General features: G+C 46.1%; 38 protein-coding genes and 1 pseudogene. 22 read left to right on the top strand and 17 right to left on the bottom strand.

Going from position 1 to position 53,767, the window contains the following annotated elements:
• Positions 1-773: 773 nt before the first annotated feature.
• Positions 774-2,135, bottom strand: a complete 1,362-nt coding sequence (locus tag FW758_RS16720; RefSeq protein ID WP_446445967.1) for an ATP-binding protein — start codon at positions 2,133-2,135, stop codon at positions 774-776.
• A 697-nt stretch (positions 2,136-2,832) separates the two neighbouring features.
• Here FW758_RS16720 and FW758_RS16715 point away from each other — a divergent pair.
• The 4 genes from FW758_RS16715 to FW758_RS16700 all read left to right on the top strand — a co-directional run bounded on the left by FW758_RS16715 (position 2,833) and on the right by FW758_RS16700 (position 7,867).
• On the top strand, positions 2,833-3,939 hold the full coding sequence (locus FW758_RS16715) for a nucleotidyltransferase domain-containing protein (protein WP_446445966.1): 1,107 nt from the start codon (positions 2,833-2,835) through the stop codon (positions 3,937-3,939).
• 1 nt (position 3,940) lies between these two features.
• Entirely contained in the window at positions 3,941-4,705 is a 765-nt protein-coding gene (locus tag FW758_RS16710; RefSeq protein ID WP_446445965.1) for a hypothetical protein, read from the top strand.
• A 22-nt stretch (positions 4,706-4,727) separates the two neighbouring features.
• Positions 4,728-6,146, top strand: a complete 1,419-nt coding sequence (locus FW758_RS16705) for a ThiF family adenylyltransferase (RefSeq protein WP_446445964.1) — start codon at positions 4,728-4,730, stop codon at positions 6,144-6,146.
• A gap of 125 nt (positions 6,147-6,271) precedes the next feature.
• Positions 6,272-7,867 carry an SAVED domain-containing protein gene (locus FW758_RS16700; RefSeq protein ID WP_446445963.1) on the top strand — a complete coding sequence of 532 codons (1,596 nt, stop codon included), beginning with the start codon at positions 6,272-6,274 and terminating at the stop codon, positions 7,865-7,867.
• A gap of 306 nt (positions 7,868-8,173) precedes the next feature.
• Here the strand turns inward: FW758_RS16700 and FW758_RS16695 are convergent, their stop codons facing one another.
• Positions 8,174-8,815, bottom strand: coding sequence for a DUF2971 domain-containing protein (locus FW758_RS16695; RefSeq protein ID WP_446445962.1), 642 nt, complete (start codon positions 8,813-8,815; stop codon positions 8,174-8,176).
• Positions 8,816-10,042: 1,227 nt separating this feature from the next.
• On the opposite strand from FW758_RS16695, the gene FW758_RS16690 reads away from it, so the two are divergent.
• The 4 genes from FW758_RS16690 (at position 10,043) to FW758_RS16675 (ending at position 14,427) form a co-directional block, all read left to right on the top strand.
• A complete protein-coding gene (locus tag FW758_RS16690) occupies positions 10,043-11,602 on the top strand; it encodes an ABC-F family ATP-binding cassette domain-containing protein (RefSeq protein ID WP_446445961.1) in 1,560 nt (519 codons plus the stop codon).
• 11 nt (positions 11,603-11,613) lie between these two features.
• Positions 11,614-12,768 (top strand): MFS transporter, encoded by a 1,155-nt coding sequence (locus FW758_RS16685; protein WP_446445960.1) that lies wholly within the window; start codon positions 11,614-11,616, stop codon positions 12,766-12,768.
• A gap of 67 nt (positions 12,769-12,835) precedes the next feature.
• Positions 12,836-13,522 (top strand): class I SAM-dependent methyltransferase, encoded by a 687-nt coding sequence (locus FW758_RS16680; protein ID WP_446445959.1) that lies wholly within the window; start codon positions 12,836-12,838, stop codon positions 13,520-13,522.
• A 257-nt stretch (positions 13,523-13,779) separates the two neighbouring features.
• Positions 13,780-14,427 (top strand): CatB-related O-acetyltransferase, encoded by a 648-nt coding sequence (locus FW758_RS16675; RefSeq protein WP_446445958.1) that lies wholly within the window; start codon positions 13,780-13,782, stop codon positions 14,425-14,427.
• 46 nt (positions 14,428-14,473) lie between these two features.
• On the opposite strand, the gene FW758_RS16670 is transcribed toward FW758_RS16675, so the two are convergent.
• The gene (locus FW758_RS16670; RefSeq protein ID WP_261272312.1) at positions 14,474-15,394 is read right to left on the bottom strand and encodes a LysR family transcriptional regulator; all 921 of its coding nucleotides are present in this window, start codon (positions 15,392-15,394) and stop codon (positions 14,474-14,476) included.
• Between the two features lie 184 nt (positions 15,395-15,578).
• Between FW758_RS16670 and FW758_RS16665 the strand changes: the two genes are divergently transcribed.
• The 5 genes from FW758_RS16665 (at position 15,579) to FW758_RS16645 (ending at position 20,900) form a co-directional block, all read left to right on the top strand.
• A complete protein-coding gene (locus FW758_RS16665) occupies positions 15,579-16,328 on the top strand; it encodes a 3-oxoacyl-ACP reductase family protein (RefSeq protein WP_446445957.1) in 750 nt (249 codons plus the stop codon).
• Between the two features lie 196 nt (positions 16,329-16,524).
• Positions 16,525-16,953 carry a hypothetical protein gene (locus FW758_RS16660; protein WP_311998845.1) on the top strand — a complete coding sequence of 143 codons (429 nt, stop codon included), beginning with the start codon at positions 16,525-16,527 and terminating at the stop codon, positions 16,951-16,953.
• Between the two features lie 278 nt (positions 16,954-17,231).
• A complete protein-coding gene (locus FW758_RS16655) occupies positions 17,232-19,343 on the top strand; it encodes a protein-disulfide reductase DsbD family protein (protein ID WP_446445956.1) in 2,112 nt (703 codons plus the stop codon).
• Between the two features lie 122 nt (positions 19,344-19,465).
• Entirely contained in the window at positions 19,466-20,350 is an 885-nt protein-coding gene (locus FW758_RS16650; protein ID WP_446445955.1) for a DsbA family protein, read from the top strand.
• 25 nt (positions 20,351-20,375) lie between these two features.
• Positions 20,376-20,900: a protein disulfide oxidoreductase gene (locus FW758_RS16645; protein WP_446445954.1), complete on the top strand. Its 525-nt coding sequence runs from the start codon at positions 20,376-20,378 to the stop codon at positions 20,898-20,900.
• A gap of 111 nt (positions 20,901-21,011) precedes the next feature.
• Here the strand turns inward: FW758_RS16645 and cyoE are convergent, their stop codons facing one another.
• From cyoE to FW758_RS16615, 6 genes are all read right to left on the bottom strand, one after another.
• Positions 21,012-21,944 (bottom strand): heme o synthase, encoded by a 933-nt coding sequence (gene cyoE, locus FW758_RS16640; protein WP_006079488.1) that lies wholly within the window; start codon positions 21,942-21,944, stop codon positions 21,012-21,014.
• Positions 21,945-21,957: 13 nt separating this feature from the next.
• Positions 21,958-22,299 (bottom strand): cytochrome o ubiquinol oxidase subunit IV, encoded by a 342-nt coding sequence (gene cyoD, locus FW758_RS16635; RefSeq protein WP_446445953.1) that lies wholly within the window; start codon positions 22,297-22,299, stop codon positions 21,958-21,960.
• Complete coding sequence (gene cyoC / locus FW758_RS16630) at positions 22,299-22,919, bottom strand: cytochrome o ubiquinol oxidase subunit III (protein WP_006084646.1); 621 nt, start codon at positions 22,917-22,919, stop codon at positions 22,299-22,301. The genes cyoD and cyoC overlap by 1 nt, the downstream gene beginning before the upstream one ends.
• A gap of 1 nt (position 22,920) precedes the next feature.
• Entirely contained in the window at positions 22,921-24,900 is a 1,980-nt protein-coding gene (gene cyoB, locus FW758_RS16625; protein ID WP_006079491.1) for a cytochrome o ubiquinol oxidase subunit I, read from the bottom strand.
• Between the two features lie 2 nt (positions 24,901-24,902).
• On the bottom strand, positions 24,903-25,976 hold the full coding sequence (gene cyoA, locus FW758_RS16620) for a ubiquinol oxidase subunit II (protein WP_259559975.1): 1,074 nt from the start codon (positions 25,974-25,976) through the stop codon (positions 24,903-24,905).
• Between the two features lie 187 nt (positions 25,977-26,163).
• A complete protein-coding gene (locus tag FW758_RS16615; protein WP_006079495.1) occupies positions 26,164-26,553 on the bottom strand; it encodes a hypothetical protein in 390 nt (129 codons plus the stop codon).
• 598 nt (positions 26,554-27,151) lie between these two features.
• On the opposite strand from FW758_RS16615, the gene FW758_RS16610 reads away from it, so the two are divergent.
• A complete protein-coding gene (locus FW758_RS16610; protein WP_446445952.1) occupies positions 27,152-30,799 on the top strand; it encodes an EAL domain-containing protein in 3,648 nt (1,215 codons plus the stop codon).
• Positions 30,800-30,896: 97 nt separating this feature from the next.
• Positions 30,897-31,373: a hypothetical protein gene (locus FW758_RS16605; RefSeq protein ID WP_006084642.1), complete on the top strand. Its 477-nt coding sequence runs from the start codon at positions 30,897-30,899 to the stop codon at positions 31,371-31,373.
• Positions 31,374-31,463: 90 nt separating this feature from the next.
• Here the strand turns inward: FW758_RS16605 and FW758_RS16600 are convergent.
• The 4 genes and pseudogenes from FW758_RS16600 to FW758_RS16585 all read right to left on the bottom strand — a co-directional run bounded on the left by FW758_RS16600 (position 31,464) and on the right by FW758_RS16585 (position 35,460).
• Positions 31,464-32,966: pseudogene (locus FW758_RS16600) on the bottom strand (DUF3300 domain-containing protein).
• A 148-nt stretch (positions 32,967-33,114) separates the two neighbouring features.
• The gene (locus FW758_RS16595) at positions 33,115-34,479 is read right to left on the bottom strand and encodes an ATP-binding protein (RefSeq protein WP_311898371.1); all 1,365 of its coding nucleotides are present in this window, start codon (positions 34,477-34,479) and stop codon (positions 33,115-33,117) included.
• A complete protein-coding gene (locus FW758_RS16590; protein ID WP_006079500.1) occupies positions 34,472-35,167 on the bottom strand; it encodes a response regulator transcription factor in 696 nt (231 codons plus the stop codon). Before FW758_RS16590 ends, FW758_RS16595 begins: the two co-directional genes overlap by 8 nt.
• Before the next feature lie 2 nt (positions 35,168-35,169).
• On the bottom strand, positions 35,170-35,460 hold the full coding sequence (locus FW758_RS16585; protein ID WP_012588852.1) for a PepSY domain-containing protein: 291 nt from the start codon (positions 35,458-35,460) through the stop codon (positions 35,170-35,172).
• Between the two features lie 358 nt (positions 35,461-35,818).
• Between FW758_RS16585 and FW758_RS16580 the strand changes: the two genes are divergently transcribed.
• Entirely contained in the window at positions 35,819-36,775 is a 957-nt protein-coding gene (locus FW758_RS16580) for a choice-of-anchor H family protein (protein ID WP_446445951.1), read from the top strand.
• Between the two features lie 80 nt (positions 36,776-36,855).
• Complete coding sequence (locus tag FW758_RS16575; protein WP_006079504.1) at positions 36,856-37,329, top strand: peroxiredoxin; 474 nt, start codon at positions 36,856-36,858, stop codon at positions 37,327-37,329.
• A gap of 77 nt (positions 37,330-37,406) precedes the next feature.
• Here FW758_RS16575 and FW758_RS16570 read toward each other — a convergent pair whose 3' ends face one another.
• From FW758_RS16570 to ompR, 3 genes are all read right to left on the bottom strand, one after another.
• A complete protein-coding gene (locus FW758_RS16570) occupies positions 37,407-39,389 on the bottom strand; it encodes a methyl-accepting chemotaxis protein (protein ID WP_446445950.1) in 1,983 nt (660 codons plus the stop codon).
• Positions 39,390-39,518: 129 nt separating this feature from the next.
• The gene (envZ, locus tag FW758_RS16565) at positions 39,519-40,835 is read right to left on the bottom strand and encodes a two-component system sensor histidine kinase EnvZ (protein ID WP_446445949.1); all 1,317 of its coding nucleotides are present in this window, start codon (positions 40,833-40,835) and stop codon (positions 39,519-39,521) included.
• 42 nt (positions 40,836-40,877) lie between these two features.
• Entirely contained in the window at positions 40,878-41,603 is a 726-nt protein-coding gene (gene ompR, locus FW758_RS16560; protein WP_006079507.1) for an osmolarity response regulator transcription factor OmpR, read from the bottom strand.
• 358 nt (positions 41,604-41,961) lie between these two features.
• Between ompR and FW758_RS16555 the strand changes: the two genes are divergently transcribed.
• From FW758_RS16555 to FW758_RS16535, 5 genes are all read left to right on the top strand, one after another.
• Positions 41,962-46,851: a PAS domain S-box protein gene (locus tag FW758_RS16555; protein WP_446445948.1), complete on the top strand. Its 4,890-nt coding sequence runs from the start codon at positions 41,962-41,964 to the stop codon at positions 46,849-46,851.
• A complete protein-coding gene (locus FW758_RS16550; protein ID WP_446445947.1) occupies positions 46,851-47,783 on the top strand; it encodes a diguanylate cyclase in 933 nt (310 codons plus the stop codon). The genes FW758_RS16555 and FW758_RS16550 overlap by 1 nt, the downstream gene beginning before the upstream one ends.
• Positions 47,784-47,866: 83 nt before the next feature.
• Positions 47,867-48,370, top strand: a complete 504-nt coding sequence (greB, locus tag FW758_RS16545; protein ID WP_006079584.1) for a transcription elongation factor GreB — start codon at positions 47,867-47,869, stop codon at positions 48,368-48,370.
• Positions 48,371-48,533: 163 nt separating this feature from the next.
• Positions 48,534-50,897, top strand: coding sequence for a Tex family protein (locus FW758_RS16540; RefSeq protein WP_446445946.1), 2,364 nt, complete (start codon positions 48,534-48,536; stop codon positions 50,895-50,897).
• Positions 50,898-51,114: 217 nt separating this feature from the next.
• Entirely contained in the window at positions 51,115-53,079 is a 1,965-nt protein-coding gene (locus tag FW758_RS16535; protein WP_446445945.1) for an LTA synthase family protein, read from the top strand.
• Positions 53,080-53,176: 97 nt separating this feature from the next.
• On the opposite strand, the gene FW758_RS16530 is transcribed toward FW758_RS16535, so the two are convergent.
• Entirely contained in the window at positions 53,177-53,734 is a 558-nt protein-coding gene (locus FW758_RS16530; protein ID WP_446445944.1) for a hypothetical protein, read from the bottom strand.
• Positions 53,735-53,767: the final 33 nt, after the last annotated feature.

Below are 53,767 nucleotides of genomic sequence, written 5' to 3'. Positions count from 1 at the left end.
TGGTATCCTGCGTATTCCGGCGATTGCGATCGGTCGTTTCGGTTTAAACCGATCACCTAAATCATCTTTTTTCTCTAGCTCGGTAACTGCTCTATGCATTACTCTCGATAATTGCTCCTGCATTATTCTACCTTTGGCCATCCATGGTACCTCCTGAATCCTTTCAGTCGTGCTTCGCTCTACCTGCTATATTTGACTCACGGGTTTTAAGCGTTCCAGACGCTTTAATGACATTTCCCATATCTCTATGGGTTAGGTGGGGAGGAAATGTCTTATTTTGTATGTTCTTTAGGTTTATTTTATAAGTGTATAGTGACCTGCCGAATAGGCAGCTGAAAATAATACTAAACGTGAGAATGCCGCGATGTATTAGTGACCTGCCGAAAAGGCAGCTGAAAATAAAAACAATCGTTTCGACGTTTATGTTAATACAGTAAACTGCCGGATAGGCAGTAAAAGCCTCTTCTTACCCTATGTAGGAAGAGGCTTTTTATTGGCAATGCCCCAATTTTCGCTGGATAATTGTTTGAGTGGAAAAGTGCCTTTTTAAGCTATTCATAGCCATTAAAAAGCTAAAGTTTTATCAAATTTGATGAAAATCACTACCAACAAGACGGTAGAAGTGACAATAAATATTGATCAATCTCTAGTAAGCTTTGGGACAAAACCTTGTTAGATTTTTTATCTCTAACTCATTGGTTTCAGATTAATATTTCTATGGATTAACGCTTCAATAAGAGGCGGATAATCGTGAACGAAGTGAGCAATGCCAACTATTCGTTCGACTTGATTGACTTAGCTTTTGTAGCCTCTTTATCATTAAGAGTTTTCTTAGTAGCGATACCTTGAGACACGGAAAGATTCTTACGCATCAATCCGAAAACAGAGTTCAAAATTTCGTTAAGTTCTGCTTGCGATAGTCGCTTTTTAGTATTTTCTTCATCTTTATACTTAAAGAAAGCTAATGCAAATGTCCTATAGAATGGATCTGAAAAGCTATATTTGTGGGAATCTTCGTCGTATTTAATTAATTCACCATATTTTTCACTTATAAGGTTTTCTAAAATATTTAATATTTGCTTCTCATTATAACTTAAATCTCTAGACTTCAGTTCAGTCAGTAGTTCAGGGAGTTTAGTGCCATTTTGATCTACTCTGGATAAGGAGTAAATGATGTCGTCTGAATCCTTTAACTTAAGTGAATTATCAAATGCACGTTTAATTGTATCTGACTCTAATTCTAAATATTCAGATACAGCGTACGAAATATTCGAATAATCAAAGTTAATATCATCAAATTCTGAAACGGTATTGTAAACATCCAATTCTTCGCACATCAAAGAGCATAATTGGTGACAGATAGAAGCTACACCATTAGAATGGTGACAAATGTCACCTATTAGTTCTTTATCTATTTTAATGTTTAGTAAGTTGCAACCATTACTAACAATTTGTGCAATTTCAATATCATTCATTAGGGGTACATGAATTTCAGCTAGCCGCCTCCTCATCTCAGAATCATATTGTACTACCTGTCTTGCCGTATTCACGGCTCCAACAGCTACTATTTTTAATTCAGGATACGTATCGGATAAATCCATAAAGAGCTTCATTAATTGAGTTAGCCGCTTTTTATCTTCACCTTCAATTTTATGGAAATCTTCAAGCACCCAACAGTATTTGGCTTCACCAAACAACTTGGCTAAATTAGAACCTGTAAGTTGTGGCGGGATATATCGCTTTGATTTTGATTGGGAAGAATCTTCTTTTTTTAAAGTTAGATGATATTTAATTAAATGGAAGTTAGCCTTAACACCTGCGTCAACTGAAATTTTTCCACTTGTAACTTTCTCATCAACGTAGAAAGACTCAAGTTGATCAAAGGCATCCAGAATTACACTATCAAAAGACATTCCTTTCATGCAGTTTGTTTTTATATGCCTTTCATAAACTTGTTGAAGTTTATTTTCGAGGAGTGTTGTTTTACCTGACCCTGAATGACCGTAGACAACAACTTGTTTACCTCTTGTTTTTAGTGCACGCACAATACGTTTGTTTATTGTTTCTCGTTCAACAAAATTAACCCTTGCTGGCGAAGAAGGTGTAAATATCTCTTCTACTGAATATTTTTTCATTTTATCTTAATTCTCTAGCCTTAGTAGAAAGCTACATTTTATTGGTGCGCATGCGCGTTTATCACGTTAGACCAGTGAAAACGCGCACAGTTAACTGTTTGTATTGCAAAGAACTTATCAGTTTTCTATCAAATACACCATCTGGAAAAATGAGCATGCGCGTTTTGTAAACCTATTAACCAAACGCAGGTCTGCATAATGAATTGATTTTATAGGATTTTAATTTTAAGTTGAATTAATGCGCCCTGATATTGTCTTCAAATCGCCCTAAATTATCTAAATTTAAATACAACTGTACATTGTGAGTCGCTTTACGGTCGGGCCAAACATTGAGTAAATAGATGAGAATTGCAGGGCAACTGGTTAGGAAATTTTCGATTAAGCTAACGAGTAAAACGCAGAATGGGGCATGGATCAGTCTGGGGCAGACTGATTCACTGGCTCATTTTTGGGCAGAAATGTGTCAGTAATTTCGCTAAATAAACAATCTATGAATTATTACAGATATGTTAAAGCCAGTTGACTGCGTGTACGGTATGAATGCTGAAGATCATCCAATTTCTATGGCTTTTTTTCAGTTTGGTTCTACTTTTCATTATTTTACAAACTGCCCTTTTTTTATTCAATTACTTGAGTTTTGATGTATATATCTCCATATTGTCTTTGATTCATTACATCATCAAGGGACCAGTGATCAATGACTATTCAAAGCCATTTCGACAAATTCAATAAGAAAATCTACCTAACCAGCTATTCAGAAGGATATAAGAAGGCAAAGGAAAAGGATAATAGCATTTTCGAGGACATCAAAACCGCTTTCAAAGAAGCTGGCTATCCTGTAATCGACTCATTCATGCAAGGGTCATTTGCAGTAAACACTGCCATCAACAGTCTGGATGGTGATTTTGACATAGATCGCGGAATCGTCATTGATGCACAGAAAGCACCTGAAGATCCAGTTGCTCCGAAGAAAGTAATCAAAGAAGTTTTAGATAAGCGTAACTTCAAGAATCCGAGAATTAAAAATCCCTGCGTCACAGCTGATTACACATCGATCAACCTGCATATCGACTATACAGTATACAAAAAAGAGACCTCCTTCTTTGGTGATGATAACTACTACTTAGCTGTAGGTAAAAATGGTTCATGTGATGATCATAAGGAATGGTCAGAGTCTGATCAAAAAGGACTTATTGAGTGGATCGATAGTGTTGATGACTTTGTTTTTGGGGCTACTGTAAAACGCAAGCAGCTTAAACGTTTGATCAGATACATAAAACGCTGGAGAGATGTTAACTTTAATTCCGAAGGGGTAAGAAAGAAGATCTTCTCCATTGGCCTAACCGTCATGCTAAAAGAGCAATATAGCCCTAACCCACTGTCAGCCGAGGTGGATGACGATCTTCAAGCGTTAAAAAGCGCGGTTGATGCAATTCTCGATGCTGACTACATTTCATCTCCATGGGGAACAAACGATTACCGCGTTTATGTCAGGTTACCCAAAAAGCCTAATCGAGATATTTTCCAACACAAAGTGGAAGGTGGACAAGCCGATGGTAGTGACTTAAATGTTGGTACCCAATTGCGAAACAAGCTACTCAAGCTTCAGGAGGAACTTCAAAAAGCATTGGACGAGACGGACGAAGTAAAACAGTGTGAAATATTGAATAAGCTTTTTGGTGACGATTTCGAGGTACCCAAGCAAGAAAAGCAAACATCATCCAAAGTTGCTTCATCATTCATGTCAGCGGGAGTCGCCTCCCTCAGCACGGCAGGAGCTTCCGGTACGTCACAAGGAGCGTAATGTGGACTACGCATCGGTTCTAGAATATTTCCTCGATAGTGATTACGAAGTTGAGCCCTCTAGCTACTTGGATCTAGATACTCTTTCAGTCAGCGTAGAAATTGATGGCCTCCTTGTCAGTTTGGTGCATTTCTATGTTAATGAATTACAGCAGTTACCGCACTTTTTTCTTAAGGACCCTGCATCTTTCGGGGTCTTGGCACACGTTCTGATAACTCAAAATTTTGGAGGACTTGGTTCAATTTGTGTGAATAACTTGGACTCAGTATCAGTCAATTTTGAAAGGCCGGAACTGGCCTTTGAGGAATCCATAAGGCGGCATGTTGAATTGCTACGCTCACTCATTACAGACTCCGAATTTAACCAGAGTGAGTTGCTTAGGGAATTCAGCACAAATTGGTACTCGAACACTAAGAGCATGATGAGTAAATCGCCAAAGAAACTTTACTGCACGTCATGCGCAGCCAATTTTACTCAACTGGATATTTACAAACCTATTTCACCAGATAGCGTTATGAGCATTCCCGCATCTTTCACTGCCATGCCAATTGAAGGGAATGATCAAAATGTGGCGTGCTTTTTCAAGATAGGTTCACGGCAGCAGCAAAAAGATGCCACTGGCTGTATTCTTCCGCTGCAATCCATAGACCCAGTCATTCCTCACAATGCTGACGGATTGAAGACATGGCTACTTGACGCCCTCCAAAGGCTCCCTCATGAAATAAAAATCAGGGTAGACAAGGAATTTGTTTCCTATCAGAGCTAAAGAGTTCTGGCTAGTGTTGAACATGGCAACACCATCAGGCAAAACTTGGGTTGGGGTAAAGCTCAGTTTGGATAAGAAGCGGGCATTTCCCCTTACCTTTGAAAAAATTAGGTCATGGAAAATCGAGCCGATCTTCGTTGAGGTCTTCAACAAAGAGCTAATGTTGCCACGTAGTGGTGCCAACCCATCTCTTGAAAACAAGAAAGTATTGCTGATTGGCTGTGGTTCGGTAGGAAGTGAAATAGCACATAAGCTGGGATCAGCAGGAATTGGCCGTATAGATATTGTTGATCCGGACAAATTTAGTACGTCCAACTTGTATCGACATACCCTCAACGGTAACATGACAGACTGGCCGAAGGCTCTTGCTGTAGCCTTTCAGTTGCAAGAAAAGTTTCCATGGCTGAAAGTTAATAGTTACTACAATTCTTTACTCGATTACAGAAAATCCGATATTTTAAGTGCTTATGATCTTGTCGTCATAGCCATAGGCGCACCAACTCATGAACGTCTATTCCACGATTATCTCGTGAAGTCAGGTGTTAAAGTCCCTGTAATTTATAATTGGCTTGAAGGCTACGGAATCGGAGGACATGCAGTTCTAGATATTCCGGGTCAACCGGGGTGTTTGCGATGTGCGTATGTTGAGCCGAATACTGGAATTCGCGGCCTAGCATCCAACCTCAATTTCATAGAACCCAACCAGAATGTAGTTAAAAACTACGCTGGCTGTGGTGAGATGTTTATACCATATGGCGCAATCAGCTCCACACAAACAGCGCTTATCGCAGTAGATCTGGCTGTCGGATATCTGGAAGGGAAGTTGACTGAGTCAACGAAAGTTAGCTGGAAAGGCGATAGCTTAGATGCAAAGCACGAAGGACTTAATCTGACTCCAAGATATCAAATTTTCACATCCTCTCTAAAGAAGCATCCTTTACGGCATCCTTTGTGTGATGTATGCCAGCCAAAGGAGTTCATCACTTATCAAAGCAAATGTGGAAAGCGCCTTTATCTGCCTCAGACTCTTAACCAAAAATTGTGTACCTACCGACAACAAGAACCAGAGTCTGTGGAGTCAGCTGGACTTTTAATCGGGTACTACAACCAGAAAGATGAAGTTTTGATAGATACCTTTACTACTCCAAAAGCATCGGACCACAGAACCCGGACTACATTCAAGTTGGAGTCACATTCTCATCAGGCTGAAATTGAAAAAGCCTATACCATATCAGATCAGTTACTGGGCTATGTAGGAACCTGGCACACTCACCCCGAAAATATACCGCACCCTTCAAACCCTGATAAAACTGACTGGCGAACTCATGAAGAGGACAACCACGATCGTCCACTATTTTTTATTGTAGTAGGCATTAAGACAACGTCAGTCTACACCTTAGAAAAAGGGAATGTCATCGAACTATCTATCGTTCCTAAGTAGTACAGTTAACTATGTGGAAACGCATTAAATTACTGTTCTATATCGTATGATGAACATCAACTTTGACAGTGGATGTGATGTTAACCATCAATAATAATTAATTAGAAAAATATCGAGGAAAGTGAATGGGTAATAAAGTCGATCAGTTTTGTAATCAGGCATCTAGCTCTCCAATTGATTCGCTGGATAATTTTAATCATTTTATCACAAACCTAAAAAAGCTAGTAAATTGGGATGATGTGGGAATTCTTACTGATAACGATGATAAAAATACCATCATTTTACTCAGCTTTAATGGAGAAGTAATTGCTACATTAAGATTGTGTTTGGAGCCTCATGAAAGCGTAAAGAGTTTGATGGCGTTACTACCTGATAGCAAAGAACATGTTACTTACAGAAATATTCAAGGTTATCAAATAAATAGTGATGATCTGTTGACGCTTTGCACAATAAGTAGAATATGGGTTCAAGCCGCCAAGCAAGGAGCAGAGTTTCAAATTAATGAACTTGGAAATTTATTCTCACGGTTCGAAGATGAACGGAAAATAAAAGGCAGAGGGAAAGGCTTTACTGAAGCTACTAAAAATATTGTTTGGAGAGAAAGCTATGGTCGTTGTATGTTCACCGGGTGTGGTGAAAAAATAGACTACGATTCAGTTTCCGGTACGACTGGTAACTATGCTTATTTAGCCCACAACGTAGCGTCTTCTGAACAAGGTGCCAGAGGAATTACAGAACTATCCAATAAACTTTCAAACGATCCTAACAATATTTTACTTCTTTGCGACAAACATCACCGACTTATAGATAAAGTAGCAGCGAGTGACTATACCGCGCCAATGTTATCTGTAATGAAAAAAGAATTTAGTATTGTTGCTAATAGCTTACTTGATGGCCTTAAATACCAGCCAATTCCTGTTTACGCAGTGCTGTGGCCAGTAAACTCCCAAACGATTTCATCACCATCCTATCTTCAGATAGCCGGTAGCTTATCCAGAATTAAACGCAGAATGCACGAACAGATAAACATTTTGAGCGACAACGAAGACTTACTAATTAACTCTCCAGATGTACTTTGGCAATTGATGCCTAATGTAATTCAAAGTGCAGCGGACAAGATCATTCAACAAACAAAGGGGTTTGATTTCAATGCTGCTTTATTTGGCTTCGGTCCCACATCTGCACTTATTGGGTTAGGAGCTAAGCTTGGTAATAAAAATGATGTTACTCCTATGCTACGTTTTAGGGAAAGTGGGAATTGGTCTTGGCCTAATGATGTTGCCGTAGGGAGTTTTTATGATATTGAAGGCCTAGACGATTTAAAAGAAAATGCTCATGTCATCATAAACATCGCCTTAACTGCCGAGCCCAAAAGTCTCATTGAAGCTTCGAAAGCTATCGGTGCTAAAAAAAATGCTCAGGTCATTACTATAAGAGCCAAAAAAGCATATATGGGTAACGGTGCAATTTCACACCCTGAAGATGGAAAAGCTTTGACTGTCGAACTCCAGTCTATTTTTCACAAACTAAAATCAGAGTGTTGTGTTCAAACAGTACACTTATTTACTTGCGTATCAAACGCAGCCGCTGTTTTCATTGGTCAGGCTTATGACACTCATCATCCAGAAGTTATCATTTATGATTTTGATAGCAGTACGATGGTACCAAGACTGCAATTGAAGAATGAGAACCATAAATGCCAAGTATCAACTGCTCAATAGTAAATGTTGTACATGGGAAGTAGTCTCTAAACATACATGACAAGCGCATAGAACTGATTGTAGCGGTGAAGAAAATTGGCAGCTATAGACAGATGGGATTGCTAGGTGCTGGATTTCAGCAAGAAAATAAGCCTCACTCTCGAATTTTTCTCTTAGTTATTTATTATTTTTATTAAGTGAACTATCAAAAAAATTTAATTGCAATAAATCTATTCCGTGTAGGTTTCTTTCTTAGTTTTTCCGGAAAGCCCAGTGTAGTGTTTCTTAAACATAACGGGCGCAGCAGGCACGTAGTTGATTGATTTGTTAGGTTCGTTCACTTTTTTTGCTCTGATCCCATACAATACGAAAGTCTCGGAATGATGGCCTAGTAACTTTTGTTATTACGCTATTATTGCCGCTTTTATAAGCCGAAGAAATATCGGCAAACTTTAACTCCGACTTGCAACCTATATAGACCTCTTTAAGAACCATCTCGTCACTAAAACTCTCAAAGCGCAACCCGTCACCATTTATTTGGTTACTGTTTAAATCTACTATTAGCCTTCGCTCTTGCTCATAGCTCCAGTGGTTAAATTTTGTAGTAAGCAGTTTTTCATTACAGTCTGGTTGATCTAAGGTCTCCCGAGCGAGCCGCTCTGCAACATACTTAACTTTCTTTAGTTTCTTTTCCGGGATATCAAAACCTAAACAAACTCCTTTATGATTATCAGCATAATGCGCCCATTGAACCGGGTTGTACTTATCTTCGCTAAAACAAAGCAAACCGTACCTTTTTGATATTTGAGACTTTTCGAAATTTACTGTCTTTCTTACGCCTTTATCTTGCAACTCAATTCCGAGCAACTCAAACGGGTCATTAACATTAGAGAAATCAGACACTTTTAGGCGTCTATTTCTCAAGTTTTCAATGCCATATTCAGCAGAGGTAAAGTAGTAAACAATCATTTATTGCTAGAGCACCTAACGTCTTAGTATTTATGCGCTGCGCTGTTTGCAGGGCATAAATCGCTTGTTGGACTTGGCACTGCCACATCCGTGTAAATGGGTATAAATCATGCTATAGGAATTTGCTTTTTTACGGTAGCGGTTTTTATACAGTTTGATGGGTAATTACTTGATATTGTGTTAGCTTTCTCATTATTGAATTCCCACGCCAGACAAATTGCTGACCCTGATTGACAGCATTATGACCTCGCATTCAGGCTGATACTCGTATGACATTTACTCATTAGCTTACGTGATTGCGGTTGGATAGAACTGATAAGGCCAAAACTCTGTAGCATTACTAAAATTAGGTCAACATACTGATGCTGTAGTGAGCTAGATGCCACTTTGCTAACGAGGAATGGGGCAATTTCGATTTAGAAATGGCAGCGCAACTATGCGATCGCTGCCATTTTAGTATCAAACTTATTGCTCCCCACAGTTACAGTTGAACAATTCACAGATAGAGAGTCATTAAAGACCGCTAAGAAATTTGCGCAAGATCTAGATTTAAGAAGATAGGTCGCTAGTAACGAATGCTGGATACTCAGTTAAGCAACTTTTCAATGCCCATTTTGATTCACTGGTGGCTAGATTAGCAATACAACCAATACTGTTTAGATCAATTGTCAGTTTGCAAAGGTTTAATAGTCATTTGTAGTAAAGTTACATTTTTCACTTGAGTTATTTTGTGGCTGTTCCTATTTGTCAGGCTATGGGTATATTTTATGTCAATGTATGGTTACATGATTTAGCTAAGTAATTGTTTCTTGGTATACTGCTATGCCATAGTTTGGTTTCAGCGACAGTTGTTACGTAGAGCGTACTAAGGGTTTGACTACAATTCTCGACTTCGCTAAAGTCGCCATCTGATTAGATTTTTGGTTATCTGCAATGTTGTACATCCTATTCAAGAAATTTGTCAGGAGACTGTGCTCCGCGCACTAACACGATGAAGTGTTGCTCGGGGCTTGATGTTTTCTGAATCTTCATCAGCTACAAGGTGATTCCCTGTCTTTAAGTGGAAGGGGGTCTTGTATCTGAACATTGCAGAAACTTGGCCGACGATGATGCTTCATCGTCGGCTTTTTTGTTTCTGATAAAAGTCAGAAGCAAAGTTTCAATGTTTCTTGAAACGAGGGGCCGGTATATCAACTGCCGCCCCTCGTTTTTTTTGGATGTAATACAATGAGTTTACTCAAAGTTCATAATCTAACTTATCACATTGGTGATAAAACCTTGTACCAGAATGCTGATTTCAATCTCTTTCCCGCTGAGCATGTTGGGGTAACGGGGAGTAATGGCGTCGGTAAAAGTACCTTACTTAAATTACTGCAAACACAGTTACTGCCAGACGGTGGCGATATCATTTGGCAACCCTCTGTGAAAGTGGGGTATCTGGACCAACACGCCCAAATGGATGCCCAGTTTCGGGTACGTGACTACCTTAAAACCGCCTTTTCTGAGTTGTACTTACTTGAAGCAGAAATGATGGCGATATACGCCTGCGCCGAAAAAAGCGCAGATGATAGCTACCTTGTGCGCGCCGCTGATATTCAGACTCAGCTCGAGAGCCAGTCATTTTACCAAGTTGATAACCATATCGACGCGGTCGCAGACGGACTCGGCATTACTCAGTTTGGTATGCACACAAGGCTTGGCGAGTTAAGTGGTGGGCAGCGTCATAAGGTGATGTTGGCGTCGTTGCTGTTGATGTCACCGGACGTGTTATTACTGGATGAGCCAACCAACTATTTAGATAGTGTTCATATTCAATGGTTAGCCGACTACCTTACTGATTTTAATGGTGCCTTTATGGTGGTGTCGCACGATCACGCCTTTTTGAATCGTATTGCCACTAGTATTTGCGACATAGATAGACAACAGATCCGCAAATACAAAGGTAATATCGATAAGGCTATGGCGCAAAAAGTTAGCGATGGTGCGGCTCATGCTAAGCAATATCTGGCGCAGAAAAAACACATAGATAAACTGGAGCAGTTCATTGCGAAAAATGGCGCTGGTGTCAATGCCAGCATTGCCAATGGTCGTAAAAAACAGCTAACCCGCATAACGAAGCTCGCCGCGCCGGAATTAGATAAGCCAATATCGATAGCGTTTAAACATACGACCCATAATGCCCAGCAAGTGCTGAGTGCAACTGACCTGCTAATTGGTTATTCGCGGCCACTGCTCCCCGCCATCGCACTTAGCATTAGCCGTGGCGAAAAGGTGCTGATCACAGGTTTTAACGGCATAGGTAAATCTACCTTGTTGAAAACCTTGGTGGGCGAGTTGGCGCCAGTTGCTGGGCAAATAGCAATTTCTACGGGGGTTAAACTTGGCTATTTCGAGCAGGAATTACATTGGCCATATCCAGACGCCACAGCAGCCAATCTCATTAAATCTGCATGTGGTGGGCTCGATGATAAAGCGGTCAGACAACAATTAGCCCAGTTTGGGGTGTCAGGAAAACTCGCTATGCAGCCTATTCGTACCCTTAGTGGCGGTGAGCAAACGAAGGTAAAGCTTTGCCGATTGGCACAAAATCCGACTAACTTGTTAGTACTGGATGAGCCTACAACACATTTAGATGTCACTGTAAAAGCAGCACTTAAGCAGGCCTTGATTGAATACTCTGGGACTATCATTGTGGTGTCTCATGAGCGTAGTTTTGTCGCCGACTGGCCAGACAGAATTGTGGACATTCAAAACATTATCACCGCACAAGATGCTGAAATTATTTAGGTTATCAAACCATGTTATTAAAAGTTTTATTATTTTTCATTGCTTTTTTAGTCGGTGCAGATGAGCTGATGCTAGGGCCAATCTTAGTACCTATTGGTTATGATTTAGGAGTTCAACCTGAACGCGTGACCTTATTCATTACCGCCTATAGCGTGGCACTGGCGATAGTGGCACCAGCACTGGGCGTGTTATCTGACCGCCTTGGACGCATGCGAGTGATGTTACCTGCAGCCTTACTGTTTGGCGCGGCTTCTATCACAACCGGATTGGTTAGCTCATTTGAGTGGGGGCTGACGACACGGGTACTGACGGGTATTGCTAGCGCAGGCATGTTACCGATTGCTTTTGCGATGGCCGCAGATGCTTCAACTAACGCTAGCAACGATGCGATGAAGCGTATCGCATGGGTTCAATCAGGGCTGACGCTTGGTATGATCTCTAGCCCAGCGCTTGGGGCATTGTTGGCTGAATGGCTCTCTTGGCGCGCCGCGTTTATGGTACTTGGCGTGTGTGCTTGGTGTGTTGCTGGCGCGCTCGCCGTGGTTTTCGTTCGTAGTAAAACGGTTGAAGCTCCCGCTATCCATGATGGCAATGAAAAGGTCACTAAAATCTGGGCTATTCCCGGGGCTATTGGCGCCTTACTGGCGATGTTTTTCGGCCTTGGCGGAGGCATCGGGTTATTCAATTTAGTTGGGCAGCATTTACGCGACACATTAGACATGAGTATTTGGTCCGTGGGTGTTATGTATGCTGTGTTAGGGGGGAGTAGCGTTATCGGCAATATGTTAATGCCGCGCGTGGCGGGCCGACTTGAAAGCGGCCGCCAAGTTATGCGACTGGCGTTAATTGCGTGCCTTATTGTCAGCATTGGATTTTATCTGTATCCCGCGCAGCAGCTATTAGTGCTGATATTACCGTTAGTCATGTGGTCGCTAGCGGGTGGCGTCGGTTCGCCAGCATTACAAAGTTATATTGCGCAACTATCTAACGCTCATCGCGGCATACTGATGTCGCTCGCCATGACTATGATGCACCTCGGGGTGGCTATCTGGTCTGGCGTAGCGGGATTTGCTTATAGCGTTGGACCAATAGGTATGGCCATTCTTGCTACTTTGTTATTTGGTTCCGCCATCGCTGTGTTACGCCCTGTGAAACAGGCTCAATAGCCGCGAATAAAAAGACGCACTAGTTTTTATCATGGTTTACAACCTATTGATTATGGATAGTTTAAAAATGAAACAAGTACACTTTGAAAATCCTGATGTAGTCCGCCGCTATGCCCAAGGCCCAACGGCATTTGTGCCAGCCTATGAGCAGATGCAGCGCATGACGGCTCAGCTTATAAAAGAAGGTATAGGTGACGTTGGTGAGCTGCTTGTGCTTGGCGCGGGCGGCGGATTCGAGCTCGAGGTCTTTGCTTCGCTGCAATCTCAATGGCGTTACACTGGCGTAGATCCAGCTGCAGAAATGTTAAACGCTGCCAAGGCGCGCCTCGCTGCTATCGATGCGAGTGAGCGAGTGAATTGGCATCATGGTTATATTACAGATGCCCCAGAAGGTCCATTTGATGCTGCAAGCTGTTTGCTCACGCTACACTTTGTCGCTGACGATGGTAGTAAGTTGCAAACTCTGCTCGAACTTAAAAAACGCCTAAAGCCTGGCGCGCCGTTTGTGCTGGTCGATTGTTGTATTGATATCTCATCACCAAGCGCTGAATTAATGTTGGCACGCTATCGAGATTTTGCGCTGGGTTCTGGTGCCGATCCGGAGCAGGTCAGCACCACCTGTGATCGCTTAGTCAATGTGCTAAAAATGGTCAGTCCGGCCCGTAACGAGGCGCTACTTAAGAGTGTGGGCTTTACCGATGTAGAGCTTTTTTATGCGGGCCTTTCATGGCGTGGTTGGCGTGCAACGGCTTAGTCATTGTCTAAACGTGTGACTTAACTAACCATCATAGCTTTGCAGCGGCGGGCTATGGTGGTTAACATGTCGGCTGGCATAGCTCATGTCGATATTTCAGCTTTATGGGCTATTTTCTTTTTGATACCCACTTATGACTTTTATATGAAACTCATTCCTCTACTAAAACAACCGCGTATTCACTGACTATTCTAATGTGAAACTTCTCATAACATGATGTCTTATATCTATTATTTTGTTTATAAAGAGGATTTGCAATGCAGAACAAGCATTGGTCAAAAGTTCAGTTATTGCATGAGGTGGTCACCAATCCCAATATCATAGTCAAAGGTCAGCATAGCTATTACAGTGATTGCTGGGATGCTGGCTTTGAGGGAGCAGCGGTGAGATATCTTCATGGCGATGAAGTGAGCCGTGAGTGGGAACCTAAGTGGCCTATCGATAAACTGTATATCGGTAACTATGTGTGTATCGCCGCCGAAGTTGTGATCTTAATGGGCGGAAATCATACGCATAGAGCGGATTGGTTTTGTTTATATCCCTTTATGGATTTCATCGAGGAGGCCTATGTAGGCAAAGGCGATACTCATATTGGTGATGGGGCTTGGTTAGGTATGAGATGTATGCTGATGCCTGGGGTGACGATAGGTGAAGGTGCGGTTGTTGCCGCAAATAGTGTCGTCACTCAAAATATCGAACCCTACAGTATTGTGGCGGGATCACCTGCGAAATTAATCAAGTATCGGTTTGATAAAGAAGTTATTAGTGAGTTACTGGCGTTAAAAATCTACGATTGGCCTGCCGAAAAGTTTGAAAGCTTAAAGCGGCATTTGTGTTCGGCGGATTTTGACGCGCTCAGCAAAGCGATCACTCTCTATGACCAATCCGTACATCAAAGTAAATAATCGTTAGTCCCGAAGTGAAAGGTCGCGCTCAGTCGAGGCCTTTCACTTATTCTGCCTTAAATCTGCTTTTTGGCGTTTTGGCTAATTCGGCCAGTGCTTCGATGATCACCCGTAGCTTGGGTTGGAGGTAAGGGGTTTTAAGCCAAATTAGGTGGATAGGTGTGTCGTCACTGGCGAGTTCGTCCAGTACTGAGATGAGTTCACCGGTTTTAAGATAGTCCTCAACTAGCCATATAGGCACTTGCGCTAAACCTACTCCCGCCAGTGTAGCCGCTAAAATGGCTTCGCAATCAGCGATTTCGTGGCGTACTGGAATATCATAGGCCTCGATGATCCCATCCTCATTTTTAAGTAACCAGCGATGTTGCTGCCCAAGCGGCCAGCCGACAATGCATTGGTGCTGGCTAAGATCTGCTTTGTCTTTTGGTGTGCCAAGTCGAGCAAAATAGGCGGGAGATGCGCAGATCACTCGGCGTTGTTCCCCTAATCTTCGGGCGACTAAATCCACAGTGTCGCCGAGTTGTCCGACACGCACTGCCAAATCAATCCCATCATTGAATAGATCGGTCGCCCTATCGTTAAAGGTGATGGATAACTCGAGCTTGGGATATTTTTGCGATAGTGATAATAGGGTTGGCAGTATATATCGCCGCCCAAACGTGACGGGTAAATCCACTCGCACTCGACCTGAGGGAATTTGCTGTTCGCTGCCGAGTCGGCTTTGTGCATTGTCTAGGATTGCCATAGCATTTTGGCAGTCTTTGAGGTACGAATCGCCATCATTGGTTAAGCTCACACGCCTTGTGGTGCGGTGCAGCAGCTTAGTACCTAAGCGGGTTTCTAGTCGTACTATGCTTTTACTGAGCGCCGAACCTGTCATGCCTAACGCCTGCGCCGCTAAGGTAAAACTGCCGAGCTGGGCAACTGTGACGAAATGGCGTATCTCAACAAATTGATTATTTATCACGGCAATTAATTCCTTGAAGGACTCAGTGATGGTCATTTTAGTGACTTAATCATGGGAAGTGAATCGCGTAAGCTACTACCACAGTATGAAAAAGAGCGTTAACTAACGGGCGATCGCCATTTTGTGATTGATTAACAACGCTTTTTTATACCATAGATTTTTATCCCTATTGAGTGAGCTAACTATGAAATCGTCGAATAATCTGCAAGGTAAAGTAGCTTTTGTACAAGGTGGTAGCCGTGGTATCGGTGCCGCCATCGTTAAGCGTTTAGCGAGTGACGGCGCAGCGGTTGCCTTCACTTATGTGTCATCTGAGGTGCAGTCGCAACTATTGGTGGATGAAGTTATATCGCAGGGTGGTCAAGCCATTGCCATTAAGGCTGACAGTACTGATCCAGAGGCGATCCGACGTGCGATTCGCGAGACCAAAGCGCATTTCGGTGGCTTAGATATAGTGGTTAATAATGCGGGCACGCTGATTTGGGATAGCATCGAAAATCTGACGCTAGAAGACTGGGAACGAACAATTAACACTAATGTGCGCAGTGTGTTTGTGGCGAGCCAAGAAGCCGTGCTGCACATGAATGACGGCGGCCGCATCATCAATATCGGTAGCACCAACGCTGAGCGCATTCCGTTTGTAGGTGGTGCGATTTACGGCATGAGTAAATCGGCATTAGTCGGTTTAGCCAAGGGACTAGCGCGGGATTTAGGCCCGCGTGCGATTACGGTGAACAACATTCAGCCTGGCCCTGTGGATACCGATATGAACCCTGATAACGGTGATTCATCTGAGCCAATCAAGGCGATGGGTGCCCTGGGTCGTTATGGTAAAGCCGAAGAGATTGCCAGTTTTGTCGCCTTTATCGCGGGTCCAGAAGCGGGTTACATCACTGGTGCGAGTTTGATGATTGATGGTGGGTTTTCAGCATAAGCTTTGTCTGTATCTATTTTTCAGGCAAGGCAAATTAATTTGCTTGTTGATGAACTATTGTTACAATCCGCCGGTCTTATCTTCAGCTATCTGTTGAAAGACACTCATTTTTTATCTTTATTATCAAAGAATAAGACGAAGAGAAATCCAAATTTTTACGTTATTGACTAAGAAAACAGGCAACTTATGGGGCGTGATGGTGTTTACCATTCTGACCTTGTTCTGTTTGACTCAAAACAGTGGAATACTTAACTTGTTGCTCAAGGAGTCGAGCGCGCAAGCGATGTCGGCTACGTCTTTTTCTGGTGCTGGTTTTGGCGCCAACTCAGTTTTAAACTCAAGTTCAGCTTTTAATAGCAGCTCAGCTTCAAGCAATATGGCTAGTCACGTCGATGCCCAAGCGGCGGGTACTGAGCTGGTCAAAAGCGAGCCTAAAAAATGTGAATTGTCTGAGAAATCGATCCGAACCTGTATCGATGCACCGAGTCCCATTCCATTTCTTATCCTGTTGTTCCTACTGCCGTTACTTCACCGCGCCTCCCGCGTGATAACACTGTTACCCATACAAGGTTATCAAGCTAAACCTAGGCGAATACATCTCACTCTCTGTCGCTTTCAAGAATAGAAATAATTTACTTATCAAACTGATAGGTGAGTTTATTCTGGTGCTCATTCTCTAGCTCGATAGTTGGCTTTTCTTACCCGTTTACCGGTTGAAAGGACCATTACCCAGCTGCAGAACGTCCGCTTTACACATCCTATCTCCGATCAAATTTCTTGAATTAAGCCTGCTATCACATTGATTTTTCTTAAGCCATCACGCCCTTTGTAATGGGGGCAGAGTTAAGAAGTAAAGCAAGCATTTACAGGGCATAACGAACGGTTCATGCCAATGGGGACAAAATGAGTACATTAAAATCCATGTTAACCAGATTCTGGATACTCGCCTTGATAGTGACGAGCCCGTCGCTCATGGCGGCATCGACAGGATGGTTAGTTAACGATAATCACCCGCCAGCCAAAGTACGTTTTATGCTGACGGGCGAAGTTGATCCCGCAACGAACACTTTGCCCGCTGTGCTTGAAGTACAACTCGAGGGCGATTGGAAAACCTATTGGCGCAGTCCTGGGGAAGGCGGTATCGCGCCTACCATCAAGTGGGATGGCTCTCGCAATCTACAGCAAGTGGATTGGAGATGGCCAGCGCCAGAGGAATTCTCATTATTGGGATTACAAACCTTTGGTTACAAAGGTAATACCACCTTTCCATTAACCTTGAAAGTCGATGATATCGCTGCCCCAACTCAGTTGCGTGGCAAAGTGACCTTGTCGACCTGTACCACTATCTGTGTACTAACGGATTATCAGATTAGTCTCGACTTCACGCCCAATTTGCTGCAAGCAGATACCGATGCCATGTTGGCTTACAACAAGGCCGTGTCACTTGTGCCACAAAAAGTGTTGACCCAAGAGGGCCAGAATCCTGCCATGACAATGGGTTGGGATGCCGCCAAAGGTCAACTTGAAGTCAGACTCAATGATGCCAACTGGCAGAGTCCAACCGTGATTATCGATGGCGAGCCAGATACCACATTCAAGCTAGTGAGCTTAAAACCAAACGAAAGTGATGCTAACGGCAAGCAATTGGTCGGTATTTTCACTGGTCAAAGTTGGCTGGGCGAGCCTGAAGTTTTGGGTAAATCGCTGAACATGACTGTCGCCGATAGCGAGCGAGCGTTGGAATACAGCGCCGAAGTTAAGCCTGTGGTGATTACCCAAGCAAGTACCTCGATATTTGGCATGATTTTGTTAGCGCTTATCGGTGGTTTGATCTTAAACGTCATGCCCTGTGTGTTACCAGTACTCGGTATGAAGCTCAGTTCAGTGGTTGCTGCGCCTGATCTTAAGCGTAATCAAATCCGCCAACAGTTCATCGCATCAGCGCTGGGGATATTGGCCTCATTCTGGTTACTGGCTGGCTTTATCTTAATGCTTAAACTCACGGGTCAAGCGATTGGTTGGGGTGTGCAGTTCCAAAACCCTTGGTTTATCGGCTTTATGGCGCTGGTGACCACAGTTTTTGCCTTCAATATGTTAGGTGTGTTTGAGATCAACTTACCCTCTAACGTGCAAACCAAGTTGGCGACAACGGGCGGCAATAATAACAGCGGCCATTTTTTACAGGGCATGTTCGCCACGCTGCTGGCGACACCGTGCAGTGCACCATTTTTGGGGACTGCGGTCGCCTTCGCTTTGGGCGCCGATGTACTTAGCCTGTTTGCCATCTTTACCGCGTTGGCCGTGGGTATGGCGTTCCCTTGGTTGATTGTGGCGGCATTTCCGCAAGTGGCGGGTTATTTCCCTAAACCTGGTCGCTGGATGAACACAGTCAAAGTGTTTTTCTCCGGCATGTTGCTCATCACCAGTTTGTGGCTCATTAGCCTGTTGGCTAGCTTTATTGATGTGCTCTACCTGTGGCCGTTAGCGGGTGTCATTACACTGATATTTATGGTGTTTATGGCTAAGAAATATGGCGCGATTGCCATCGTGAGCTGCTTAGGTATCGGCATTTTACTGTCGGCGATTATCGCATTTATGACTGCGAACCAGTGGGCTAAACCTTTACCTGCGGATCTTGCTTGGACGCCATTGGATCAAGCATTGATTAATCAGCAGGTTGCCCAAGGCAAAACTGTGTTTGTTGATGTCACTGCCGATTGGTGCATTACCTGTAAGGCCAATAAAGTTGGCGTGATCTTGCAAGATCCTGTTTATAGCCTGTTGCAACAGTCGCATATTTTGCCGATGAAGGGCGATTGGACTACGCCTTCTGAGCCCATAACTCACTACCTGCAAAGCCATAATCGTTTCGGGGTGCCATTCAACGTGGTTTACGGCCCGGGTGCGCCGCAAGGGATTGAGTTGCCGGAAATTCTATCGACTGACCTTGTGCTTGCTGCGATTGAGCAGGCCTCAGCGTCCCCTGAAAAGTCATCCGTAGCGGCAGGGAAATAACGCTAACGACTAGCCGTTCACTCGGCAATATCACTGGCGAGTCTCATTCAATAGCGAGTCGAGTGACACTTAACAAATACTCAGGTCAGGAAGCCCCTGACCTGAAACAATGGACATCGATTATGAAACAGACAATTGAAGCACACAACATCACTGAATCAATGCGGAATACTCAAGTCAACGGAGGCACCAAAATGTCGAAATTTAGCTCTTTATTCAAACATCGCAAGTTGCAGATGTTTGCTGTCTCGGGTGTCGCCATGGCAATGCTGGTGGTTTCCTTGCCTTCGGTGAGCACTATGGCCTATGCCAAGGACAGCAGTTTATCGGCGGCGCAGCAGCAAGAGGTGCGAGCGATTCTTAAAGATGCCTTGATCAATGATCCTGACCTTATGAGGGAAGCGATTATTGCGTGGCAAGCAAGGGAGCAAGAGGGGGCAAATACAGCCATGCAAACCAATCTTGTGACTCATCATAAAGCTATGTATGAGACCAAAAGCGATCCGTGGAAGGGCGCTGCGACACCTGAGATTGAGATGGTGTACTTTACCGATTTTAACTGCCCATACTGCAAGAAAATCGAGCCTTCGCTGAACCAGCTGATTGAAGAATTTCCGCAGTTAAAAATCATAGTCAAAATGGTGCCACTGCAGGGCGAAGGCTCCAAAATAGCGGTCGATTTTGCCCAAACTGTTTGGTTAAACGAGCCTGAAAAGTATCTCAAGGTGAAGGATATGTTGATGTCGAGTCCGCGTGGACTCGATGCCGCCGCCATCGCTAAGGTCGCTAAACTGACGGCAACCGAGCGCTGGGTCGGCAACACAGATGAGCGTGTGGTTAAAATGGTCGATGACAATGTGAAATTAATGAATGAGTTAGGCATAGGTGGCACGCCAAGTATGATAGTGGCCGATACACTTATTCCCGGACTAGTGCCTTACGAAGTGTTAAAAGAGCAGCTCGAAGCCGCGATTGCCGCTAAAGATAAGACGCAGAAGAGCAGTTAAGATGCAGCCAAAGGAAACTGAAAATATGAGCGCCGAACAAGTTTCGATATCTTTACCTAAACGCATATTGGGCTGGATAAAGCAACTGGCACTTTTGCTGCTCATTGTCATTATCGTGACCAGCGTGATGGATATCTGGCGCGGCAAAGATATCCCACGGGATAATTTGCCACAGCTACAAGGGACGACGTTGGCTGGGGAGACGCTTGATATTGCCACGCTCAGCCAAGATCAGGCGGTATTGGTGTACTTCTGGGGCACTTGGTGCCCTGTGTGTAATTTTGTCAGCCCGGCGGTCAATCAAATGTCGGCCTATTACCCTGTGGTGACGGTTGCCATTAGTTCGGGTGAGGATGAGAAACTGAGAAAATATCTTCAGCATCAGGATTATGGCTTTGACACAATTAATGATAGTGACAGCAAGATTGCCCGTGATTGGTCATTGCAGTCGACGCCAACCATTATGATCTTTAAAGATGGTGAGTTAAAACACTACACGACTGGTTTTACTAGCCTGCCTGGTATGTGGTGGCGAATGATGTTCACTTAGAAGTGATACATCAGGGGCTGTTTTAAGGTAGAAAAAAAGCGCTAATCTAGGTTAGCGCTTTTGTATTATCAACTTATTTCAGGACTAGACAACTAGCTGAAAGCTTAGGATTTACTTCACTAAGGTGAGCAGTGGCGCCTGACTCACGACTTGGAAGTCGAGCGCCATAGTCACACTAAGCGCCGTAATAGTGATGATTGAAAAACCAAACACTTGGCGAGCCCAGCGTTGCATGTCGACGCCGTGGCGATAACCTTTTAATGCCATGGCAAGCCACCACAGGCTGGTGGCGCAGGTGACCGCCATAAAGGCGATACCTGTGTAACCCGCGAGTGGCAACAGTGCACTGACTAAGGCGAACACGGCAATATAAAGCACGATATGCAGTTTTGCTTTGGTCATGCCTTCTGCCACTGGCAGCACAGGAATATTGGCGGCCGCATAGTCATTAAAACGGAAAATCGCGATGGCATAGGAATGCGGCATCTGCCATAGACTGAACATCAACAGCAAAATAGCCGCGCCCATGTCCATTTGGCCTGTCACACTGCAATAGCCAACCACGGGCGGTACTGCGCCCGAGAAGCTGCCAACTAAAGTGCCATACACTGAGTTACGTTTCATGTAGAGGCTATAAACCCCCACATATACTATGTAACCAATAACGGCAAATAGCAGGGCTAATGCATTGGTAAACAAGGCTAAGATGCTAAAGCCCAACACGCCTAAGGCGAGTCCAAACGCGAGTACGTTACCCACGGCAATTTCGCCCGTGACGGTCACGCGTTTGCAGGTTCGCTGCATCTTGGCGTCGATATCACGGTCAATACAGTTATTGATTGCGCAACCAGAGGCTACGACCAAGGACAATCCCACTAAGCTCGCCAACATCAAGACCAGATTTACGTCGCCTTTGGCGGCTAATAAAAAACCGCCAGCAACGGAAATCAGATTCCCGAAAATGATGCCAGGCTTAGTCACCTGCACATACCCTTTGAAGCGTGCTTTCCATTGCGGTGACATAAATCTGTCTTGTATTTGCATAGACTGTTTCTCGTTACATCATCAAAGCGTTGGCTTCGAGTATGATCCATACCGACAGGCCGACTACCATGACAATAATCAGGGCGGTAAACAGGAAGGAGAAGGTATTTACTCTGCCTTCTTTCGAGAAATCTAAGTGCAAGAAGTACTTAAGATGTACCACTATCTGCACTATCGCCATCACTAGCACTAAGCTAAGGGTGGTCGCTTTCTCGAAGTGATGGGTCATTACCGCCCAAAACGGAATGGCGGTTAATACCACTGACAGCACAAAGCCCATTAGATATGACTTAATGCTCGCGGCCAGATCGTCAGTGCCATGGCTAGGCTTATGAGTATGACTATGTGCGCTCATTAAAGTGCTCCCAATAAATACACGACCGTGAATACACAAATCCACACTATGTCGAGGAAATGCCAGAACAAGCTTAAGCAGCTCAGGCGGGTGATGCTGCGATTACCTAAACCGGTTTTCGCCACTTCAATCATCATGATCGCCATCCAAATCAGACCTGCGGTCACGTGCAAGCCGTGCATACCGACAAGGGTGAAGAAGGACGACAGGAAAGCGCTACGCTGTGGGCCATTGCCGTGTTCAATCAGGTGATGGAACTCATAGACTTCCATACCGATAAACACACAACCCAGTGCAAAGGTAATGGCTAACCAAGTGAGGGTTGCAGCTTTGTTGTGGCGCTTAGCAAAAATCAGCGCCATGCCATAGGTAATACTACTAACGAGCAGAGCGGCAGTTTCAATCAGCACAAAGTCCAATTCGAAAATGTCTTTACCCGAAACGCCACCGTCCGTGTTCATGTAGAGCACAGCATAGGTTGCGAAAACCGAGGCAAACAAAATGCAGTCGGTCATCAGGTAAATCCAAAAACCAAACAGAGTGTTGCCACTGGTGTCATGGTGTTCGTGGTGATCTTCTGCGTGAGCTACTTCTAAATCTGCTGGGATTGCAATACTCATATCAGCCCCTTACTACATTGTTTAAGTGGGCATTTTCAATGCGAGCCACTTCATCGGGTTGCACGTAATAGTCGACGTCATTGTTATAAGCACGGAACAGGAACACCACGAAAGCGCCCACTAAACCCACAATGGCTAACCACAGGATGTGCCAAATAGCGGCAAAACCAGCGGCAGTGATCCCCAGCGCCATTAAGATACCGCTTGGGGTATTTTTCGGCATATGGATAGCTTGGTAGTGTTTTTGACGTTGATAAGCCACGCCTTTTTCTTTCGCATCGGTAAAGGCATCGATATCAGCAACCTGTGGCAGCTTAGCGAAGTTATAGAACTGCGGTGGAGAAGCGGTTGACCACTCTAAAGTATGGCCATTCCATGGATCGCCCGTGGTGTCGCGGTTTTGGTCGCGGTCACGGATACTCACGTACAGTTGAATAAACTGCAGAATGATACCTACCATGATGATGCAAGCACCCACGGCGGCTAAGTAGATCCACACGTTCCACGCTGGGTTATCAATGTGGTTGATACGGCGTGTCATACCCATAAAGCCCAGTACGTACAGCGGCATAAAGGCCACATAGAAACCGATTTGCCAGCACCAGAATGACGCTTTACCTAAACGCTCATTTAAGTGGAAACCTGTTGCTTTCGGGAACCAGTAAGCAAAGCCTGCTAAGTAACCAAAGACCGCACCACCAATAATAGTGTTATGGAAATGCGCGATTAAAAACAAACTGTTATGTAAGACGTAGTCGGCACCCGGTAAGGCTAATAACACACCTGTCATACCGCCTATGGTGAAAGTCACCATAAAGCCTAGTGTCCACAACACAGGTACCGTTAAACGTAGGCGGCCACGGTAGATAGTGAACAACCAGTTAAACAGTTTCACCCCAGTTGGAACCGCAATCACCATAGTCATCACCCCGAAGAAGGCGTTGACGTTGGCACTTGAGCCCATGGTGAAGAAGTGGTGTAACCAAACGATGAAACCTAGAATTGAAATCGCACCACTCGCCCACACCATAGAGGTGTAACCGAACAGACGTTTAGAGGTAAAGGTTGAGATCACATCGGAGAAAATACCAAAAGCAGGCAAAATCAGGATGTAAACTTCAGGATGTCCCCACGCCCAAAACAGGTTGATATACATCATGGCGTTACCGCCACCGTCATTGGTGAAGAAGTGGAAATCCATGTAACGGTCGAGTGTCAGCAGGGCTAACACAGCGGTTAAGATTGGGAATGACGCGACGATCAGTATGTTCGCCCACGTACAAGTCCAAGTGAAGATTGGCATTTGCATCAGCTTCATGCCTGGGGCACGCATCTTCAGTACGGTGGCGATAAAGTTCACCCCGGTTAAGGTCGTCCCTATGCCCGAAATCTGCAGTGCCCAGATATAGTAATCGACCCCAACCCCCGGACTGTAAGCCAGCTCTGAGAGGGGTGGATACGCTACCCAACCTGTTTTAGCAAATTCACCTAAACCCAATGAAATATTGATCAGCACAGCGCCAGAGGCGGTAAGCCAGAAGCTGAGGTTGTTCAAGAATGGGAAGGCAACGTCGCGGGCACCAATTTGCAGCGGCAACACTAAGTTCATCAGACCTATCATAAATGGCATCGCCATAAAGATAATCATGATCACGCCGTGGGCGGTGAAGATTTGGTCGTAATGTTCAGGCGGCAGATAACCTGCGGCGCCGTTGGTGGCGAGTGCTTGCTGGGTACGCATCATAATGGCATCGGAGAAGCCACGAATGAGCATCACCAAAGCTAACACTATGTACATGATACCGAGGCGTTTATGGTCAACTGAGGTTAACCAGTCGTTCCAAAGTACGCTCCATTTTTTGTGTTTAGTGATCAAGGCTGCGATATACAAACCTACCACTGCGACGACCGCTAAGGTCACCATGATGATAGGCTCGTGATACGGAATCGCATCTAAGCTTAATTTACCGAGAAATGACATGATTACTCCGCCTCCACTTTTTGGGTGGATGAGTGTTCTGTAGATGAAGTGTCAGAATGGGTTGAGCTATCCATGTCGGCCATGTTCTGTGTATTTTCCATCGCGTGCTCGCCTGCCATATGGGCCATGTCGTGCATACCTTTCATGTCTGCCATGTCAGATGTATGCTCAGTGCCCATGTGTTCCATGCCTGCGTGCATGTCCATTCCTTCGTGACCTTTCATGCCGTCATGTGAGTCCATGTGCATGTATTGCATCACGATTTGGTCAAACATCCCTTTGCTCACTGAGCCAAAGTATTCAACCGGATTGTATTCACTCGGTTTAGCCAGTGTGGCGTAGGCCGCTGAGTCCAATGTCTTGCCCTGTTGTTTTAACTTGGCAACCCATGCATCGAAGTCGGCAGGTGTTTGAGTAGCAATCGCTTTAAACTTCATGCCCGCAAATCCGGCGCCGCTGTAGTTAGCCGAGATACCATCGAAGGTGCCTGGCTCGTTAGCGATCAAATGCAATTTAGTGGTCATGCCCGCCATAGAATAAATCTGGCTGCCTAACTGAGGGATGAAGAAGGAGTTCATCGCAGTGTCAGAGGTGATCTTAAAGTTCACCGGCACATTGGCTGGGAACGCCAACTCATTGACCGATGCCACGCCTTGTTCTGGATAAATGAATAACCATTTCCAGTCTAGCGACACCACTTCAACCGTGACGGGTTTAGCTTCGTGATCTAAAGGTTTATAGGGATCAAGATCATGGGTCGAACCCCAAGTGATCACACCTAGCACTATTACGATCACAATCGGCACTATCCACACGACGGTTTCAATTGCTGTTGAGTGTGCCCATTTAGGCGCATAGATTTCTTGATCACGGCCATCGCGATATTTCCACGCGAAGTACAATGTCATGGCAATCACAGGGATAACGACAATGAGCATGAGTAGGGTGGCGACGATAATCAGGTGTTTTTCATCGATACCGATTTGGCCCTTAGGGTCCAACACACCGCCATCACAACCCGCGAGCATGAATGCTACTGCCGCGATTGCCGCTTTACTTAATTTTCGAATTAACAAAGGAAGATTCCTCTAACCCTAAGGTTTACAACTCTGCCAAGCGTGAACCGGCAGTCGCACTAAGCGGCGTTATCTGAACGCAAATCCTGAAATCCAAGAGGAATGACACAAAATGTGCCGCCATCCCGACGAAATCGAAGATCAGCTTTCAGCGCTTAATGCTTAATTTGAATTTAAAAACAGAGGGTTAAAATGGTGGGGCGCGACAACCGTGGGCGGTATGTTCGAGGGATTTTAGCCTTGGGGGTGCTAAAAAAAGTGAAGCGTTGGTTAAATCGAGATTATTGAAAAATTTGAAGCAGCAGTCGATTAAATGCCATAACTGCAGAATAACGAGGGGGTTGAGCAATAACAGGCTGAGCAGACTGGCGCCGATAAACTCGACTAAAAAGCCATTGCTGAGGCTGATGAGTTCACTAATATCGACACAACCGCCGATCAATACGTACAAAACGTCAGCTACAGGCAGCACAAACAATAACCCGAAAAACAGGGTTAGGTTTGTCATGCTAAAGGTTGAAAACCGAATAATCAGGTTCAATCTTTCAGCAATGAATTGGCTAAGAGCTAATTTCAATTAACGGGTCCGGTTGAACGGGAAAGGGAGTCAGTTGGCAGAACAAAAAATATTCAGCATGCAACTTTTTTATGCGGCAGGAGGATACCAAGAAGCGGCTATTGAATGAAAGCGGATCCCCGCGGTAAAAGGGCCTAAGCGTTAAAAAAACCTTAATTAAAACCAAATAAAATCAATAAATTTACAAAATTAGCCTAAATTTAACTGATTTGGTTCTCATAAAATAAAAATGTGTGAGGCGCTTCATTTATTCGTTTTGGCTAAAGTTGATGTGTTGGCGACGGATGGCGCGGATTAATGCCCCCATGAGCATGTGGGCTTTAGCCTACAGTCGCTTTTATCGTATACGAATGACACTGCTATTTACCCTTGCTCGCCGCACATTTTTGCATGCTGATTTTTGATGCGAGTTAAGTTTGGTTAAGCGGATTTGAGATGGGCATATCAAATAAAAACATCAAGTTAAAACAGTGACAGTTTCAGTCATTTACGCTATTTACATTAGATAAAGCGATTATTAGACTGTGATTTCATCACAACCTTGATATCTGCTTGAGATTGATCGAGTGAGTAGGGCATGATATTTGTTAACATTTAGATGTGCCAGCTTGAAGGACTACACATAAAGTCATTTATCCCATACCTTAAGGTAAACATTTTCATCGCCTTAGCTTACATCATTGTAGGTAAATTAGGCTTGATGATTGCGTTGCCACCAGGATATTCAGCTGCCATTTGGCCTGCCGCAGGGATTGCCATTGCTGCCTGTATCCTGTGGAAAGAGTATGTCCCTTGGGTTGGCGTGTTTATTGGTTCCCTGCTGATCAACATCAATATTGGCGGGCATATCCATTGGGGCTGGTTACCTTTTGCTATCTCGATTGGGTCTTGCATACAGGCTGTGCTTTCTGCCCATGTTCTTGGGCGAGTCGATCATTTATTCACCTTAGATAATCCTAATACCGTTATTAAATCCTGCTTGAGCTTAGCCTTAACTTGTATTGTGGCGACCGTTTTTGGCAACAGTGCCTTAGTGATCAACGGTACGATTCCACCATCTGATTTATTGGGAAGTTTAGTGAATTGGTGGACGGGGGATTTGCTCGGCGCCGTGATCTTTATCCCTTTGACTATGTTGTTATTTGATAAGCGAGCTATCTGGCGTGCTCGCCGCATTCAGACGGGTGTTCCCCTGCTGGTGGGCTTTTTATTCTGCGTGGGGATTTATTACTACTCGGATATGAACCAGCGCCAACAGTTGCAGGATAAGTTTCAGATCCAATCCAATGCAGTGATTAGCAATATTGAAAGTTTTCAAGAGGCTAATCTGCAGCAAATCGTCGCCCTAGCGAGCTTGTTCGATAATAGCGAGCAGGTTTCTGAGGATGAGTTTGTGCAGTTTGGTAAACGTAACATGCTGCAGCAAGATGGCTTTAGAGCTTGGTCTTGGTCGCCGTTAGTGGCGGCCGCCGATCTGCCCAGTTTTGAGGCATCGACCCGCTCAGCCATTGGCGGCCCTTACAAAGTCACGCGGCCTCAAGGCTGGCAAACTAATACCGATGGCTGGTTAGTGCCTGTGATGTACATTCAGCCAATCATAGGCAATGAGGCGGCGCTGGGATTAGATCTCAATAGCGAGCCGACACGAGCCGCTGCCATTGCCAAAGTGCGCGCGACCTTAGCGCCTGTGATGACGGCTAAGATTCAATTAGCTCAAGATCCCAATGGCCCGGGTGGTACTTTACTCATTGCGCCCGCGTTCGACCGACTAGGCAGAATCTCAGGATTTTGTTCAGCTGTGATTGATTTGCAAAGCATTATTAATGATGTTGAGAGCGTAAAGGGATTGCAGTGGAAACTCTCCGACATGAGTGCGGGCGGTGCATTACTTTATAGCAATACCACGAAGTCGTTTCCCGCGTTTAGCAGCAAGCTATTTAGCGATAAAACCGGCCAGTATTTTCAAGCAAACCTGATGCTAGCGGATCGGCATTGGCACATAGTGATTTATCAATCCTATGCTGTGCTGATGGGCGATACTTTTAGCTTATCGCTACTTATGCTGCTCCTCGCCTTTATCACCTGTGCTGTTGTGGGTGGTATGACACTGGTTTCCTCCGGCGAGCGCCAACGTATTGCCGAAAAAGTGACTGAAAAAACCATGGCCTTGTCGAAGGAAATTGCCCGTCGTCAGGCTTTTCAGGCCACCTTGGTACAAAGCGAGCAAAGATATCGTAACTTGTTTGATAAGGCGCCCGTGGGGCATGTGCTTAAACGTTTAGATGATGGTCAGTTTGTGGCGATTAACCCCGCATTCGAAGCCATGACGGGTTACTCACTCGCTGAGTTAAATCAGCTCGACCCTTGGGATCTCACGCCAAAGCGTTATCAATTAAGTGAAACTGAGCAATTAGAGCGCCTAAAGCAAACGCGTCGTTATGGCCCCTATCAGAAGCATTATGTTCATAAGAATGGCCAGTTAGTGGCGGTGCGCCTCAATGGTGCGTTAGTCACAGGCGCCGATGGTGAGCAGCTTATTCTCTTTATCGTTGAAGATATTACCGAGCAGGAGCGCACCGTTGCGCGGGTAAATCTATTGGCGCAGGTCTTCCAGCAGAGTGGTGAAGGCATCACTATCATGGATGCCAACGACATTATTGTGGATGTGAATAGTGCATTTTCTCAGATAACTGGTTATTCCCGAGACGAAATCATTGGTAAAAACTGCCGCTTTTTAGAGGCCGAGCGTACCGACAAAAATATCGACCCTCAAGTGCGTGCCGCCCTAGAACAAACGGGATTCTGGCAAGGCGAAGTTTGGGACAGGCATAAGCATGGTTACGATTTCCCCAAATGGTTGATGATGTCTGTGGTGCGCGATGATGCAGGTGCCGTGAGCCATTACATCGGCAGCTTTACCGATATTAGCGAGCGTAAAGTCAGTGAGGAACGCATTCATTTCCTCGCCCACCATGATTCTTTGACCTTACTGCCTAATCGACTCAGCTTACAGTCGCGCCTCGAAGTGGTTTTCAGGGAGGCGCTGGCATCCGACAGCCAAATTGCCGTGATGTTTATCGACATGGACCACTTTAAAAATATCAACGACACCTTGGGCCATCATGTGGGCGATCAACTCTTGTTAGAAGTTGCGCGGCGTTTGAAAAACATTGTTGGTGATACTGACACTGTTGCGCGTCTGGGTGGCGATGAGTTTGTGGTTGCCTTATCTGATACGAACCATGATGAGGTGGCCAGTTTAGCCGAAGCGCTGCGCAGTGGTTTGAGTCAAACCTATATCATTAATAATCAAGCATTACATTCATCGCCAAGTATAGGCATCAGTTTATTCCCGACCGATGGTGACAGTGTTGAAGCCCTAATGAAAAACGCCGATATGGCCATGTACCGCGCCAAATCGGCGGGACGCAATAACTATCAATTCTTTACTGCGGCGATGAATACCTTGATCACTGAGCGCCAGCAAATTGAAACGGGCCTCAGGCAAGTGCTCGCTAACGATGAATTACGACTGCATTATCAGCCACAAATTGATATCCGCACTGGGCAAGTGGTCAGTGTCGAAGCTTTAGTTCGCTGGCAACATCCTGAATTTGGCATGGTAGCGCCAGACCGCTTTATTCCCATCGCCGAAGAGATCGACATGATCATTCCTATCGGCCAATGGGTGTTAGAAACCGCCATGGCGCAGCTTGCCGCTTGGCGCGCTGCGGGTGCGACTGAGCTGCGAATGGCAGTGAATCTGTCAGCGCATCAACTCCGCAAAGATAGCATTGTCGCCGATATCACCAATGTGCTTTTAAAGCATAAGTTGGGCAAAGGGGCATTGGAGCTTGAAATCACCGAGAGTGTGGCGATGCAATATCCTGAGCAGAATGCGCGCCTATTGGCTGAATTGCGCCAGCATGGTATCGAACTTGCGATTGATGATTTCGGTACGGGTTATTCCTCGTTATCCTATTTGAAACTCTTGCCCTTAGACAGATTGAAGCTCGACCGCTCCTTTGTGAAGGATATTGAAAGCGATCCGAACGATGCTGCTATCAGTGCTGCGACCATTTCTATGTCCCATGAGTTGGGGTTAACTGTGGTGGCCGAAGGGGTTGAAAACGAGGCGCAATTGGTATTATTGTCGAGCATGGGGTGCGACTTAGTGCAAGGGTTTTACTTTAGTAAACCCTTAGCGGCAGAAGAGTGTTTCCGCTTTATCCAGCGTAATTTATAACGGCAGAGTATTGTTGTTTTTCTAATGCTGGCGCAGAGTTGGACTATACTTGAGTTCGCATTATGTATGCGTTAATCGAAATACTAAGGATGGTTTTATGCAAGTCATCTTCACCAAAGGAACCCAGCGTTATGGTCAGTTGCGCTGCGTGCGCATGGACGGTAGTGCGACCCAAACCCAAATGCCAGAACAGGGCATTGCTCCCCACGATATGATCCATTATGTGGTTGAAAAACGTCTGCATATTCAAGGGGCTTTCTTCTCGCAGGTCAGAGCTGGCGCCGATATCAGCTTCGCCTTGGAACATAATGAAACCTCCCGTGCCATCGCAGATAAAACGGAAGTGTGGCAAACCGAATCCATAGTCGAGACCTTGCAGTCGTTACTCTGGTCGGGCGAAACGCCAACCTATGACGGCTTTATTTATCTGTTAGAGCAAGCCTGCAACAGCCGTGACCTAGCCGTTCCAACCGTTAGCCAATCGGACTTTGAACATATTCTCAATGAGATTATGGATCTGAGCATCGAGTGGCAAGGAATGGGTGAAGGTCAGTCCCTGACCTTGAAGTTTTAAGCGGTTTAAAAATAAGAGATTTAACAACAACGGATTTAAAAAAAGAGCGCAGTTAACTGCGCTCTTTGTGTTACTGCGGCCATAGCGGGATCATTCCCTATGACGGCGTTCTTGGCTTTGAGTTGAGCGACCTTGGTTATGTTCTACCGAGCGAGCGGTTTGCGCATTTTGGCGTGGCTCACTTTGTCTCACTCTCACTTATTCGCGTTGTCTCGGCGCTGCTTGTCTTGGTTGTTCAATACGTTGCGGTTCTGCGCGTCTTGTCTCAGGTCGTGGCGTTTCAACTCTTGGGGTCGCAGTCCTTGGATTTTCTTGTCTTTGTGGCTGCGTCCTTTGTTGATCGACATTACGCGGCTGTGACTCCCGAGTTGGATATTGCCTTTGCTGAGACTCCTTCGATGGCATTGGTTTTGACTGCACGGGTCTCGATTGCGCGTCATTACGCTCCTTGTGAGTCGGCGTTTGTACCATAGTCGCGGATCGACGTTCCTTTAACTCGGCCTGTGTTTTTTGATAACTCGGTACGCGGTTATCACGTTCACGACTGGCGTTGTGATAGTCCTTATTGTCACGACTCTTATGACCCTGATTACTCATATTGCCCTGATTGCTATGGGTATCTTGGCGTTCTTTTGACTTCGAGTATTGGCTATTAAAGTGCTGCTTGCTGCCGCCAGAGTGTGAATCTCTACCGCGATATTTGTCTTCGTTGTAATAGCGTTGCTTCACGACGGGGTTGTGGTAACTCACGCCACGTCTATGCTCGGGTTTATGTTTCCAAGGCTGAGCACCATAACTGACCGTGTATCTTTCACGTGGGCGATAACGATGTGAATGGCGATAGTCGATCACGACCACTTTATGGTTGTGCCAGTGGAATGAACTGAAGAAGTAGTTAAAGGAAATATGGATGCCTGGTGACCAGTAGAAATGGTTATGACTCGGACGATAGGGATAGCCAGCATAGCCGCCAAATTCCCAATACACGGGTGGATAAGCCACACCCCAGCGCCATGTGCCATAAACCACGCGCGGATCATAATAGGGCACGTACACAATTTCTCGCTTAGCGGGTTCTATGATGATCTGATTGTTGGCGCGGGTGATCGCCATGTTATCCATGTCCGCTAAGCTATTTGCTTTATCAGCCTGTTGTCTGAGGGATTGAATGCTGTTCATCACTTGGCCTTCATCTTCTAGGAAGGCTTCACCGAGTCTTTGAGTCCAGTCGAGATCTTCACTCATTTTTTGCAGCAGAGTCGGGAAGGCCAGCAAGGCTTTGACGCTCGGGTCCCAATCTTGATCTTCGGCCTGCGACATCAGTTGATCGACCGATGATTTGGGGCGCTGGGTTAACCAACGTTGTGCCTGCACGATTTCAAGTGGATAAGTTGAGGCGATAAGTATGTGGGTCAATAAGCTATCGGGATACAGGGCAATAGGCGCCAGCATTTGTTCGAGTTCGGCTTGGCTTGCCGCAGCGCTCGAGCCTTGGCTCACAGATACGCCCGCAGCTTGTGCTGTGGTAGTGAAAGGCAAGGCCACTAATGCCGCCGTTAACACTAGCCAATTCCATCGATGTAGTCTGTTCATGGTTTGCTCCAATAATCCTGTTCGAGGATGTTATGGGCATCATAGGCGTTTGAATATGAACATAAGCTGAAAGCATTTTACGGTTAAAAAGTTATTTTTAACCGCAATTTAGGTGGGAATTTAAATCTATGGTATTGAAACTAAATCATTAAATTGAGTGCACAAAGCTGATGCTGAACTTGGCGCCGCCCAAGGTTTCTGAACGTGAGACTGAAATTCTGCCGTTATAGCTGTCGACTAAATCGCGCACGATCGCAAGCCCAATACCATTACCTTGATGATAGGAATCGGCACGAATACCGCGTTCAAAGATTTGATTTTGCAGCGCTTCACTGATCCCTGGCCCATCATCTTCGATGCAGATCAGCAATTGATAGGCATCGCCGGTCACGGTTAATTTAACCGTGGACTTTGCCGCTTTGCAGGCGTTGTCGAGCACGTTACCGAGAATTTCCGTGAGATCCGCTTCATCACCTTTGAATACTGCTTCGTCAGCCATCTCGCCACTGAGATTGATTTGCGGCTCACGATAAATTTTAGCTAAGGTGCGTAATAACTTAGCGGCGACGTCATCGACTCGAATCCCTAAATGCCACGAGGCTGCCGCTGCCGTTTGTGCGCGTTTCAACTGGTGGCCAATAATGCGGCTGATCACCGACACTTGCTCGCTGGAGGCTTCACTTAAGTCGGCCTGACTCTTGATCACCGCCAGCGGTGTTTTGAGGCTGTGGGCAAGATCGGCCAAGGCATTACGATAGCGTTTGCGCTGGGTTTGTTCGGTATTGAGCAAAATATTGAGTTGCCGCGCAACCGCTTGTAATTCAGTGGGGTACTGACTACTTAGCTGCATCGACTTACCTTGCTCGACGGAATGTAATTCTTGGGTAAAGCGCGCCAATGGTTGCAGCGTCCACACTAGCCAGCTCAGTTGGAACACGAGCATGACGAACATGAGGATCAGCAGCCAAGTCCAAAGCTGCTGGTTAAATTGATCGATTTGCTGCTGAAATTCGCGCTCGTCCTTAATGATGTGAATCGTCACTGGCACGTTTTGATTTTGGCTGGCAAAACTCACGCTAAAGCTATAAATCAAATGGGGTTGTTCGGCGAGCTCGATTTGCTCAAAGGCACTTTGACCCGTTGCTGGGATGGTAAAATGTGGCGGTGGCATCATGCCCATAAAAGATTGCGAGTGCCACACGATCGTTTGTTTGCCGCTAGCATCTTCAGTGGTCGCAATGGCATACAGCCCAGATTGAATGAGGTTAAAACGATTTTCGAGTACTAATTCTGGGATAGATATTTGTTTATTCTCGACTTCAGTCACCGCGAGTATCGAATAGACATAGGCGCTGAGCTCATTTTTGGTCGCGCTTTTAACTTGCTCGGTAAAGGCATCGTTTAAGGCGACGCCGATCAAAGGCAATAACACTAAGATAAACAATAGCGCGCTAATCACTAAGCGCGCTTTAAGGGAGTTCAAGACTTGCCACACAATGGCACGTTTACTCATCAGCAGTTGGCTCGGGCGTTAACGCTTTTAGGCGATAACCTTGGCCGCGCAGGGTTTCAATCAGGTTGTATTGATTATCAGGGTCGAGTTTTTTACGTAACCTGCGGATAAAGACTTCGATGACGTTAGAATCTAAATCAAAATCCTGATCGTAGATGTGCTCTGTGAGGACGGTTTTGGATTTCACTTCACCCTGATGCAGCATAAAAAATTCGAATAACTTGTATTCAGAGCCGCTGAGGTTAACCAGTTCTTCGCCTTTACGCACTTCTAAGCTGCTGGTATTTAGGCTAAAGGGACCGTTATAAATCAAAGGGCTGGCCTTGCCGGCAGAGCGACGGATCAGGGCTTTTAGCCGCGCGACCAGTTCTTGGGGATGAAAAGGTTTCGTCAGGTAGTCGTCGGCACCAGCGTCGAGTCCTTCAACCTTATCTTGCCAGCTGTCCCTCGCGGTTAAAATTAGGATTGGGAAGTCGCGTTCCTGTTCGCGTACGCTGCGGATAAGCGCGATACCATCAAGTTTAGGCAAACCGACATCGATTATCGCCGCATCATAGTTGTATTCGAGTGCTTGAAATAAGCCTTCTTCACCATCGCTCGCCACATCGATACTGTAATGGGCATCGAGCAGATGTTGTTTTAAGTTAGCCTGCAGTTCTAAATCATCTTCAACCAATAACAATCGCATAGTTAGTTCCTCGACACACGGCCAGTAGCGGCATCCACTGAGACAGAAAACACTTGGCCGTCATTATTGAGGAGCTTAACCCGATACCCTGAGCCGCTGGATTGCACGCTCAGTACCTTGCCTTGGTATTGGCGCTGCACCATAGCCACAGCTTGATCTGGGCTATTGACCGCCAGACGGCGCTGCTCATTCTTCGCACCTTGGTTGCGATCATTCTGTCTATCATTGCCTGCCATGCTGCCAAAGGAGGCCAATAAGCAAGCGATTAGGGCCAATGTCAAACCAAGTTTCATATCTGGTACCCGCAATGTTCGGCGATCTTAAGCTAATGGGTGAGATGGATAACTTATCGAGTCGACTAAGAATACCTCATCACCTTAACAAACACATAGAGATCAGCCAATTGGTTGGCACAATTCCATCAAAATTAACTTTGGTAGTCATTTTGTTATTCGTGACAGAACTGAAGCTCTGTCAGCGAGTCTATTCCTATGCTCGCATTCAATATGCCCTAGTGTCGGCTAATCCAGATGAACTAAGGCTGAACGTATTGTCGCGCTAAGAACACTAAATGTTGATGTTCAGCTTATGTTCACCTTCATTGCACTTTAATGGCTCCAATTTGAACGGGTTATCCATGGGGTATTCAAGATGAACACACTCAATAAACAAGGTATGGCAGCCACAGTTAACTGTCAGGTTAACACCCATTTCGTTAAAGCGACGGCCATTGCCGCGCTGTTTTTAGCGTCCACTGCCGTCAGCGCTCAGCCCCGCGAACTGGAGTCATCGCAAAGCTTAACGCCATTTACTGCGGCCAGTGTCGGCATTGCCAAAAAAGCTGAAAACAGCGAGCAAGCAGCCGAGCAGGAACAGCAAGCTTTAGCCCTGTTACAACAAGCTGCGCCCGCAAAAAATGTCACTGAAGCTGCCGCTGCAGCCGTTAAATCCTTGGCGCCCGCGTTATCCTCTAAAGCGCCGACGGCAAACCGCGTGCAACTAATGGGCGCATCGCCGATGACGCGTGAGCAAGTGACTGCGAAACATGCGAGCCAAGGCATGCCGAGTTCGAGCACGACTAGTGAAGATCCCTACCGCGCCCCTGTGTATCACAGCTTTTCGATTTTTGATGCCAGCAGTCGTTTGTTCGAAGACTTTGACTACGATGGGTTCTATCAAACCTTTAGCGTGACCTTCGACGTCGATGTTAACGGAGCGTATCTTAATGAAAGAGCTGACTTATTTGCCGAGCTTTATCTCAGTCGTGATGGCGGCCCTTGGGTGCATTATTACACCACGGACGTGTTTACTATTTATGGCGATTCAACACAGGACGACTATGAAGTGCTGACCACGCTCTACACGGGTTATGCGACGGACCACTACGATGTGCTAATCGATGTGTACGAAGTGGGTTACAGCGACATTGTCGCGACCATTAGTGCCGATGAAACCGATGGTTTGTATGCACTGCCACTGGAAAGTAGCGATCGAGACCGAGAGCCTGAAGTTATCGTCGTCGAAGAAAGTGGCGGTGCCTTCTCGGTATTGGGTCTGTTATTCCTCGGTTTGTGTGCAGGGCTGCGGATGAATCGCACTCGCGACTAATCACCCTTTTTTCTCTCTGTGTTTATCTCAGGTAAATAGGGCTAGTATGGTCAGGTTAATTTAACTAAATGGAGATAAATATGATTGCTCAAGGTCAAACATTACCAGCAGCTACATTAGGCCAACTAACGAAAGATGGCATGGTGAATCACCAAGTTACTGAACTGTTCGCTGGTAAAAAAGTGGTATTGTTTGCTGTACCCGGTGCTTTTACTCCGACCTGTTCTGAAGCGCATTTACCTGGCTATGTCGTATTAGCCGATCAATTTAAAGCGAAAGGCGTGGATTTGATTGCCTGTGTTGCTGTGAACGATGCCTTCGTGATGAAAGCGTGGGGCGAAGCGCAAAATGCCTCTGAATTGATGATGCTAGCCGATGGCGATGCCAGTTTTACTAAAGCGTTAGGCTTAGAAATGGACACTGCTGGTTTTGGTGGCGTGCGTTCACAACGTTACGCCATGATCATAGATAACGGCGTAGTGACTCTGCTGAATGTTGAAGAGCCAAAGGCTTTTGAAGCCAGTAAAGCCGAAGTGGTTTTAGCTGCACTGTAATGATTAAGGTTCGAACGTAATCGGACATCAAAATAAATGGGAGCTTAGGCTCCCATTTTTATTGGTATTTTAGTGGGTTAAGCGGCCCGCGACTGTGGTGCTAAGTTACCAGCATCGGCAATGCCTAAACTGGTCTCAATATCCTCGACGCTCTGCTGCACTTCTTGGGCGATGACTTCACTCTGTTGTGAACTGGTTTGTGCCTGCTCTTTTAAGCTATCCATAGTGCGCACAAATTGATCGAGATAATCGACTTGCTCCTTGGCATTGAGCGAGCCTTGTTTAGCGGTATTGGCCATGTCGCTCGCTTGATTTTGCACCGTTTGCGCCACTTGCCATAGGCTTTGAGCGCGCAGTTTTTGGCTGCTGGTGGCCTGTGCTATGCCATCGACACTCTCACTGAGGGCATGATTCGACTGGGTCAGTTGCTGCAGAATTTTCACGATTTCGTTTAAGGACACTTGGGTGCGCTGACTTAAATTTCGCACTTCATCGGCAACCACGGCAAAGCCGCGACCTTGCTCTCCCGCCCGCGCAGCTTCAATGGCGGCATTGAGGGCGAGTAAGTTAGTTTGTTCGGCGATATTGCCAATTACATCAATGATTTTCGACACATCCGTCACTGAGTTATTCAGACTTTCGAGGGAAGCATGGCAAAGGCCAACGGCGGTTTGCGTCTGCTCAGTTGCGCTGAGTACGGCCTCGGCTTCAGTTTGGCTCGACTGCATTTGGCGCATGGTTTCGGCGGCGCTGTCTTCCACGAGTGCCGAAGTGTGGCTCACCTCATTGGCTAGGCTGCGGATATGCTCGGTCTGTGTTTGCGTATCGGCCACAATCGTTTGGGTGTGCTCTGTGTGCTGCGACAGCTGAGTAATGCGCGCAACCAGTTGGCTTAATGATTGAGAAACCTTAGTGATTTGCTGGCGTTGTGCCTCGTCTTCTTGTTCAAATCTTTGCAGCAACTGGTTGAAATGACCTGCGATTTGGCCCGTCTCGCAGCGACGATTAATGTCTAAACGTTCGCGGCTATTCGATTCGCTTAATTTCATAAAGGCTTGGTTGAGACGTTTTAATGGTTTGACGACGCGATTTTGCTGCAGGATCAAATAACCAATAGCAAACAAGGCCATGATGGAAACCATAGTGTAGAGGATCAGTTGTAGCTCATATTTCAGCTGTTGATTTTTCGCTGCCTGAGCCTCACCTAAGCCAATAAGCTGTTGTTCCACATTGCTAATTGCTTGAATGAGTTGATCTTGCATCTCTTGGTTGGCTTGTAGCAACTGGTGAGTATTGGCGACTTCTTTGTTGTATCGATTGGCGAGACTCAGCAGTTCACTGCGGTCACTTTCGCCGACTTCAACCTGTTCTGGTTCGCTGGCACCGAGGGCAAACTCATCGGCTTCTTGCTGCTCATATACACCGATTAACGGCAGTGCGCTGAGGGCGTCGTGCCACGTATTTAGCTCTTTGCTGGTGCTGTCTAAAATGCCCTTGAGTTGCTGATTTTTGCCGATCAGATAGCCATCGGTCAGCTGGGAAAGTTGATAGACGATGGAAGGTAAATCGCGGCTCAATTGCAGATATTGTTCGGCGACCTCCGCATTTGTGGCTAAGCCTTTATCGGCATAACTGCCCAGACGACGGTTATAGTCGAGCATTTCAGATTCGGCGTGGGCCAGCAGTTGCCTGGGGTTGCCAGCGAGTTTACCCGCTGCGCGGTACTTGGTATCTAAATCTTGAATAAAGCTGCTGAGACTTGCTTGCAAGTCATTATCGTTAGCGCCCATGGTAGCGAGATTAAGCTCTGTAAACTGGTTCTTAATGGCGCTGAGTTTAGTTTTCGCTTGTTCCAGTTGGCTAGCGTTGCCGCTGGCGAGGTAGCCGTCGAGATCGCGGCGCACACCAACGAGGAAGTCTTCTTGTATGCTTTGCAGTGTGAGTGTTTGTTGTTCTATATTTTGTCGCTGATCACTGCTCCACAGCACTACGGCCGCCAATAATCCCGCGAGCAATAACAACAGGGCAGAAGCAGAGAGCGACAGCGTTGAAATTTTCATTTTGCAATCTTCATAATTGTCAGAGCCAGTTAACTGTTCTGAGTTTATGAATTTAGCGTGACATTAATATGACAAACGCCCACATGAATGTCAGCGTTGTCATTTGATTTGCCGATATGTGATCTCGCGCTATTCCAGCGGCAGCCACACTTGGGCTCTTAAACCGCCTTCGGCGCGGTTGGAGAGGGTGACTTGCCCTTGGTGTCTATCGATAATCCGTTTGATGATGGCGAGACCTAGGCCTGAACCGACACTGCCACGGGCGATATCACCTTGGGTAAAGGGTTGAAATAGTTTGGTAATTTGTGACTCGTCGATTCCTGGGCCATTATCTTCAACACTAAAACCGATACGTTTGCCATCGAACTGCGAACTAATGCGGATCCAGCCAGAACCATAGCGAAAGGCATTTTCGACTAAGTTACTCAGTACCCGCTTGATGGCAATCGCTTGGAATTGAGCTTCGGGGCAGTCAGTTAACACTACTTCAATTTCGCCGGCGCGATTGGCCTCTGCTTGAGCGACATCTTGAATGAGTTTATTGATTTGGCCTAGCTCACGGCTGGTTTCCTGATCTTGGCGAATATACGCAATAAACTGGCTGATGATGGCGTCCATATCTTCGATATCGTTAACTATGCCATCTTTAAGATATTGATCTTCCTCAACCATCATCTCAGAAGCGAGCCGAATACGGGTGAGCGGCGTGCGCAAGTCGTGGGAAATCCCGGCCATCAATAGCGCTCTGTCCTGCTCCAGTTGTTTCATGCTGTGCGCCATCTGGTTGAAGGCGTTAGTCACTTCGACAATTTCACTCGAACCATTCAGCGGCAAGGGCTCGGGGAATTCACCGCGGGAAACGGCAATCGCGGCTTTTTGTAGTCGTCTAAGTGGGCGGTTTTGTTGGCGGGCAAACCACCACCCCCCAGCGACGCTGAGGGCGCCTATGACCATTAAATAAAGGGTGAGCGGCGAAAGGTCTGAAACATTTTGGCCGATAAGCGGCACTTTTATCCAAATCGAGGGCGCCTGTGGTGGACGGATCCAAATCTGCAATACACTGCCGTGGGTGACGCGCACTTCGGCGTCGCCGCCGAGATATTCCGACATCTGCGCCGACCAGAAACCATAGTAAGTCGCTTGCTCAATCCCAGCTTCGCGCGCCTGCTGCTGATTGTAGATCTTCATGCCATCGTCGTGGACTTTGGCATTGAGGGCATCGACTATGGTTAAGTGTTCGCGGCCAATATCTATGCCATCGACAAACAGCAATTTGACTTGGCGAGCGATTAACTGATTGATTTGTTGGTAGCTTGGCTTAAGCACATAGACGGCAACCGTGACGTAAGACACCAGCTGATTGATCAGTAATAGACAACCAATCAGCATCACGGTTTGGCTAAACGCGCTGCGAGGGACAAGCCGCCACCAAAACTTAGCTTTCATCGGGGGCTCAATAACCGCAGCAGATTAAGATGGCAGCGTGGCTCATCGACGCGCGGCGCCATCGGGCACAAACACATAACCTAATCCCCACACCGTTTGAATGTAACGCGGATTTGCAGGATCTTTCTCGATTAAACGCCGCAGACGTGACACTTGCACGTCGATGGAGCGTTCTAGCGCAGAATAATCGCGGCCACGGGCGAGGTTCATCAATTTATCCCGAGACAAGGGCTCGCGTGGATGGGTAACGAGCACTTTAAGCACGGCAAACTCACCGCTAGTGAGCGCAATCGATTCGTCGCCGTGGTACATCTCACGGGTGGCTAAATCTAGCGAAAACTCTCCGAAGCTGATCTGCGCTTCCTGCTGGGCTGGCGCACCGGGCACATCTTGGGTTTGGCGACGCATCACGGCTTTGATCCGTGCGAGTAATTCCCGTGGATTAAAAGGTTTTGGCAGATAATCGTCAGCGCCTAACTCTAGACCAATAATACGGTCGACTTCATCGCCCTTGGCCGTCAGCATCACGATAGGAATAGGGTTACCTTGCTGGCGCAAACGGCGACAGATAGACAGGCCATCTTCACCGGGCAACATCAAGTCGAGCACGAGTAGATGGAAGTTTTCGCGTTCTAATAGGCGGTCCATCTGCTCGGCATTGGCCGCGCTGCGCACCTGATAACCTTGCTCCATCAGGTAACGCTCGAGTAACGCTCGCAGGCGCATATCATCATCGACGACGAGGATTTTCGAGGTTTCTTGTCCCATGGGATGTCCTTTAATTGCTCAGATTGGTGCTTATTCTACTGAGGAGAAACAGTTAAGATTAACCAACTGGCTGAAATTGAAAACGAATCTGCCTAATATAGCCGCATTCAACCTAGGCGACTAGCTCACCTTAGTGGCTTGAATGCGATAAATGCTGACATTTATTGCCCAATGTTAATACTAAGCAAATGAAATTGCATGGGAATACTCGCGTTTATTCACGCTATAGCTGAAATTGTAACTAAATGGGCATCAGCAACTTTTGGCGCATTTATCGTTTGTTGCCACTCGCTGAGTGGCAAAAGAATTTTTATTAGTCCAAAATCATAACTCTCTGATTAAAAATTATTAGGCGTTTATGCACTTGTCCATGAGTTATAAAAATGCTTCGAAATGGGGCTTATTAGTCCTGTTGATTGGATTGGTGCTAAGTGCGTTATTAACAGGGTTGACGGGGCGCATGAACGCCCAAAAGATTGAGCAAGCCTTGCGCGAGGACGCGGAGCAAATCAGTGAGAACGTGATTAACCGTATCACCTTATATCAATATGGTTTACGCGGTGCACGCGGCACGATAGTCACTGCGGGTGAGCATGATATTAGTCGTGCTAGCTTCCATCGTTATAGTTTAACGCGGGATGTGGACCATGAGTTTCCCGGCGCCCGTGGATTTGGCTTTATTCGTCGAGTACCCAGTCCCGATGAAGCGGCATTTATAGCAAGAGCTCGTCAAGATGATTGGCCTGATTTTAATATTCGCCAACTTAACGCTCATGATGGCGAAAGATACGTTATTGAATATATTGAGCCAGTAGACCGCAATAAAGCTGCCGTTGGCTTAGATATTGCCTCAGAGGCACATCGTAAAGCCGCTGCCGATGCGGCTATGTTATCCGGTGAAGTGCGCTTATCTGCACCCATCACATTAGTGCAGGCTACGGGTAGGCCGCTACAATCATTCTTAATTCTGCAGCCTATTTATCGCACGGGTTTAGTACCTAAAACACAACAGGATAGACTGTCAGCCGGGTATGGTTGGAGTTATGCCCCCTTAGTGACGAACGAAGTTCTAATGGGGTTAGCGTTGAATCAGAAGATGACTAAGCTGTTGCTTAGCGATATCACCCAAGCTGAGCGTCCCATCAGTTTTTTTGAAACACACCCTGATGAGGCGTCTCCACTATCTGCATATCGCCATAAAATGACGAAAGACATTTTTGGTCGTAAATGGCAGATAGAAGTCATCGCTTATCCATCATTTATTAAGTCATTGCATCTTAATCAACCCAGTTTAGTGCTGTTGAGTGGCAGTTTGTTTAGCCTGCTTTTAGCCGCATTAATTGCCATGTGGTCCATCAGTTTGCAGCGTAAGCAGCAGGTGCTGCTTGAACAGGCAAGGCGCGCTAGCATGTTGGAGCATTCTCTCGATGGCATTATCAGTTATGACACTAAAGGCCAAATTACCAGTTGGAACCAAGGTGCGGAGCAGCTATTTGGCTATACCGAGGCGCACGCTCTTGGCCAGTCGTGTTGTAAATTGATTGTTCCTGCCAGCATAGTGCAGGAAGAAAGAGCATTATTCGCCGAAGTGTTAGCGGGTAAAACCTCTTTAAATCGGATAACTAGCCATCAACGGAAAGATGGTAGTCATTTATCGACCTCAACTACGGCCGTGCCTATTTATGACGAGCACGGCAAGATAGCTGGCATGAGCCAAACGATCCGCGATATTACAGCGCAGCTTGAAGCTGAACGACATATTTTAAGCTTGAATGCGAGTCTCGAACGGCAAGTCACCAAGCGTACCCATGCGTTGCAGCAGGCGTTACTCGAAAACCAAACCTTGCTCGACACTATTAATCAACAGCTACTCTATTCCGTTACTGACCCCAATGGCGTCATCTTAGAGGTGAATGATAACTTTTGCCGCATTAGTGGCTATTCGCGTGAGCAACTGGTGGGGAAAACCCATGCAATACTTCAGTCAGGTGAACATGATGCTTCTTTTTGGCGATCTATGTGGGAGCATATAAATTCAGGACAGTCTTGGCACGGTGAAATCTGCAACCTCGATAAGCATCAAACGTTGAAATGGTTCGATACTGTAATTGGCCCAGTGTTTGATGAATACGGTAAAATTGAACGTTTTGTGGCATTAAGGATTGATATTACCGACCGTAAGTTGACACAGATTGAGAAAAATAACTTAGGGTCATTACTGACTAACGTGCTCGATGCCGCCTCTGAAATGTCCATCATAGCCACTGATGTGCAAGGGAATATCACCATTTTTAACCGTGGAGCAGAGCGCTTACTCGGTTATTCAGCCGAGGAAATGATAGGTCAATCTACCCCTGCGCCTCTGCATTTGCTCGAGGAGGTGATGATAAGGTCTGTAGAGTTATCCGCTGAATATGGTAAAGACATTCAAGGCTTTGATGTTTTCATCTATAAGGCAAGAGCCGAAGGTTCGGAAACCCGCAATTGGACCTATGTGCGTAAAGACGGTAGCCAGTTTCAAGTGTCACTTTCTGTCACTGCGATGCGTGACAGTGTTGGCGAGATTGTTGGTTATTTAGGCATTGGCGTCGATATTTCACTGATGTTACTGCAGCAACAAGCACTGATGACGGCCAGTAACCATTTAAGTAAGGCCGCCGAAGTGGCTCAGTTAGGTATCTGGACTTGGAATCTGCTCGGTAATTCGCTTGAATGGAATGAACGTATGTTTGCGATTTACGATCAGCCTGAAAGTCTTCGGGAACAAGGATTAACCTATGAGCACTGGTCTATGCGGGTTCATCCTGACGATATTGCTTTTGCTGATGCTAAATTGAAAGGCGCTGTGGAAGGAACGGCGCAATATGACCCTATTTTTAGGGTGGTAAGGACAGATGGCTCGATTCGCTACGTTCAGGCAGCCGCCCAAGTAGAGCGCGATAAACAGGGTCATGCTATTAGAGTGATTGGGATTAATTTAGATATCACTGAACAGCAACAATTGGAAGAAAGCTTGCGAGAGGCTAAGCAGGAGGCCGATACGGCGAGTGCGGCTAAGTCTGCATTTTTAGCCAATATGAGCCATGAAATTCGCACTCCAATGAATGCTGTATTAGGCATGCTGCAATTAATTCAATACACCTCTTTGTCTAGGCAGCAGCAAGATTATGTTAATAAAACTCAAACGGCTGCTAAGTCCTTATTAGGACTACTGAACGACATTCTCGACTTTTCTAAAATTGATGGAGGCAAGTTAGTACTCGATCTTCATCCTTGTTCGATTGAATTGCTGATGCGGGACCTTGCCGTTGTACTGTCGGGTAACCATGGTGATAAAGATGTCGAGGTGATGTTTGATCTCGACACGGCTTTACCTCCTTGGTTATTAGCAGATCAACTTAGATTGCAACAGATCCTCGTTAACCTCGCGGGCAATGCCCTTAAATTCACTCACCACGGTCAGGTGATTGTCGGCATTGAATGTTTACGCCATGAGGCAGATACAGTCACAGTACAAATTTCAATTACCGATACGGGTATTGGTATCAGTGATGAGCAGATTGAGCGGATTTTTACCGGATTTGAACAGGCAGAATCCTCAACATCACGCCGCTTTGGGGGCACAGGGCTCGGGCTAGCAATAAGCAAAAGGCTTATCGGCCTTATGGGCAGTGAGTTACAGGTGACCAGCAAGGTGGGTGTTGGAAGCCGTTTTTGGTTTGATATGACGTTTCCTATTATACAAGTCGAAGAAACTCGGCACACAGACCTTAGCGGATACCGTGTGTTAGTGGTTGACGATAATGAATTGACGACGGAGATTTTAGAGAAAATTTTGACCGGATTTGGGTGTGAGGTTGAAACTGCCTTAGGTGGATATGCGGCTCTAGAGAAGGTTAAAAAATCCCATGAAAAATCGGTACCGTTTGATGTGGTGTTGATGGATTGGCGTATGCCAGACCTTGATGGGTTACAAACCGCCGAAATGCTGCGTAACTCAGACGCGAATAACCAGACTCCGCTGGTGGTGATGTTAACGGCCTACGGCCATGAAGTGATTGCCGAGAGTCAGCAAATTAGACATGTCCCTTTCGTTAATTTCCTCACTAAACCTGTGACATCGCAGATCTTGGCTGAAGCTGTGTTAAATGCCATCGAAGGTAAGACAATGGAGGCGCACCCTCAGCCGCGTTCACAGCGATTTTTAGCAGGGCTAACCATATTAGTGGTGGAAGATAATCAACTCAATCGACAAGTTATCGATGAGCTATTGAGTTATGAGGGCGCGAATGTCGTATTGGCAGAAGGCGGCATGGAAGGTGTTTCCTTGGTGCTCGAGAGTGGTGACTTATTCGATATTGTCATCATGGACATGCAAATGCCCGATATGGATGGATTGGAGGCGACTCGACGTATCCGAGCTGATGAACGTTTCGCAGCATTACCGATACTTGCGATGACAGCTAATGCTTCACAGTCCGATAGGCAAGAGTGTCTCAATGCGGGTATGAATGACCATGTTGGCAAACCCATCGATATGCCATTATTACTACCGAGTATTTTGCGCTTAGTTGGCCGTGAGGATATGACCTCTGCTGAATTTGAAGGGCACTGGCCTGAAGCGACGCAGGAGCAGAGTGATGAGCAATTACTCGATGATATTCGCCTGATCCTGCGTCGTTTTGGGGGGAATCAGTCTTTCTTCCAAAAAATGGCCAAAAGTTTTGCGCCTGAAATGATGAAGCAACTCGCGCTCTTTAAGCAGTCGACTAAGATATTTGATCACTCAACGGCGGCGGCGATTAGCCATGGTATTAAAGGCATTGCCAGTAATTTTGGTGCTCGGCGTTTAGCTGCGCATGCGGCTTACTTAGAGAAACAGTTTAAGCAAGAATGCCCTGAACTGATTGATATTAAGCGCTGGACGGATACGTTAGAGGTACTCATTAATCAGAGTAATCAGCAGCTTTCAACCTACTTTGAGGTGGAAGAATTTAATGCAGTTATTAGCGATAATGTAGAAAAAGCCGTGTATTCTTCGGTGTCGGTGCAAAGTGTTAAGACGGACCTTAATACCCTAATGAACCTATTAAAAGAGAACAATTTAGAGGCTATGGCCTTAACTGACCAGTTAGCCGAATTGTTATCAGGCCATCCACAATGGTCCATATTGCATGGGCAAGTGCAAGCGCTCGATTTTAATCAGGCATTAGATACGCTACGGATTATCATGTTGGAGGAGGCGTAATGCATCTTGCAGAATCAATTGCTCGGCCCCAAAGTGAGAAAGGTAAGATCCTCATCGTTGATGATCAGCCGCTCAATATCAAAATACTGCATCAACTCTTCAATGAAGAGTATGAGTTGTTCATGGCGACCAATGGTGAGCAGGCGATAGCCATATGCCAGAAGGTACAGCCAGATTTAGTGCTGTTAGACATTGAAATGCCTGGTATGTCGGGTTTTGACGTTTGCCAACATATTAAAGCCGATCCTGAAACCGCGACTATTGGGGTTATTTTTGTTACGGCTCATTTTGATGAAGTGCAAGAAGTTAAAGGTTTTCAGCTGGGTGCAGTCGATTTTATCCATAAACCTATCAATCCAATTATCACCACTGCGCGGGTAAAAAATCAGTTTACCCTCAAGCGACAATCCGATCTGTTGCATTCCATCGCGCTGCTTGACAGTTTAACGGGTGTCGCCAATCGACGTCAGTTTGAGCAGCGACTTCCTGAAATATGGAAACATTGCTGCCGCAACGAGTTAGCCTTATCTGTGGTGATGCTAGATGTGGATTTTTTTAAACGTTTTAATGACCGTTATGGTCATCAGGAAGGCGACCAATGTTTGCGACAAGTTGCAAAGGCCATAAGCGATTCTCTGCAGCGCGCGACTGACTTTGTTGCACGTTATGGCGGGGAGGAGTTTATTTGTATTCTGCCAGAAACCAAGCTTGTCGGTGCCATTCATACGGCACAGAACATAGTGAATGCAGTACAAGCTTTGCATCTTGAACATCTCGAGTCGAGCTTCCAAGAAGTGACGATTAGTGCGGGTGTCGCGAGCGTGCTGCCCAAAAGTGATTTGACTTGGCAAACACTGATCGAAACAGCGGACCAGCAATTGTACTTGGCGAAAGAGAATGGACGTAACCAAGTAGTAGGCCTAGGGCTTTAGCCCGTGAGTTTGTATGTGATTTTTAGCGTGCATTTTGTGAAATTGCCGCTGTTTTTGGTTCAGCATGTGGATAATAAAGAGTTATGAAAGCGCATTTGATCACCCGACAGGGTTGGCAAACTTTAGATAAAGAATTGAAGTATTTGTGGAAAGAATATCGGCCGCAAATCACCCTTAAAGTCCAAGAAGCGGCGGCGCAGGGCGACCGTAGCGAGAACGCTGATTACACTTACAACAAGCGTTTATTAAGACAAATTGACGGCCGAGTCAGGTACTTAGTTAAGCGGCTGGAAGAGTTAAAAATCGTCGATTACTCACCGCAGCAGGAAGGTAAAATATTCTTCGGCGCTTGGTTCGAGCTTGAAAATGAAGCGGGTGATCGCGTGCGTTATCGGATCGTCGGTAAAGATGAACTCGATACCAAATTGGGCTACATCACCATCGACTCGCCCATGGCGCGTGCCTTAATCGGCAAGCAAGTGGACGATGAGGTGGTAGTGCAAACGCCATCGGGTCCAAAAGAGTGGTATATCAATCAGATCCGTTACACTCCTTTTGAAACCACTCTCGCCAGCGAGGCAGATTAGCGACAGGGTTGCCGCCGTGACAACCGCTGCGGTCATCATGGCATGACGGGGAAAGATCAAAGACTCTGCTTTGACCTAGGCTTTAGCATGAAACATACGGGGCGCCTGTGGTATCTTTGGCGCAATAACGACTTACTTTACAGTTAGGCACGACACTTTATTTATGCAAACTAATGCACATAACATCGCTCAGATTATCGCTCAAGAACTGAATGTTCGTGAGCAACAAGTTGCCGCAACCATCACTCTGCTTGACGATGGTGCGACAGTTCCCTTCGTTGCCCGTTATCGTAAAGAAGCCACGGGCGGATTAGACGATACGCAACTGCGTACCTTGTACACACGTTTAGGTTACCTGCGTGAGCTGAACGACAGACGCCAAGTGATCCTGTCTAGCATTCAAGCTCAGGGTAAGTTAACGCCAGAATTACAAAGGGCTATTGACGACGCCGACAGCAAGACACGTCTCGAAGATTTGTATCTGCCCTTCAAACCTAAGCGTCGCACTAAGGGCCAAATCGCTATCGAAGCTGGGCTTGAACCATTAGCTGATGCTTTACTGGCTGACCGTAGCGCCGATGTCGAAGCCAAAGCTGCAGATTATATCAATAGCGAAGCGGGTTTCGCCGATGTGAAAGCTGTGCTTGAAGGCGCGCGTTATATCCTGATGGAGCGCTACGCCGAAGACGCGGAATTACTGCGTAAAGTGCGTGAACATTTAAGCCAAAACAGTGTGTTAGAAAGCCGCTTAATTGCAGGTAAAGAGAAAGAAGGCGCGAAATTCCGTGATTATTTCGAGCATACCGAACAGTTAGCTAAGATCCCTTCTCACCGCGCGCTGGCGATGCTGCGTGGCCGTAACGAAGGTTTCTTAGCGTTATCTATGAATGCCGATCCTGCTGCCGAAGCGGGCCAAGGCAGTTACTGCGAAGTAATTATCTGCGATCATTTAGGGCTGAAACTGGGCGATAGCAGCGTTGATCAATGGTTGAAAACCGTCGTGACGGCGACATGGCGTATCAAGATTGCGCTACAGATGGAAACCGAGTTTATTTCGCAAATGCGCGAACGCGCCGAAGCCGAAGCGATTAAAGTTTTCGCACGTAACTTAGGTGATTTATTGATGGCCGCTCCAGCGGGCGCGAAAGCGACCATGGGACTCGATCCTGGTTTACGTACTGGCGTGAAAGTGGCTGTGGTCGATAACACGGGTAAGATGTTGTGCCATGCGACGATTTTCCCGCACGCACCGCAAAATCTGTGGGAAAAGTCGATTCGTACTTTGGCTAACTTAGTCAAAATGCACAAAGTTGAATTGATTGCGATTGGTAACGGCACGGCATCACGGGAAACCGACAAGCTGGCCGCTGAGCTGATTGCCGCAGTGAAAGATACCCATCCACAGTTGACTAAAGTGATGGTCAGCGAAGCGGGCGCGTCTGTGTATTCGGCATCGGAATTGGCGGCGCTGGAGTTTCCTGATCTCGATGTCTCGATTCGTGGTGCTGTGTCTATCGCGCGTCGTTTGCAGGATCCGTTAGCCGAACTGGTGAAAATTGAGCCTAAATCTATCGGTGTGGGTCAATACCAACATGACGTGAGCCAAAGCCAATTATCGGGTTCGCTGGAAGCCGTGGTGGAAGACTGTGTAAACGGCGTGGGTGTGGATCTCAACATGGCCTCTGTACCGTTATTGTCACAAGTGGCGGGGTTAAACAAGACGTTAGCGAAAAACGTGGTCGATTACCGTGATGCCAATGGTCAGTTTAAAAATCGTAAAGAGCTGCTGAAAGTGCCACGTTTAGGGCCTAAAGCCTATGAGCAAGCGGCAGGCTTTTTACGTATTCGTGAAGGTGATAATCCACTCGATGCTTCGTCTGTGCATCCAGAGGCTTATTCGTTAGTGGAAACAATCGCTAAGACTAAGCAAGTAGAGTTGGCGAGCCTGATGGGTAACTCAGATCTACTGCGCAGCATCAAACCTGAAGAGTTCATTACGGCGGAGTTTGGTTTACCAACTGTGACGGATATTTTAGCCGAGCTGGATAAGCCGGGACGCGATCCCCGTGGTGAGTTCAAAACCGCCAAGTTTAAAGATGGTGTGGAAGAACTTAAGCACTTAAAACCTGAAATGGTGCTCGAAGGCGTAGTGACCAACGTGACTAACTTTGGTGCCTTCGTCGATATTGGCGTGCATCAAGATGGACTGGTGCATATCTCTTCACTGACCGACAAGTTTATCAGCGATCCCCACACAATCGTGAAGGCGGGTGATGTGGTTAAAGTCAAAGTGATGGAAGTGGACGTTGAGCGTCGCCGTATCGGTTTGAGCATGCGTTTGGATGAAGCTATCGATCAAAGTAAATCGCAGCAAAGACCACATAATCCTGCCAGAGCTCATAATGGTAAGGCACCACAGTCGACGAAACCTGCTGCACGTCCTGCGCAAAAGCAAGCACCTAAAGCACCTGCGAACGCGGCCATGGGCAATGCCTTTGCTGATGCCTTCGCTAAGCTGAAAAAGTAAGCGTTAACCGTTAAGACTCGGACTTAAGCCATGTCCGAGTCGACTTTTTTACATGTTACTCACAAAATTGTTGCATCAATATCGTCTTAGGGAATATAAAGTCGGCATTTAATGCAACGTTAAGCAAAATCGGTTGTCATAGCACAGCTTATTCACCGATTTTTTTCAAATTGACACTCCAACGCTGAGTGGCTCTTTATACGTTTTGGGGTAACACATGCAATCTGGTTTATCACCTCGCGGGCACAACAATGCCCATGGGCCTTTCCGCGCCATCTTTATTTTCTCGCTATTAGTGCTTTTTATTGCCACCGCGAGCCGTATCGCTTTAGGGCTGTGGCAAGCCGATCGCGTGGCCGCTGTGGATGGTTGGTCGCATCTCTTAATCCAAGGTTTACGCGTCGATATCGCTACCCTGTGCTGGTTATGGGGTATTGCCGCCTTAGGAACCGCATTATTTTCGGGTGATCATTTTATTGGCCGTCTGTGGCAGCCGGTTTTACGGGTGTGGTTAACTGTCGGTCTGTGGGTCATCCTCTTTTTAGAAGCATCGACCCCTGCGTTTATTGAAGAATACGGTATTCGCCCGAATCGTTTGTATGTGGAATATCTGATCTATCCGAAAGAAGTGCTTTCTATGTTGTGGGCGGGTCGCAAACTTGAGCTGATCTTCTCCGTGCTATTAACTATCGGTACGCTTTGGGGTGGCTGGGTGTTAAGCGGTAAGCTCACTAAAAATCTACGTTTCCCGCGCTGGTACTGGCGTCCTGTATTGGCAGTGCTTGTTATCGCCATGACGTTATTAGGTGCGCGTTCAACCTTAGGCCATAGACCGATTAACCCTGCTATGGTGGCGTTTGCCGACGATCCATTAGTGAACTCTTTAGTCATCAACTCAGCCTATTCATTAGTGTTTGCCATCAAGCAGATGGGCAGTGAAGAAGATGCCTCTAAAGTGTATGGCAAGTTAGATAACGCTGAGATTATTGCGACCATAAGACAGGAAAGTGGTCGTCCTGATAGTGCATTTACCTCAACGGATATCCCATCGCTAAGCTTTAACCAAGCCAGTTATACCGGAAAGCCAAAGAACTTAGTGATCCTACTGCAAGAGAGTTTAGGCGCACGTTTTGTAGGGAGTTTAGGTGGTTTACCGCTGACTCCGAATATCGATGCCTTATCCAAAGAAGGTTGGTATTTCGATAACTTGTACGCCACTGGTACTCGTTCAGTGCGCGGGATAGAAGCCGTAACGACAGGTTTTACCCCGACGCCAGCTCGTGCTGTGGTGAAACTGGGTAAGAGCCAAGTTGGCTTCTTCAGCATAGCTGAATTACTTAAAAATCATGGCTATACAACGCAGTTTATTTATGGTGGTGAGAGCCATTTCGACAATATGCGTAGCTTCTTTTTGGGCAACGGCTTTAGTGACATCATAGATCAGAAAGATTATAAATCTCCGGCCTTTGTGGGCTCGTGGGGCGCCTCTGATGAAGACTTAATGCGCAAGGCGAATAGTGAGTTTGAGCGTCTACACAGTGAAGGTAAGCCTTTCTTTAGTTTAGTATTTAGCTCGAGCAACCACGATCCATTCGAATTCCCAGATGATCGTATCGAGCTGTACGAGCAACCTAAGCAAACCCGTAATAATGCGGCGAAATATGCCGACTATGCGATTGGTGAGTTTTTCAAACTGGCGAAAAATGCAGACTACTGGAAAGATACGATTTTTATCGTGGTTGCCGACCATGACAGTCGAGTGGGTGGCGCGGATCTGGTGCCAGTGTCACGTTTTCGTATTCCGGGTTTAATCCTTGGGGATAATTTAGCGCCAAAACGCGATCATCGCATTGTGAGCCAAATTGATTTACCGCCAACACTTCTATCATTGATTGGTATTTCAGACTCTTATCCTATGCTGGGCCGAGATTTGACTCAGGTCAGCGATGATTGGCCTGGACGCGCGTTAATGCAATACGATAAAAACTTTGCCCTGATGGAAGGTAAAGATGTAGTGATCCTGCAGCCAGAAAAAGCGGCTCAAGGCTTCGAATACAATGAAAAAACTGAGCAGTTAACGCCTTATGCGCCAGCTGCGGCAGCGTTAGAGAAGAAAGCCTTAAGTTGGGCATTATGGGGCAGTTTGGCCTATCAGCAAGAGCTGTATCGTTTGCCCAAGTAAGCGTTAAACAGCATAAAAAATGCCGCTATTTAGCGGCATTTTTGTTTACTATTTTTGTTCATATTGTGCGGAAAAAGATTAATACGATTGGAATAAGTTAAATCCACATCGACATGATAGATTCTTGCTCTGGCTGAATCTGTTGTTGATAGAACTGACCAATGCGTTGCCCAAGTTGTTGATAAAATTGAGTTGATTCACCTTGGAGTGATTGCCTTGCCGCACTACTGGTATTCGCTTTGGCATTACTGCTGGCATAATTTGCCGCACCTTGACTGACCTTTAAGCGGATATCCTTACGTTGCAGCGCCGCTTGACCGCGTGCAGCAACTTTAAGCGTCTTAGGTAACACCCGCTCGGCCACCACAAGGGGGGCTTTTTTCTCTTGCTGTTGTTGGCTTTGTTGCTGCGAGGATTGCTGTTGCTGCTGTTTTTCTTGAACTTGTTGCTGATTATGCTCGAGCGTTTTGGTTTGTTGCTGACTTTGATCTGCTGTGCGTTCATTCTGCGGATTAAAAGCGCGTTCTTCATGGCCTTTAGTGGCAGCTTGTGGGGGAATGACCACAGGTTTCAGTTGGTTGTCGACCCGAGCCGAGTCCGTCGCGACATTACTGGTCGCTAGTGGGACTTGTGGGTAGTTACTGACAACTAACATGGAAAATTCCTTGGTGCACTAATGGTTAAATAC

This window comes from Shewanella sp. 1180_01, assembly GCF_052850535.1.
The sequence above is the reverse complement of the archived record's forward strand: the minus strand, read 5'-3'. Positions and strand labels throughout refer to the sequence as shown.

Coding starts and splice junctions, on each gene's coding strand:
- cyoB (WP_006079491.1), bottom strand. CDS start 24,900: ATGTCATTTCTCGGTAAATTAAGCTTAGATGCGATTCCGTATCACGAG.
- FW758_RS16695 (WP_446445962.1), bottom strand. CDS start 8,815: ATGATTGTTTACTACTTTACCTCTGCTGAATATGGCATTGAAAACTTG.
- FW758_RS16580 (WP_446445951.1), top strand. CDS start 35,819: ATGAACACACTCAATAAACAAGGTATGGCAGCCACAGTTAACTGTCAG.
- FW758_RS16570 (WP_446445950.1), bottom strand. CDS start 39,389: ATGAAAATTTCAACGCTGTCGCTCTCTGCTTCTGCCCTGTTGTTATTG.
- FW758_RS16605 (WP_006084642.1), top strand. CDS start 30,897: ATGCAAGTCATCTTCACCAAAGGAACCCAGCGTTATGGTCAGTTGCGC.
- FW758_RS16610 (WP_446445952.1), top strand. CDS start 27,152: ATGTGCCAGCTTGAAGGACTACACATAAAGTCATTTATCCCATACCTT.
- FW758_RS16705 (WP_446445964.1), top strand. CDS start 4,728: ATGGCAACACCATCAGGCAAAACTTGGGTTGGGGTAAAGCTCAGTTTG.
- ompR (WP_006079507.1), bottom strand. CDS start 41,603: ATGGGACAAGAAACCTCGAAAATCCTCGTCGTCGATGATGATATGCGC.
- FW758_RS16550 (WP_446445947.1), top strand. CDS start 46,851: ATGCATCTTGCAGAATCAATTGCTCGGCCCCAAAGTGAGAAAGGTAAG.
- FW758_RS16555 (WP_446445948.1), top strand. CDS start 41,962: ATGCACTTGTCCATGAGTTATAAAAATGCTTCGAAATGGGGCTTATTA.
- FW758_RS16660 (WP_311998845.1), top strand. CDS start 16,525: ATGGTGTTTACCATTCTGACCTTGTTCTGTTTGACTCAAAACAGTGGA.
- FW758_RS16595 (WP_311898371.1), bottom strand. CDS start 34,479: ATGAGTAAACGTGCCATTGTGTGGCAAGTCTTGAACTCCCTTAAAGCG.
- FW758_RS16675 (WP_446445958.1), top strand. CDS start 13,780: ATGCAGAACAAGCATTGGTCAAAAGTTCAGTTATTGCATGAGGTGGTC.
- FW758_RS16585 (WP_012588852.1), bottom strand. CDS start 35,460: ATGAAACTTGGTTTGACATTGGCCCTAATCGCTTGCTTATTGGCCTCC.
- cyoD (WP_446445953.1), bottom strand. CDS start 22,299: ATGAGCGCACATAGTCATACTCATAAGCCTAGCCATGGCACTGACGAT.
- FW758_RS16650 (WP_446445955.1), top strand. CDS start 19,466: ATGAAACAGACAATTGAAGCACACAACATCACTGAATCAATGCGGAAT.
- FW758_RS16535 (WP_446445945.1), top strand. CDS start 51,115: ATGCAATCTGGTTTATCACCTCGCGGGCACAACAATGCCCATGGGCCT.
- FW758_RS16715 (WP_446445966.1), top strand. CDS start 2,833: ATGACTATTCAAAGCCATTTCGACAAATTCAATAAGAAAATCTACCTA.
- FW758_RS16540 (WP_446445946.1), top strand. CDS start 48,534: ATGCAAACTAATGCACATAACATCGCTCAGATTATCGCTCAAGAACTG.
- FW758_RS16690 (WP_446445961.1), top strand. CDS start 10,043: ATGAGTTTACTCAAAGTTCATAATCTAACTTATCACATTGGTGATAAA.
- FW758_RS16685 (WP_446445960.1), top strand. CDS start 11,614: ATGTTATTAAAAGTTTTATTATTTTTCATTGCTTTTTTAGTCGGTGCA.
- FW758_RS16655 (WP_446445956.1), top strand. CDS start 17,232: ATGAGTACATTAAAATCCATGTTAACCAGATTCTGGATACTCGCCTTG.
- FW758_RS16665 (WP_446445957.1), top strand. CDS start 15,579: ATGAAATCGTCGAATAATCTGCAAGGTAAAGTAGCTTTTGTACAAGGT.
- FW758_RS16575 (WP_006079504.1), top strand. CDS start 36,856: ATGATTGCTCAAGGTCAAACATTACCAGCAGCTACATTAGGCCAACTA.
- FW758_RS16530 (WP_446445944.1), bottom strand. CDS start 53,734: ATGTTAGTTGTCAGTAACTACCCACAAGTCCCACTAGCGACCAGTAAT.
- FW758_RS16720 (WP_446445967.1), bottom strand. CDS start 2,135: ATGAAAAAATATTCAGTAGAAGAGATATTTACACCTTCTTCGCCAGCA.
- FW758_RS16645 (WP_446445954.1), top strand. CDS start 20,376: ATGAGCGCCGAACAAGTTTCGATATCTTTACCTAAACGCATATTGGGC.
- cyoC (WP_006084646.1), bottom strand. CDS start 22,919: ATGAGTATTGCAATCCCAGCAGATTTAGAAGTAGCTCACGCAGAAGAT.
- FW758_RS16590 (WP_006079500.1), bottom strand. CDS start 35,167: ATGCGATTGTTATTGGTTGAAGATGATTTAGAACTGCAGGCTAACTTA.
- FW758_RS16680 (WP_446445959.1), top strand. CDS start 12,836: ATGAAACAAGTACACTTTGAAAATCCTGATGTAGTCCGCCGCTATGCC.
- envZ (WP_446445949.1), bottom strand. CDS start 40,835: ATGAAAGCTAAGTTTTGGTGGCGGCTTGTCCCTCGCAGCGCGTTTAGC.
- FW758_RS16700 (WP_446445963.1), top strand. CDS start 6,272: ATGGGTAATAAAGTCGATCAGTTTTGTAATCAGGCATCTAGCTCTCCA.
- cyoE (WP_006079488.1), bottom strand. CDS start 21,944: ATGCAAATACAAGACAGATTTATGTCACCGCAATGGAAAGCACGCTTC.
- greB (WP_006079584.1), top strand. CDS start 47,867: ATGAAAGCGCATTTGATCACCCGACAGGGTTGGCAAACTTTAGATAAA.